At 74.3% G+C, this 46485-nt stretch carries 45 protein-coding genes and 1 pseudogene (1 of these 46 only partly in view); 22 read left to right on the top strand and 24 right to left on the bottom strand.

Annotation, left to right across the window (positions count from 1 at the left end; all coding sequences use genetic code 11):
* Positions 1 to 59: 59 nt before the first annotated feature.
* Both ACFQ9Z_RS32750 and ACFQ9Z_RS32745 read right to left on the bottom strand, forming a co-directional pair.
* Positions 60 to 548 (bottom strand): DUF5709 domain-containing protein, encoded by a 489-nt coding sequence (locus tag ACFQ9Z_RS32750; RefSeq protein WP_383027910.1) that lies wholly within the window; start codon positions 546 to 548, stop codon positions 60 to 62.
* A gap of 137 nt (positions 549 to 685) precedes the next feature.
* Positions 686 to 2194: a hypothetical protein gene (locus ACFQ9Z_RS32745; RefSeq protein WP_383027903.1), complete on the bottom strand. Its 1509-nt coding sequence runs from the start codon at positions 2192 to 2194 to the stop codon at positions 686 to 688.
* Between the two features lie 108 nt (positions 2195 to 2302).
* On the opposite strand from ACFQ9Z_RS32745, the gene ACFQ9Z_RS32740 reads away from it, so the two are divergent.
* On the top strand, positions 2303 to 2686 hold the full coding sequence (locus ACFQ9Z_RS32740; protein ID WP_383027898.1) for a BlaI/MecI/CopY family transcriptional regulator: 384 nt from the start codon (positions 2303 to 2305) through the stop codon (positions 2684 to 2686).
* A gap of 34 nt (positions 2687 to 2720) precedes the next feature.
* On the opposite strand, the gene ACFQ9Z_RS32735 is transcribed toward ACFQ9Z_RS32740, so the two are convergent.
* Together ACFQ9Z_RS32735 and ACFQ9Z_RS32730 are read right to left on the bottom strand one after the other, a co-directional pair.
* Complete coding sequence (locus ACFQ9Z_RS32735; protein WP_383027895.1) at positions 2721 to 5063, bottom strand: glycoside hydrolase family 65 protein; 2343 nt, start codon at positions 5061 to 5063, stop codon at positions 2721 to 2723.
* The gene (locus ACFQ9Z_RS32730; RefSeq protein WP_383027890.1) at positions 5060 to 5800 is read right to left on the bottom strand and encodes an HAD family hydrolase; all 741 of its coding nucleotides are present in this window, start codon (positions 5798 to 5800) and stop codon (positions 5060 to 5062) included. The genes ACFQ9Z_RS32735 and ACFQ9Z_RS32730 overlap by 4 nt, the downstream gene beginning before the upstream one ends.
* Positions 5801 to 5920: 120 nt before the next feature.
* On the opposite strand from ACFQ9Z_RS32730, the gene ACFQ9Z_RS32725 reads away from it, so the two are divergent.
* The 5 genes from ACFQ9Z_RS32725 to ACFQ9Z_RS32705 all read left to right on the top strand — a co-directional run bounded on the left by ACFQ9Z_RS32725 (position 5921) and on the right by ACFQ9Z_RS32705 (position 13186).
* Positions 5921 to 6568: a nucleoside/nucleotide kinase family protein gene (locus ACFQ9Z_RS32725; protein WP_383027885.1), complete on the top strand. Its 648-nt coding sequence runs from the start codon at positions 5921 to 5923 to the stop codon at positions 6566 to 6568.
* A gap of 627 nt (positions 6569 to 7195) precedes the next feature.
* Positions 7196 to 8854 carry a phospholipid carrier-dependent glycosyltransferase gene (locus tag ACFQ9Z_RS32720; protein WP_383027881.1) on the top strand — a complete coding sequence of 553 codons (1659 nt, stop codon included), beginning with the start codon at positions 7196 to 7198 and terminating at the stop codon, positions 8852 to 8854.
* Between the two features lie 81 nt (positions 8855 to 8935).
* Positions 8936 to 9853 (top strand): MurR/RpiR family transcriptional regulator, encoded by a 918-nt coding sequence (locus ACFQ9Z_RS32715; protein ID WP_383027947.1) that lies wholly within the window; start codon positions 8936 to 8938, stop codon positions 9851 to 9853.
* A 449-nt stretch (positions 9854 to 10302) separates the two neighbouring features.
* Positions 10303 to 10677 carry a hypothetical protein gene (locus tag ACFQ9Z_RS32710; RefSeq protein ID WP_383027874.1) on the top strand — a complete coding sequence of 125 codons (375 nt, stop codon included), beginning with the start codon at positions 10303 to 10305 and terminating at the stop codon, positions 10675 to 10677.
* Positions 10678 to 10789: 112 nt separating this feature from the next.
* Positions 10790 to 13186: a SpoIIE family protein phosphatase gene (locus ACFQ9Z_RS32705; protein ID WP_383027869.1), complete on the top strand. Its 2397-nt coding sequence runs from the start codon at positions 10790 to 10792 to the stop codon at positions 13184 to 13186.
* Between the two features lie 41 nt (positions 13187 to 13227).
* Here the strand turns inward: ACFQ9Z_RS32705 and ACFQ9Z_RS32700 are convergent, their stop codons facing one another.
* The 3 genes from ACFQ9Z_RS32700 to ACFQ9Z_RS32690 form a co-directional block, all read right to left on the bottom strand.
* Entirely contained in the window at positions 13228 to 13710 is a 483-nt protein-coding gene (locus tag ACFQ9Z_RS32700; protein ID WP_383027865.1) for a flavin reductase family protein, read from the bottom strand.
* Between the two features lie 140 nt (positions 13711 to 13850).
* Positions 13851 to 14678, bottom strand: coding sequence for a peptidoglycan-binding protein (locus tag ACFQ9Z_RS32695; protein WP_383027862.1), 828 nt, complete (start codon positions 14676 to 14678; stop codon positions 13851 to 13853).
* Positions 14679 to 14755: 77 nt separating this feature from the next.
* A complete protein-coding gene (locus ACFQ9Z_RS32690) occupies positions 14756 to 15598 on the bottom strand; it encodes a hypothetical protein (protein WP_383027857.1) in 843 nt (280 codons plus the stop codon).
* A gap of 170 nt (positions 15599 to 15768) precedes the next feature.
* On the opposite strand from ACFQ9Z_RS32690, the gene ACFQ9Z_RS32685 reads away from it, so the two are divergent.
* Together ACFQ9Z_RS32685 and ACFQ9Z_RS32680 are read left to right on the top strand one after the other, a co-directional pair.
* Positions 15769 to 16491: a TetR family transcriptional regulator gene (locus ACFQ9Z_RS32685; RefSeq protein WP_383027855.1), complete on the top strand. Its 723-nt coding sequence runs from the start codon at positions 15769 to 15771 to the stop codon at positions 16489 to 16491.
* Positions 16492 to 16673: 182 nt separating this feature from the next.
* Positions 16674 to 17090: a zinc ribbon domain-containing protein gene (locus ACFQ9Z_RS32680; RefSeq protein WP_281295599.1), complete on the top strand. Its 417-nt coding sequence runs from the start codon at positions 16674 to 16676 to the stop codon at positions 17088 to 17090.
* A gap of 58 nt (positions 17091 to 17148) precedes the next feature.
* Here the strand turns inward: ACFQ9Z_RS32680 and ACFQ9Z_RS32675 are convergent, their stop codons facing one another.
* Together ACFQ9Z_RS32675 and ACFQ9Z_RS32670 are read right to left on the bottom strand one after the other, a co-directional pair.
* Entirely contained in the window at positions 17149 to 17535 is a 387-nt protein-coding gene (locus ACFQ9Z_RS32675) for a PPOX class F420-dependent oxidoreductase (RefSeq protein WP_383027849.1), read from the bottom strand.
* Between the two features lie 82 nt (positions 17536 to 17617).
* On the bottom strand, positions 17618 to 18796 hold the full coding sequence (locus ACFQ9Z_RS32670) for a MalY/PatB family protein (RefSeq protein WP_383027846.1): 1179 nt from the start codon (positions 18794 to 18796) through the stop codon (positions 17618 to 17620).
* A 202-nt stretch (positions 18797 to 18998) separates the two neighbouring features.
* Here ACFQ9Z_RS32670 and ACFQ9Z_RS32665 point away from each other — a divergent pair, with 202 nt between their 5' ends.
* Together ACFQ9Z_RS32665 and ACFQ9Z_RS32660 are read left to right on the top strand one after the other, a co-directional pair.
* Positions 18999 to 19829, top strand: a complete 831-nt coding sequence (locus tag ACFQ9Z_RS32665) for an SAM-dependent methyltransferase (protein ID WP_383027840.1) — start codon at positions 18999 to 19001, stop codon at positions 19827 to 19829.
* Between the two features lie 150 nt (positions 19830 to 19979).
* Positions 19980 to 21365 carry a S1 family peptidase gene (locus ACFQ9Z_RS32660; protein ID WP_383027836.1) on the top strand — a complete coding sequence of 462 codons (1386 nt, stop codon included), beginning with the start codon at positions 19980 to 19982 and terminating at the stop codon, positions 21363 to 21365.
* A 119-nt stretch (positions 21366 to 21484) separates the two neighbouring features.
* Here ACFQ9Z_RS32660 and ACFQ9Z_RS32655 read toward each other — a convergent pair whose 3' ends face one another.
* From ACFQ9Z_RS32655 to ACFQ9Z_RS32630, 6 genes are all read right to left on the bottom strand, one after another.
* Complete coding sequence (locus tag ACFQ9Z_RS32655) at positions 21485 to 21670, bottom strand: hypothetical protein (protein WP_143633359.1); 186 nt, start codon at positions 21668 to 21670, stop codon at positions 21485 to 21487.
* Positions 21671 to 21851: 181 nt separating this feature from the next.
* A complete protein-coding gene (locus ACFQ9Z_RS32650; RefSeq protein ID WP_383027830.1) occupies positions 21852 to 22547 on the bottom strand; it encodes a L,D-transpeptidase family protein in 696 nt (231 codons plus the stop codon).
* Positions 22548 to 22752: 205 nt separating this feature from the next.
* On the bottom strand, positions 22753 to 23667 hold the full coding sequence (locus tag ACFQ9Z_RS32645) for an SDR family oxidoreductase (RefSeq protein ID WP_383027827.1): 915 nt from the start codon (positions 23665 to 23667) through the stop codon (positions 22753 to 22755).
* A gap of 102 nt (positions 23668 to 23769) precedes the next feature.
* Entirely contained in the window at positions 23770 to 24399 is a 630-nt protein-coding gene (locus ACFQ9Z_RS32640) for an MBL fold metallo-hydrolase (RefSeq protein ID WP_143633353.1), read from the bottom strand.
* Positions 24399 to 25487: an S-(hydroxymethyl)mycothiol dehydrogenase gene (locus ACFQ9Z_RS32635; RefSeq protein WP_383027822.1), complete on the bottom strand. Its 1089-nt coding sequence runs from the start codon at positions 25485 to 25487 to the stop codon at positions 24399 to 24401. Before ACFQ9Z_RS32635 ends, ACFQ9Z_RS32640 begins: the two co-directional genes overlap by 1 nt.
* A gap of 151 nt (positions 25488 to 25638) precedes the next feature.
* A complete protein-coding gene (locus ACFQ9Z_RS32630) occupies positions 25639 to 25944 on the bottom strand; it encodes a hypothetical protein (protein ID WP_383027817.1) in 306 nt (101 codons plus the stop codon).
* 173 nt (positions 25945 to 26117) lie between these two features.
* Between ACFQ9Z_RS32630 and ACFQ9Z_RS32625 the strand changes: the two genes are divergently transcribed.
* Together ACFQ9Z_RS32625 and ACFQ9Z_RS32620 are read left to right on the top strand one after the other, a co-directional pair.
* A complete protein-coding gene (locus ACFQ9Z_RS32625; RefSeq protein ID WP_383027814.1) occupies positions 26118 to 26483 on the top strand; it encodes a nuclear transport factor 2 family protein in 366 nt (121 codons plus the stop codon).
* A complete protein-coding gene (locus ACFQ9Z_RS32620; RefSeq protein ID WP_383027809.1) occupies positions 26471 to 26704 on the top strand; it encodes a hypothetical protein in 234 nt (77 codons plus the stop codon). The genes ACFQ9Z_RS32625 and ACFQ9Z_RS32620 overlap by 13 nt, the downstream gene beginning before the upstream one ends.
* A gap of 177 nt (positions 26705 to 26881) precedes the next feature.
* Here ACFQ9Z_RS32620 and ACFQ9Z_RS32615 read toward each other — a convergent pair whose 3' ends face one another.
* A complete protein-coding gene (locus ACFQ9Z_RS32615) occupies positions 26882 to 27904 on the bottom strand; it encodes a CU044_5270 family protein (RefSeq protein WP_383027806.1) in 1023 nt (340 codons plus the stop codon).
* Positions 27897 to 28460, bottom strand: coding sequence for an RNA polymerase sigma factor (locus ACFQ9Z_RS32610; RefSeq protein WP_383027803.1), 564 nt, complete (start codon positions 28458 to 28460; stop codon positions 27897 to 27899). Before ACFQ9Z_RS32610 ends, ACFQ9Z_RS32615 begins: the two co-directional genes overlap by 8 nt.
* 106 nt (positions 28461 to 28566) lie before the next feature.
* Here ACFQ9Z_RS32610 and ctaD point away from each other — a divergent pair, with 106 nt between their 5' ends.
* From ctaD to ACFQ9Z_RS32595, 3 genes are all read left to right on the top strand, one after another.
* Positions 28567 to 30192, top strand: coding sequence for a cytochrome c oxidase subunit I (gene ctaD / locus ACFQ9Z_RS32605; RefSeq protein WP_383027798.1), 1626 nt, complete (start codon positions 28567 to 28569; stop codon positions 30190 to 30192).
* Positions 30189 to 30524, top strand: a complete 336-nt coding sequence (locus ACFQ9Z_RS32600; protein WP_383027794.1) for a hypothetical protein — start codon at positions 30189 to 30191, stop codon at positions 30522 to 30524. Before ctaD ends, ACFQ9Z_RS32600 begins: the two co-directional genes overlap by 4 nt.
* An 81-nt stretch (positions 30525 to 30605) precedes the next feature.
* Positions 30606 to 32135 carry an MFS transporter gene (locus ACFQ9Z_RS32595; RefSeq protein ID WP_383027791.1) on the top strand — a complete coding sequence of 510 codons (1530 nt, stop codon included), beginning with the start codon at positions 30606 to 30608 and terminating at the stop codon, positions 32133 to 32135.
* A gap of 228 nt (positions 32136 to 32363) precedes the next feature.
* On the opposite strand, the gene ACFQ9Z_RS32590 is transcribed toward ACFQ9Z_RS32595, so the two are convergent.
* Both ACFQ9Z_RS32590 and ACFQ9Z_RS32585 read right to left on the bottom strand, forming a co-directional pair.
* Positions 32364 to 33389, bottom strand: a complete 1026-nt coding sequence (locus tag ACFQ9Z_RS32590; RefSeq protein WP_383027788.1) for an alcohol dehydrogenase — start codon at positions 33387 to 33389, stop codon at positions 32364 to 32366.
* Between the two features lie 112 nt (positions 33390 to 33501).
* The gene (locus ACFQ9Z_RS32585) at positions 33502 to 34164 is read right to left on the bottom strand and encodes a TetR/AcrR family transcriptional regulator (protein WP_383027784.1); all 663 of its coding nucleotides are present in this window, start codon (positions 34162 to 34164) and stop codon (positions 33502 to 33504) included.
* 138 nt (positions 34165 to 34302) lie between these two features.
* Between ACFQ9Z_RS32585 and ACFQ9Z_RS32580 the strand changes: the two genes are divergently transcribed.
* Positions 34303 to 35565 carry a YncE family protein gene (locus ACFQ9Z_RS32580; protein ID WP_383027781.1) on the top strand — a complete coding sequence of 421 codons (1263 nt, stop codon included), beginning with the start codon at positions 34303 to 34305 and terminating at the stop codon, positions 35563 to 35565.
* Positions 35566 to 35644: 79 nt separating this feature from the next.
* Here the strand turns inward: ACFQ9Z_RS32580 and ACFQ9Z_RS32575 are convergent, their stop codons facing one another.
* The gene (locus tag ACFQ9Z_RS32575; RefSeq protein WP_383027777.1) at positions 35645 to 37615 is read right to left on the bottom strand and encodes a GTP-binding protein; all 1971 of its coding nucleotides are present in this window, start codon (positions 37613 to 37615) and stop codon (positions 35645 to 35647) included.
* Positions 37616 to 38065: 450 nt separating this feature from the next.
* Between ACFQ9Z_RS32575 and ACFQ9Z_RS32570 the strand changes: the two genes are divergently transcribed.
* Positions 38066 to 39172 (top strand): XdhC family protein, encoded by a 1107-nt coding sequence (locus ACFQ9Z_RS32570; RefSeq protein WP_383027773.1) that lies wholly within the window; start codon positions 38066 to 38068, stop codon positions 39170 to 39172.
* A gap of 206 nt (positions 39173 to 39378) precedes the next feature.
* Here ACFQ9Z_RS32570 and ACFQ9Z_RS32565 read toward each other — a convergent pair whose 3' ends face one another.
* From ACFQ9Z_RS32565 to ACFQ9Z_RS32550, 4 genes and pseudogenes are all read right to left on the bottom strand, one after another.
* Positions 39379 to 39795 carry a GNAT family N-acetyltransferase gene (locus tag ACFQ9Z_RS32565; RefSeq protein ID WP_383027944.1) on the bottom strand — a complete coding sequence of 139 codons (417 nt, stop codon included), beginning with the start codon at positions 39793 to 39795 and terminating at the stop codon, positions 39379 to 39381.
* A gap of 265 nt (positions 39796 to 40060) precedes the next feature.
* On the bottom strand, positions 40061 to 40555 hold the full coding sequence (locus ACFQ9Z_RS32560) for a metallophosphoesterase family protein (protein WP_383027770.1): 495 nt from the start codon (positions 40553 to 40555) through the stop codon (positions 40061 to 40063).
* A 9-nt stretch (positions 40556 to 40564) separates the two neighbouring features.
* Positions 40565 to 41575, bottom strand: coding sequence for an SDR family oxidoreductase (locus ACFQ9Z_RS32555; RefSeq protein WP_383027767.1), 1011 nt, complete (start codon positions 41573 to 41575; stop codon positions 40565 to 40567).
* 68 nt (positions 41576 to 41643) lie between these two features.
* Positions 41644 to 41849: pseudogene (locus ACFQ9Z_RS32550) on the bottom strand (hypothetical protein); the annotation flags it as partial.
* Between the two features lie 129 nt (positions 41850 to 41978).
* Here ACFQ9Z_RS32550 and ACFQ9Z_RS32545 point away from each other — a divergent pair.
* The 5 genes from ACFQ9Z_RS32545 to rfbC all read left to right on the top strand — a co-directional run.
* Complete coding sequence (locus tag ACFQ9Z_RS32545; RefSeq protein ID WP_360671547.1) at positions 41979 to 42416, top strand: MarR family transcriptional regulator; 438 nt, start codon at positions 41979 to 41981, stop codon at positions 42414 to 42416.
* The gene (locus ACFQ9Z_RS32540; protein ID WP_383027759.1) at positions 42413 to 43810 is read left to right on the top strand and encodes an MFS transporter; all 1398 of its coding nucleotides are present in this window, start codon (positions 42413 to 42415) and stop codon (positions 43808 to 43810) included. The genes ACFQ9Z_RS32545 and ACFQ9Z_RS32540 overlap by 4 nt, the downstream gene beginning before the upstream one ends.
* Before the next feature lie 8 nt (positions 43811 to 43818).
* Complete coding sequence (locus ACFQ9Z_RS32535) at positions 43819 to 44403, top strand: hydrolase (RefSeq protein WP_383027756.1); 585 nt, start codon at positions 43819 to 43821, stop codon at positions 44401 to 44403.
* 122 nt (positions 44404 to 44525) lie between these two features.
* Positions 44526 to 46463, top strand: coding sequence for a glycosyltransferase (locus ACFQ9Z_RS32530; protein ID WP_383027752.1), 1938 nt, complete (start codon positions 44526 to 44528; stop codon positions 46461 to 46463).
* A 4-nt stretch (positions 46464 to 46467) separates the two neighbouring features.
* Positions 46468 to 46485, top strand: partial view of a dTDP-4-dehydrorhamnose 3,5-epimerase gene (gene rfbC / locus ACFQ9Z_RS32525; RefSeq protein ID WP_383027748.1) — the 5' end (the start) only. Its footprint extends 588 nt past the window's final position; only the first 18 of its 606 coding nucleotides appear in the window; the start codon lies at positions 46468 to 46470; its stop codon lies off the right edge, out of view.

Raw genomic sequence — 46485 nt, 5'->3', positions numbered from 1 at the left:
GGACCGGACGCCGCGGCGTCCGGTCCACGGCCGGGCTCCGGTCCGGCGGTCTGGCGCCCCTAGGGCGCCCCGCCCTCCGGTTCCTCGACGACGTGCACGGCCGCCTCCTCGGCGCCGGCCGCTCCCCCGTCGATCCCGACGTCGGTGGCGACCTCCTCCTTCGTGGCGTCCGTATGGGCTCCCTCGTCGGGGGCGACCAGTCGGCCCGCCCTGGCGTCGCCCGCCTCCGGGTCGACGGGCTCGCCCTCGCCGCCGGGGAGGTCCCCGGTCCCGTCGCCCGCCGGCGGCTGCACGTCCGGCACCTCCTGGCGGAGCCGCTCGCCGAGCGTCTCGCCCTCGTGCTGCTCGGCGGCGGTGGTGCCGTGCTTGGTGACGCCGAGGGGCCGCTCGGGCGGGGAGTAGCCCTCGTCGAGGATGTCGTCGTAGTCGCGCTCGTCCAGCGCGTCCTCCAGGTCGAGGGGGCCGGCGTCCTCCTGTTCCTCGTTGCTCCCGGTGGGCTGGTAGGCGTCGTCCGCCATCGGGCTCTGGCCGGCCTGCTGATCGCTCATCGTCGCCTCCGTCTCGGCACGCGCTCGGTCCCGGTCCGCGTTCCCGCAGGTCCGCTGCCTAATCTCGCTCGTCGATCTCGTCACCGGCCGGTCCTCCCCGGCGCGCGCGCCGCGGCCCGGCCGGTCCGGCCGCTCGCTCAGCCGCCGGGCGGCCCCGGTACGGCGTAGTAGAGGCGCACCCCGGTGAGCGGGACGGAGGGCCAGGTGCGGGCGTACCCGGGTGGGCGCGAGCCCGTGGGCACCAGTGCGGCGACGGGAGTGCGGCGGGCGGCGCGGGTGATCGTCGCGTCCGTGCTGTTGGCGTTGTGGCCCGACGTCGCCGCCGAGGAACAGCCGGCGTAGAACGCCACCGGGATGGACTCGTGGCCGGTGAGGAGACAGGGCGGGCGGACGCCGAGCCGGTGCAGGGCGGCGGCCGTGCGGGACCAGTCCCGGTGGGCGGCGGTGGTGCGGCCGACGACGGCCGTCAGGACGGCGAGCTGGACGGCGAGGTGGGCGGCGAGGCAGAGCGCGACCAGGGTCGCGGCCGCCGTCCGCCGGGTCCCCGGCCCCATGGTCAGCGGGTGCAGCAGCGCCTCGGCGACGGGGATCGCGAGCAGGGCGTAGGCCGGGAGCAGGAAGCGGGGCGCGGCGTAACCGATCATGAACAGGTAGGGGAAGGCCGCCGTCACCCCGCAGGCCAGCGGCAGCAGGGTGGGTGCGGTCCGCCGGGCCCGGACCGCGATCGCCAGGCCGACCCCGGCGGCCACGGGCAGCGCGAACCACCAGGCGGTGACCAGCGGGTGCGGCGGCGGGCCGGTGCAGGGCCGGCACAGGGCCCGCCCGCCGAGGCTGCGGAGCTGGTCGGCGACCGCCATGTGCAGGCCCAGTCCGCCCTGGATCGCCGAGGCGTCGGCCAGGCGCCGCGCGAGCCCGCCGTAGCCGGCGTATGCCTCGATCACCCATTCCAGGGCCCCGGCGGCGAGTCCGGCGAGGAGGGCCGCCAGGAGCCGTCGGCGGCGGCGCGACAGGCCGAGCACGAGCAGCGGCAGGGCGGCCCAGACCGCGTCCATGGGGCGCATCCAGGCCATGAGCGCGCCGCTCGCGGCCAGGCCCCACAGCGCGGCCCGGTCCCGGCGGTCCGCGCGGGCGCGCAGGGCGCAGGCGACGGCGGCCAGGGCGCCGACGGCCACCCAGTAGTTGGGCATGGCCTGCGGACCGTAGAACAGGGTCACCCACAGGGACGCGAACAGGGCGCCGGCCAGGGCGAGGACACGGTCCGGGAACAGCCCGCGCCAGGCCCGCAGGGCCAGGTACAGGGCGAGGCCGGACAGGAGGGCGAGGTAGATCCGCAGCAGGACCGTGGACGAGGACCAGGCCGCCACGGGGGCGACGAGCAGGGAGACCCCGCGCGCGCGGGGTGCGCTGAAGAAGGCCGCTGGGGCGTGCGCGCTGACCTGGCTGACGTACACCGTCTCGTCCCAGCCGAGGCCCATGCCGGGCCGGACGAGCAGCAGTTGGGCCAGGGTGAAGACCGCCGCGACGGCGGCGAGCGACCGGGCCGGGCGGGTGCGCCGGGCGCGGCGGGTCCGGCGCGCGCCGGCGGACCCGCGGCGTGTGCGCGCCCGCCGGGCCGCCTCGCGTGTCGCCTGTGCGATGCCGGCCATGGTCACCTCTCCCTCGGCCAAAACACGGCCAAAGTAACGCGAACCATCCCGCTGTGCCCGGCGGGCGGACCGTCCGGCCGCCGGCCCTACGCGCTGTAAGGTTGGGCCATGGCTGGCAGAGGGCCCCACGACCGGGCGCAGCGGCGCGGCGCCGGGGAACTGGAGAGCGAGGTGCTGGCCGCCCTGTGGGCCGCCGACCGGCCGCTGACCCCGGCGGAGGTGCAGGCCGAGGTCGACGGGGCGCTCGCCTACAACACGGTGCACACCATCCTCAAACGCCTGAACGACAAAGGGCTGGTGCTGCGGGACACCGACGGCCGGCGGGGCGGCTACCGCCCGGCGAAGGACGCGGCCCAGGCCACCGCCGAGGCGATGCGCGAGGCGCTGGACCGGGGGCCGGACCCGATCGGCGCGCTCCGTCAGTTCGTGACCGGCCTGAGCGCCGAGCAGGAGCGGGCGCTGCGCGAGCTGCTCACCGCGAACGGCGCCTGAGGTCCGGCGGGACGGACCCCGCCTGACCGGCCTTTCACCGGGTGCTCGGCGCCCGGTGCGCGGGCTGCCGGGGGACGGTACGCGGGCGCACCGGCGGCACGGCGCGCACGGCCGGCTCGTCGGCGCCGACCGTCAGCGCCTCTCCGTGGTGGTGGAGCCTGAGCGGGGGGCCGGCGAGGAGCGTGTAGGTGGCCTTCTCGGCGCCGATCTCCACGTGCAGGCGGCGGGTGCGGTACTGCAGGCGGAACGCGACCCGGCGCAGCCGCTCCGGCAGTCGGGGCGCGAAGCGCAGGCCCTCGCCGTCCTGGCGCATCCCGCCGAAGCCCGCGACCAGCGCCATCCACGTACCGGCCAGCGAGGCGATGTGCAGCCCGTCCCGGGTGTTGTGCTCCAGGTCCGCGAGGTCCATCAGGGCCGCCTCGGCCGTGTAGTCGTAGGCGAGCCGCAGGTGCCCGGCCTGGGCGGCGATGACGGCCTGGACACAGGCGGACAGGGAGGAGTCGCGCACGGTCAGCGGCTCGTAGTAGGCGAAGTTGCGGGCCACCTGCTCGTCGTCGAAGAAGGCGCCGCACGTGTACATCGCCAGCACCAGGTCGGCCTGCTTGACGACCTGTTTGCGGTAGAGGTCGAAGTAGGGGAAGTTCAGCAGCAGCGGGTACTGCTCGGGGCGGGTGCCGGCGAAGTCCCAGCGCTGGTAGCGGGTGAAGCCGGCGTGCTGCTCGTGCACGCCGAGTTCGTCGTTGAAGGGGATGTGGATGGCCTCGGCGGCGTCCCGCCAGGCCGCGCTCTCCTCCTCGTCCACACCGAGGCGCTGCGCCTCGCGCCCGTGCCGCTCGACGCAGTCCGCCGCCGCGAGCAGGTTCTGGCGTGCCATCAGGTTGGTGTACGTGTTGTCGTCGGCGACCGCGCTGTACTCGTCGGGTCCGGTGACACCGTCGATGTGGAAGACGCCGTGGTGGTCGTGGTGGCCCAGCGAGCGCCACAGGCGGGCCGTCTCCACCAGCAGCTCCACCCCCGTCTCGCGCTCGAAGTCCAGGTCCCCGGTGGCCTCGACGTAGCGCAGGACGGCGTCCGCTATGCCTGCGTTCACGTGGAAGGCCGCGGTGCCGGCCGGCCAGTAGGCCGAGCCCTCCGCGCCCTGGATGGTCCGCCAGGGGAACGCGGCCCCGCCGAGCCCGAGTTGGGCGGCGCGCTCGCGGGCCTCGTCCAGGGTGCTGTGCCGCCAGCGCAGCGCCTCGGCGACGGCCTCGGGGGCGGAGTGGGTGAGGACGGGCAGCACGAACATCTCGGTGTCCCAGAACGCGTGCCCGTCGTACCCGGAGCCGGTCAGCCCCTTGGCGGGTATCGCGCGCCGCTCGGCGCGCGCCCCCGCCTGCAGCACGTGGAAGAGCGCGAACCGCACGGCCTGCTGGATCTCCTCGTCACCGTCCACCTCGACGTCCGCGCGGTCCCAGAAGTCGTCCAGGTGGGCCCGCTGGTCGTCCAGCAGTCCCCGCCAGCCGTCGTGCGCGGCGGCCGCGAGGGCCGCGTCGACCTGGTCGGCCATCGCGGGCAGCGAGCGGGTGCCGGACCAGCCGTGGGCGACGATCTTCTCCATCCGCAGCGTCTGGCCGGGCTCCAGCACGGAGGTGACGGTCAGCCGGGCCACGTCGATGTCCGCCTCGCTGCGGGTCGTGGTGCGCTCCGGGCCGGTGACCACGTGGTCGGCGGCCACCGCCACCCTCAGGCCGCTGCGCCGGGTGCGGTGCACCAGCCGCAGCCGGTCGCCGGAGGCGAAGCCGTCCTCCTGCTCCAGCGGCGACTGCAGCGCCATCGCCGCGCGCGGGTCGCCGCTCGCGCCGGGGAGCTGTTCGTTGGCGACCAGCTCGGACTGGATCACCACCCGGCTGCGGCTGCCCACCGCCTCCACCTCGTAGGCCACCGCGGCAACCGCCCGCTGGGTCAGCGACACCAGCCGGGTGGAGCGCACCCGGACCGTCGTACCCGCCGGGGACGTCCACTCGCAGGTGCGCTCCAGCACCCCGCGGCGCAGGTCCAGCACCCGCTCGTGCCGGACCAGCCGGCCGTAGCGCAGGTCGAACGGCTCGTCGTCGACCAGCAGCCGGATGATCTTCCCGTTGGTGACGTTGATGACCGTCTGCCCGGACTCCGGATAGCCGTAGCCGGCCTCGGCGTACGGCAGCGGGTGCAGCTCGTGCACCCCGTTGAGGTAGCTGCCGGGCAGGCCGTGCGGTTCGCCCTCGTCCAGGTTGCCGCGCCAGCCGACGTGCCCGTTGGACAGCGCGAACACCGACTCGCTCTGCGCGAGGACGTCGAGGTTCAGGTCCGTCTCGCGTACCGCCCACGGTTCGACCGTGTACGACCGGTGGGTGATCACCGCTTGCCTCCCAGCTCGGCGAGGTCCTTGACGACGACGCTCGCGCCGTGCGCGTACAGCGCCTCGCCCTGTCCGGTCCGGTCGACGCCCACGACGTAACCGAAGCCGCCCGCCCGGCCCGCGTCCATGCCCGCCAGCGCGTCCTCGAAGACGGCCGCCCGGTCCGCCTCGACGCCCAGTTCGCGGGCGGCGGCGAGGAAGGTGTCGGGGCGGGGCTTGCCCGGCAGTCTCCGCTCGGCGGCGACGACGCCGTCGATGCGCACGTCGAAGAAGTGCTCGGCGCCGACGGACCGCAGTACGTCACGGCAGTTGGCGCTGGAGGAGACGATCGCGGTGCGCAGTCCGGCGGCGCGCACCGCCTCCAGGTAGCGCAGGGTGCCCTCGTAGGCCTCCACGCCGCCGGTGCGGATCCTCTCCAGCAGCAGGACGTTCTTGCGGTTGCCGAGGCCGTGCACGGTGAGGGCGTCCGGCGGGTCGTCGGGACCGCCCTCGGGCAGGTGGATGCCGCGCGAGTCGAGGAAGGCGCGGACCCCGTCGGCGCGCGGGCGTCCGTCGACGTACTCGTCGTAGTCGGCGACCTCGTCGAACGGCCGTCCCCGCTCGCCCTCGTAGGAACTGAGGAAGGCGTCGAAGGTCTCCTTCCAGGCGGCCGCGTGCACGACGGCCGTCCGGGTGACGACCCCGTCGAGGTCGAAGAGGCAGGCCTGGATGGAATCGGGCAGACCGAGCTGAGTCATACTCAGCACTCTTCCCCGTCGGGCGCGGTCCAGTGGGTGTCGCGGGCCACACGGTCCATGGCCGTGCGCCCGCACCCCGCGGTCCCACCCGGCCGGGCCGCGGGTGACACACTCTCCGGTGTGCCGCTGACCTTCGACGACCTCCTCGTCCGTGCCCGCGCCCTCGCCGGCCACGGGCGGCGCGCCCTGCTCGGTGTCACGGGCGGTCCGGGCGCCGGCAAGACGACCCTGGCCGAACATCTGGTGCGGGCCCTGAACTCCGGCGGGCCGCCCTGGGTGGCGCACGTGCCGATGGACGGCTTCCACCTGGCCGAAGCCGAACTGGACCGGCTGGGCCGCCGCGACCGCAAGGGCGCGCCGGACACGTTCGACGCGGCCGGGTACGCGGCTCTGCTGCGGCGGCTGCGCGAGGAGACCGGCGAGGTGGTGTACGCGCCCGGGTTCGAGCGGGTGCTGGAGCAGCCGGTCGCGGGCTCGATCCCGGTGCCGCCGACCGCGCGGCTGGTGGTGACCGAGGGCAACTACCTGCTGCTGCGCGAGGGTTCGTGGGCCCGGGTGCGGTCGTGCCTGGACGAGGTGTGGTTCTGCGAGATCGACGAGGAGGAGCGGTTCCGGCGGCTCGTCGCCCGGCACGTGGAGTTCGGCAAGGAGCGCGCGGCGGCGGAGGCCTGGGTGCGCGGCACGGACCAGCGCAACGCCGAGCTGATCGCGACGACTCGGGACCGGGCGGACCTGGTGGTGCCGGCCGGTGCGCTGCCCACGCCGTAGGCGGCGTGGCTCCGGGGTTGAACCGCTCCGGGCCGCCGGCCGTACCCGTGTGCGGGGCGGAAGGTCGGCCGGTGCGACCCGGGCAGCGGCGGCGCCCCGGCGGCGGGAGCGGCACGGATGACGGCGCGCGAACAGCACGGGGCCGACGCGGGCGGTACGGCCACCGCGCCGGAAAGCGACGCGGGCGGTGCGGCCCCCGCGCCGGAAAGCCGCAAAGCCGATACGGCCCCCACGCCCGGAAGCCACACAGGCGATACGGCCCCCACGCCCGGAAGCCACACAGGCGGCACAGCCCCGACGCCGAAAAGCCACACAGCCGGTACAGCCCTCGCGCCGGAAACCCACACAGCCGACGCGATCCCCGCGCCGGGAAGCCACACAGCCGCTACAGCCCCCACGCCCGAAAGCCACACAGGCGACGCGATCCCCGCGCTGGAGAGACACGCGGGCGGTACGGCCCCCACGCCCGAAAGCCACACAGGTGGCACAGCCCCGACGCCGAAAAGCCACACAGCTGGTACGGCCCCCGCACCGGAAACCCACACAGTCGACGCGATCCCCGCACCGGGGAGCCAGGCGGCCGATGCAACCCCCGCGCCGGGAAGCCGCGCGGCCGGTGCGGTGCTGGTGCCGGGGGCGACCGGTGACGGCGGTTCGGCGCGGACCCGGACGCGGCCGGGCCGGCTCGCCTGGCTGTCGCGGCACCGGCGGTGGCCGGTGCCGCTGCTGGTGGCGCTGCTGCTGGCCCAGATGGCGGCCGCGATGGTCACGGCGGCCGTCCAGCAGACGCCCACCATCGACGAGCCCGTGTACGTGGCCACGGCCACCGACTACCTGCGCGAGCACCGGGTGCGTTACAACCCCGAGCATCCGCCGCTCGGCAAGCTGCTGATCGCGGCCGGGGTGGCGGTCGCGGATCCGCGCTACGACCCGGCGTTCGCCGGCGACCAGGGCGAAGTGGGCCGGCACCTGCTGTACGAGTCGGGCAACGACCCCTGGCGGCTGATGCTGTGGGCACGGCTGCCGGTGATCGCGCTGACCCTGCTGGCCGGTCTGGTGGTGTTCGCGTTCGCGCGTGACGTGGCGGGCACGGCGGGCGGGCTGGCCGGGCTCGCGCTGTACGCCTTCTCCCCCGATGTGATCGCGCACGGCTCGCTGGCCACGCTGGACGTGCCGGCGGCGGGTTCCGTGCTGGCGTCGGTGTGGCTGGTGTGGCGGGCGCGGCGCCGGCCCCGGCTCTGCCTGCCGTTGTCCGGCGTGGCGCTCGGGGCGGCGGTGGCGACCAGGATGAGCGCGCTGCCGGCCGTACCGGTCGTGATGGTGCTGGCGGTGGTGTCGGTGTGGGGCGCCGGCCGCGGCGGGCGGGTGCTCCGGTCGGCCGGGGCGGCCACGGCCGTGGCGGTGGCCGCGGCCGCGGTGGTCTGGGCGAGCTATCTGGCGGTCGATCCGCGGCTGCGGTTCGACCCGGCCGAGCCGGTGCCGGCCGTGCACGGCCCGCGCGGGCTCCTCACGGACCTGCTGCCGTTGCCGCCCGCGTACCGGGCCGGGATGCGGCTGCAGTTCGGCCTGGAGAACCAGCACTGGCAGGGCTACCTCTTCGGGCACCTCTACACGGGCTCGCGCTGGTACTACCTGCCGGCCGCGCTGCTGGTGAAGACGCCGCTCGGGCTGCTGGCGCTGGGCGCGGCCGGCGCCGCCCTGGCCGTGGCGGTGCGGCGGCTGCGGCCCGTCGCGCCGTACCTGCTCCTGCCGCCCTCCGTGCTGCTGGCGGCGGCGATGACCGGCTCCCGCGACCTCGGCACCCGGTACGCGGTGTTCGTGCCGGTGTTCCTCGCGGTGGCCGGAGCGTGCGTGCTCGCGGTGCGCCGGCGGCGGACCGGTGCCCCGGTGGTACTGCTGGTGCTGCTGGTGGCGGTGAGTTCGCTGCGCACCTTCCCGTACTACCTGCCGTACGCCAACGAGGCGTTCGGCGGTCCCGCCCGCACCCACCGGCTGCTGCACGACTCCAACGTGGACTGGGGCCAGGACCTGGGCCGGCTCGCCGCCCGGCTGCGGCAGCGGTACCCGGGCGAGCGGGTGTGGCTGGTCTACAAGGGCAGCGGGGTGCCGTCGTACTACGGGATCACCGCCCGCGACCCGCGCGCGGTGGCGCCGGAGCGGGTGCACGGGCTGCTGGCCGTGTCCGACTCGGCGGCCGCGAAGGCGCGCGGCGGGCTGGCGGAACTGATCGGCTCCAGCCGCCCGGTCGGCGAGGTCGGGCACTCGATCACCCTGTACCGGCGGTGAGTCCGCAGCCCGGTAAACCCCCTGCTCATGAAGGCCGGTGAGCTATGTTGAGTGGTCGTGGGAGACAATGGAGGCGGACCGGTGCCCTCGCCGCAGCAGGCACGCGCCCAGGCATCAGCGATCACCTCGGGCAAGGCGGTGCCGGAGGCCGAGGCGGCTCCGACCTCCCAGCTCAGGGAACTCTTCGACGGCCCGCAACTGTCGCCGGGGCAGCGCCGGGTCGCCCAGTACCTGATCGAGCACATCACCGAGGCCGCCTTCCTGTCGATCACCGAGCTGGCGGACCGCGTCGGCGTCAGCCAGCCCTCCGTCACCCGCTTCGCGGCCGCCGTCGGTTTCAGCGGCTACCCGGCGCTGCGGGAGAAGCTCCAGTCGATCGCGCTGAGCGGCCTGGCCGGCGGGCCCGGCGAGGAGAACCGGGCGAACGAGCTGCAGGCCGCGGTGGACGCCGAGATCCAGAACCTGGAGAACCTGCGCCGCGACGTCGCCGACCCCGACCGGGTGATCCGGGTCGGCCGGGAGCTGTCCCGCTCCACCCCGCTGACCGTCCTGGGCCTGCGCATCTCGGTGTCGCTGGCGGAGTACTTCGGCTACGCCGCCCGCCGCATCCATCCCGACGTGCGGCTGGTGACGCGCGGGGGCAGCGTGGCCTACGACACGCTGCTGCAGGCCCGTGAGGCGGGCGGCACCTGGGTGCTGGCGTTCTCCATGCCGCGGCACGCGAGGGAGACGCTCACCGCGCTGCGGGTGGCCCGGGAGGCGGGGCTGAAGGTCGCCCTCATCACCGACCTGGCGCTCGGGCCGCTGGCCGAGGAGGCCGACGCCGTCTTCGCCACGGGCACCGGTTCCCGGCTGGTGTTCGACTCCTACGCCGCGCCCGGTGTGCTGGCCTCGGCGATCCTGCAGGCCATGACCGACGCCGACCCCGAGCGCACCCAGGCGCGTCTGGAGAAGTACGAACAGGGCGCGGACCAGCACCACTTCTTCCTCCGGGACTGATCCTTCCGCCGGGCGGCCCGCTCCGGGCCAGATCTTCCCCGCCGCGGGCCACCGACACGCAAATCCTTCGCCGTACGCGGATCATTCAGCCCATACCGCGCATGAATGTTTTCATACGTCTTGCCAAGCCGATGGCATATATAAATACTGCTCACGGATCGCACCCGGCCCGCTCCGGGGAGGTCCGCCCCCGCGGGCCCGCCCCGCGAACCGCCCCGAGAAGGACGACGTACCGCATGCGCACCCAAGCCCGCACGACGCGCCGGTCCTCGTCCGGGGCACCCGCTCGGACGCCCCGAGCCGCCGTTCCCTACCCACGGCGGCACCAGGGACGTCCGGTGGCGCACCGCCCAGGCGGCGCGCCCGTGGCGGCCCCGGTCATCCCCTAGGCCGGGGCCGCCCCAACCGGCGGACCACCCGCACGAGCCGCACACCGGAAGCGAAGACCCATGCCCCTGACCACCACGCGCATCAGTCCCGACTGGCCCTGCCAGGTCAAGACACCGGGCACCTACGACTGGGAACGCTCGGCGGCCAAGTGGCTGCGCGAACTGGTCCCGGCGCGCTACGGCAGCTACCCGGCGCTGATCCGGCATCCCGTCCTGCTCGCGCGGCACGCGCAGATCCAGGTCCAGCAGGAGATCCGGGTGGCGCGGACCGCGCTGCAGACGGCCCGGTCCGAACTGCCCGTGCTCGGACTGCCGGAGTCGGTCATCGAACACACGATCAAGCTGTACGCCGCCGAGGTGATGCAGCTCCAGCACATCGCGCGCAGTGTCCGCGCGGTCAGCGAGGCGCTGGCCGGACGCGGCACCGGCCGCTGACCGCGACGGCCGGGCACCCGCCCACCGCCCGGGACCGCCCTTCCACGGCCGGTGCGCAGCTCCCGGCGAGCCGGAGAAGCCGCTGCGGCAGACGAGTGATCCAGGGGCCCGGATGTGCGATGCTCGACCCGTGACGAGTGAGCCCGTGCCCCCGGCGGACCCCGGCACGCGCGCCGACGTGGCGGCGCTGGCCAGAGTCGTGGCCCGGCAGCGCGCGCAGCTCGAGCGGCTGCGGGACCAGGCGGCGACGTCGGCCCTGCTGGAGCGGGCCAAGGGCGCCCTCATGGCGGTGACCGGCTGCTCCCCCGACGCGGCGCACGACGAATTGCTGCGACGCGCCAGGACCGGTCACCGCACGCTCCTGGAGGAGTGCTGGCTCACTCTCGGCGCCCTCCTGCCGGCCAAGCGGGCCGCCGCCGCGGATGCCGGCCCGCCCCCGGCCGCCGGCCGCTGGGACGCCCCGGCCGCCGGCACCGGCGACCTGACCGACGTCCTGGGGCGGGTGGGCCGGGCCCTGGTCCGGGTCGGCTCGCCGCAGGAGCTGGCCGCGTGCCTGCTGGAGCACCTGGCGCCCGAGGCGGGCGCCGACGCCGTCATGCTCTACGAGCGGCTGCCCGCCGGCGGGCTCCGACTGCTCGGGCACGCCGGGATCGAGCCGACCCTCGCCACCCAGTGGCACCACGTACCGCCGGTCTCCGGCGTCCCCCCGCTCGACGCCCTGCGGGCCGGCGAGCCGCGCTGGCTCCAGGACCCGGCCGCGGACCGGGAGCGCTACCTGCTAATCGGCGACCCGCCCGAGCGCTGGCCGTCGCGGGCCTGGCTGCCGGTGCCGGGCGGGGACGCGTCCGGTGCCGCGCTCGGCGTGCTGCGCCGGCAGGACCGACCGTTCGAGGCACGCGAGCGGGAGCTGCTGCGGGCCGTCGCCCGGCTGTGCGCGGGCCGGCTGCGCGCCTTCGACGCCCCGCCGGAACACCCCGTCCACACCACCGCCCGGAGCGTGCAGTCGGTGCTCGACGCCCTGCCCGGGGCGGCGATCCTGCTGACCCCGCTGCGCGCCGCCTCCGGTGAGGTGGAGGACTACCGCATCGACGCCGCCACTCCCGGGGCGGTCGACGTGTTCGGCCGGGCGGGCCGTGAGATGGTCGGCAGCCACATCCTGGAGAGCTATCCGACCGTCGCGGGCGAGCCGCTGTGGCACGGCTACCTGGACGCGCTCACCACCGGGACGCCGTTCGAGAGCGAGCCCTTCGCCTACCAGGACACCATCGACCGGGTGCCCGTGAGCGGCATCTACTCGGTGCGGGCGGCGGCGTACGGCGACGGACTCCTGGTGTCCTGGCTGCGGCACGACCCCGCGGAACTCCAGAAGCAGCGGCTGGCCGACGTCCAGCGGCTCGGCAACCTCGGCTGGGCCAACTGGAACCTGGTCACCGGGGAGATCACCTGGTCCGCGCAGGTCTTCGCGGTGCTCGGCCGCGACCCCGCGCGCGGACCGGTCGCCCTGGAGGAACTGCCCGGCCTCGCGCTGCCCGAGGACGCGCCCGCGCTGCGCCGCGCGGTCACCGAACTCGCCCGGCGGGCGGAGTGGTTCGACGTGCCGTTCCGCCTCCAGGGCCCGCGGGAGGTGCGGCACCTCAGGATGGTCGCCGAGGCGGTGACGGATCCGGACGGCGCCCTCGCCGAGGTACACGGCTTCGTCCAGGACCTCACCGCGCAGCGCAGCGCCGAACTCGCCCTTGCCGAGAGCGAACGCGAGATGCTGCTGCAGCGCGGCGTCCTGCAGGCCGAGCGGGCGCTGGCCACCCGGCTGCAGCACGCGCTGCTGCCGCTGCCCAGCAAGCCGGTGCGGCTGGCCGGGCTGCGCGTAGAGGTCGCCTACCTGCCCGCCCAGTCCGGCGTGCACGTCGGCGGGGACTGGTTCAGCGCCATAGAACTCCCCGACGACGCCGCGCTGTTCGTGGTGGGCGACGTGGCCGGTCACGGCGTCGGCGCGGTGGCCACCATGGCGCAGCTGCGGTTCACCGCCAAGGGCATGGTCAGCACGGGTTCCTCGCTGACCGGCGCGCTGGCGCGGCTGAACCAGCTCCTGCTGCAGACGCGGGACGCCCGGTCCACGGCCACCATGGTGCTCGCCCGCTACGACCGGGCGGCCCGCGTCCTGGCCTGGACCCAGGCCGGCCACCCGCCGCCGCTGCTCGTGCGCGACGGCGAGGTGCGCTACCTCGACCGCCCCCGGGGCATCCTGCTCGGCGCGAGCGCGGCGCCGGTCTACGAGTCGGCCCAGCTCCGCCTGGAACCCGGGGACCGGCTGCTGCTGTACACCGACGGCCTGGTGGAGCGCCCCGGCGAGGGCATCGACGCCGGCCTCGCCCGCATGGCCGACGCGGTGCGCGTACACGAGCACGGAGCGGACGGGTCGCTGGAGGCGCTGCTCGCCACCATGGTGCCCGGCGAGCGGCGGGACGACGTTTGCGTGCTGGACATCCGGATGCCGCCGGCGGAGGAGTAGGGGACCGGCGCGTCCCGGCCGCGCCCGCGCGGGCCGGCGGTTCAGGCCACCGGGTGGCCGGGCTCGACGGTCTTGGCGTCGGACAGCCGGAGCAGCGGCCCGCCGCGGCCCCCGCCGCCCTGTACCGGATCGAGGACGAAGCCGACGTGGTCGCCGCCGTCGGTGCGGCGCAGGATGGTGCCGACGAACCAGGCCGCCATGTCGCGCAGCACGACGGCGCCGTCGGGCCCCTCCCGCCAGGGCACCCGCGCGAACTTGTCGACCTCGTCGCCGGTCTCGCCGCCGAAGAGCTCCAGCAGTTCCCGCTGGTCGCTGGTGAGCAGGTGCACCGCGAGGCAGTGTGCGGCCCGGGCGACCTCGTAGGTGCGGTTGGCCTTGGACAGCCACACGGTGAACCTCGGCGGCCGCATGGAGCACTGCGAGGCGAAGCCCACGAGACAGCCGGCCCGCTCGCCGCCCGCGGCGGCCGTCACCACGCACAGGTCCGGATCCAGCCGGCGGAAGAAGCCCGTCACGTCCGTCATGCCACCCAGCTCCCGTCCGCACCGGCGCCCGACGCTTCCGGCGTCGCGGACGCCCGCCGGAGACGTCGGGTGCGGTCAGAGTGCCCCGGCGGGGCCGGGCCGAACCGCAGGCGGCAGGAGCGTGTCGCGGCGCCGCCGGGTCAGCCGCCGGCGCCGGGTGCCGTGCGGGACTCCAGCGCCCGGCGGGTGTCGTCCCCGTAGACGCCGGTCTCGTCGCCGCTGATGCCGTACCACAGCTGGAAGCGGGCCACGGCCTCGGTGAGCGGGGCGTCGTAGGTGCCGCTGGTGGAGCCGTCGCGGTAGACGTCGGGGACGCGCAGCAGCCGCTGCTGCAGTTCGGTGACCTCGGGGCCGGTGTCGCCCTGCCGGAGCGTGCCGGGGCCGTCCGGGTCGGTGGAGGCGGTGCCCGCGGGGGCGGCCGGGGCGGGGTCGGCCGGGGCGGGGTCGGCCGGGGCGGGGTCGGCCGGGGCCGGCGCCGCGGAGCGGGAGGGCCGCGGGGCGGCGGTGGCGTCCTGGCGGGCGGGCAGCAGCAGGGCGCAGCCGAAGCCGACGAGCGCGGCCGCGGCGACCGCGAGGGCGACGCCGGCACGGCGCGCTCCGGGACCGGGGCCGCCGGCTCGCGGGGCGGCGGGGACGGGCGGCAGTTCCTGGGTGTCGTCCTCGGCGGCCGGGGGCGCTCCGGGCGCCGGGCCGAAGGACTCGTACGCCCCGTGCCGGGACGCGACCGGACCGTGCGGCGCGCCTGTGCGCGGCACCCGCCGGTCCGCTCCCGGCTCTTTCGGCCCGGGCCGGTCCGCTCCCGGCTCCCTCGGTCCGGGCCGGGGCGGCCCCGGCTCGGGCGGCCCCGGGTCCGGGTGCATCTCGCGCATCAGCTCGGCGAGGGCGTCGAAGCGGCGCGGGCGCAGGACGCGGACCGGCTCCAGGGCCGGTCCGGGGCGCGGCTGTTCAGGCTCGGGCGGTGTCGGCACCCTGCTCTCCTTCCGTCCCGTGCGTACGCACGTCCGCGGTCCCCCGGCCTGGGATACGGCGCGGACGGGCGCCCCGTTCAGGCCGGGACGGGCGCCTGCCGGACGAACCGGACCAGGGACGAGGTCAGCGTGCCGACGAAGGCCTCCCGGGCCTCCTCCGGCAGCGCGTCCAGGGACAGGTAGGGGTTGAGGTCCTCCAGCTCGACCAGCAGCAGCTCGCCGTCCGGGGCGCGGCAGGCGTCGACGCGCTGGATGCCCTGGCCGAGACCGTTCCAGTCCACGAAGCGCCGGGCGAACTCCAGGTCGGCGGCGGTGGCCGGGTACGGCGTGAGCTCCCAGCGGCGTTCCGGGTCGGGGGCGTACAGGGCGTACTGGAAGTCGTCGTCCACGAAGTAGAAGGACACCTCGTAGGCGAAGTCGACGCACGGCTGGACGAGGACCGTGCCGTCGGCGAGCCCGTCGAGCCGGCCGGCGGGCAGGATCCGCAGGCCCAGGGAGTCGGCGCCGAGCTTCGGTTTGACGACGTAGCGCTCGGCCGCGGGCAGCCGGTGCAGGTCCGCGGCGCGGTCGACGGTCGGTATGACGGGGAAGCCGGCCTCGCTCAGGTCGAGCAGGTACTGCTTGCCCGCCATGTCCGCCTTGCCGGTGAGCGGGTTGTACACCCGGGCCCCGGTGGCGAGCGCCCGCTCGCGGAAGGCCTCGTACTCCTTCGGGTAGCCGAGGACGGGCCCGCTGTTGCGGACGACGACGGCGTCGAAGTCCTCCATGAGCGCCACCGCGTCCAGCGGGTGGCACAGGGCGAGGTCGAAGCGCTCGCGCAGCCGGGAGGTGAGGAGGATGTCCTCGTCGCAGTAGCGGCGCCCGCGGGCCGGGTACGCCAGGTCGGTGACGTAGAGAATGCTGGGGCGGGCGGCGGGCATGCGGTCTCCTGGCGGAACGTGACACGGAACGGGGCCGGCGGCGGCTGCGGAAAGGTTACGCCTCTCACACTCCCGCCCTGACCGGCCCGAAACAGCACTCAGTTCCCTCATCGGGGGCTGACTGCTGCACTGAGTGTCACATGACTGGTTCTGGTGCTACGTTCGCGTCCATGAGCTCCAGCAGCGCGGCGCCGGCCGCGAAGCCGCCGATGCGGGAGGCCCTGGTCGCGGCGGCCTTCCGGCTCTTCCTGGAACGCGGGTACGAACAGACCACCGTGGACGACATCGTGGCGCTGGCCGGGGTCGGCCGCCGCTCGTTCTTCCGCTACTTCCCGTCCAAGGAGGACGTGGTCTTCCCCGACCACGAGGGCTGCCTCGCCGACATGACCGCGTTCCTCGCCGCGAGCGCGGAGGACGACGAACCGGTGCGGCGGGTGTGCGACGCGGCCCGGCTGGTGCTCGGGATGTACGCGGAGAACCCGACCTTCTCCGTGCAGCGGTACCGCCTCACCAAGCGGGTTCCGGGACTGCGCGCCTACGAGCTGTCGGTGGTGTGGCGCTACGAGCGCGCGCTCGCCGAGTACCTGCGCCGGCGGTTCGCCGGGCGGCCCGACGGGACGCTGCGCGCCGACGTGGTCGCGGCCGCCGTGGTCGCCGCGCACAACAACGCCCTGCGCTCCTGGCTGCGTTCGGACGGCAGGGGCGACGCGGGCGCCGAGGTGGACCACGCCCTCGCACACGTGCAGGCCGCCTTCGCCCAGCCGGTGCGGGTGGGCCCCGCCGCGCGGCCGGGCGACGAGGGGCCCGACGACGTGGTCGTGCTCGTGGCCCGCCGGGCCACCCCGCTGTGGCGGGTGGTGCAGGAGTTCGAGGCGCTGGCCGGCCACGCCTGACCCGGCCGCCCGCGCCCGCTCGTGGCGCACCGGACCTCCACAAGTTCGGGGTACCGAGTGCCTTTACGAGTGACACTGAGTGCCATAATCTGTGGGCGTGCACGGTGGCACCGCGGCCGTGCGACGTGCCCGGTTCACGCCGGGCACATGGGATTCCGGCCGAGCGCAGGGAGTTGACCAGCGTGTACCACCACTCAGCAAGCACCTCGCATCCGGCGGCCGGCTCCGCGACGGGCCTGCTCGAACCCACCGCCGCGGACTCCAGGGACGCCATCCACTTCCAGCGCTGCACCTGGTGCGGCACCGCGACGTACCACCGGCTGCTGTGTCCGGTGTGCCAGGGCAGCGAGCTGCGCACCGAGCGCAGCGAGGGCACCGGCACGGTGCGCCACTCCACCGTGGTCCACCGCAACACCCCCGCCGCGCGCAACGTTTCACTGATCGAGATGAGCGAGGGATTCGTCGTCCGGGGCCGGGTCATGGGACCGCCGATCGGCATCCACAGCGGGGACCGGGTACGGCTGTCCACGGCCAAGGACCCGGTGCGCGGTGAGCCGGTGTTCCAGTTGGTCGACGAGCCCTACCGCGCCTGGAGCTGACGCCGCGAGGGACAGCCGTCCTCGTCACGGCCGCCGCCGCTGCCGGGGCGGCTGCCGCTCAGGGCGCGAGGGTCACCCGGATGCCGACCGTGCCGTCCGTGCCGCGCCGCAGCCGGCTGCCCAGCAGGGTGAGCCGGCCGACGATGCCGTACTTGCGGGCGATGAGCCCGCGGTACCGGGCGGTGGTGGCCTCGTCGGTGATCTCGGCGGTGCCCGGGACCTGCTCGCCGGCGGGACGGCCGCGCACGTCGCAGGGGCCGACCAGGACGTCGGCGCGCCGGCGGATCCGCTTGACCTTGTAACTGTCGGCGGTGGTCCACACGCCCAGGCCGTCCCCGTCCCCGACCACCCACACGGGGGTGGCGACCGGGGTGCCGTCCTTGCGGTAGCTGGTGACCAGCAGGTACTTGCCGGCGGCGAGCCGCTCCGGCCGTGTGTCGTCCATGTCCGGCAGTCTAGGAGCACGCGTGCCGTGCGGGCACACGTGCGGCCGGCCGGGGCACACGCGCGGCCGGCCGACGGTGGACTCAGGCCACCGCCGCGGCCATCCGGCGCACCCCCTCGGTGAGGATCTCCGGCGAGGTCGCAAGGTTCAGGCGTGCGTGCCCCGCCCCGCCGGTGCCGAAGGGCAGGCCGGAGCTGAGCGCGACCCGGCCGCCCTCCAGGAACACGGCGGCGGGGTCGTCGCCGAGGCCGAGCGCCCGGCAGTCGAGCCAGGCCAGGTAGGTGGCTTCGGCCGGGTCGTAGCGGATCGCCGGGAGGTGCTCGGCCAGCAGGCCGGCGAGCAACCGCCGGTTGGCGTCGAGCCCGGCCAGCAGGGCGTCGAGCCAGCCGGCGCCCTCGCTCAGGGCGGCGGTGTGGGCGATCACCCCCAGGTGGCTGGGACCGTGGCTCACCTCCTCGGGCATGCGGGCCAGGTCCGCGGCGGCACCGGGTCCGGCGAGGGCGAGCGCGGCCTTGAGGCCGGCCAGGTTCCAGCCCTTGGAGGCGGACATCAGCGACAGCCCGCGCTCGGCGCCCGGCACGCCGAGGTACGGCACGAAGGTGACGCCGGGGGCGACGAGCGGTGCGTGGATCTCGTCCGCGACGACCCGGACGCCGTACCGCTCGGCGAGGTCCGCGACGGCGGCGAGCTCGGCGGCGGTGTGCACCGTGCCGGTGGGGTTGTGCGGACTGCACAGCAGGAAGGCGGCCCGGCCGCCGCCGGCCGCCGCCTCCCGGAAGGTCCGCGCCAGCAGGTCGAGGTCGACGCGCCCGCCGGGGCCGAGCGGGGCCTCCACCACCCGGCGGTCCAGATGGGTGACGAACTGGTAGAACGGCGGGTACACCGGCGAGTTGACGACGACCGGATCGCCGGGTCCCGTGACCAGCTTCAGCATCTCGACCACGCCGAGCATCACGTCCGGGACGATCGCGGTGCGCCCGATGTCGATCCCGTCCCAGTTCCAGCGCTCGGCGGCGAAACGGGCCAGCGCCTCGGCGTACGCCGTGCCGGCCGGGTAGCCGGTGTCGCCGAGGGCGAGCGCGTCGGTGAGGGCGCGGACGACGGGCCCGGCGAGCGGGACGTCCATCTCGGCCACCCACAGCGGCAGCACGTCCTCGGGGTAGGTGCGCCACTTCATGCTCGTACGACGGCGCAGCCGCTCGAGCCCGAGGGCGCGCAGCGGGTCGGGTTCGCCTGCAGTGCCGTGCGGGATGCTGGTCATGGGGCCCAAGATAGGCTCCCGCGGTCCGTGCGGAAACGGGGCAGGCCGGACAGGTGGGGCGCGTGGTGCGGCAGCGCTGCGGGCCGGGCCGGGCGCGTGGCGCCCGCGGAATTCCCGGGTCCGCCGCGCCGGTCAACTCGGGCGTCTAGATTGCGTCTTGACCGGTGCACCATCCCCACCAGGCGACCAGGAGCTGACCCACGTGACCGACAACCCGGCAGCCACCAACGACGTGGCCGTGTCGCTGCGCGCCCGCATCGACACGGGCCGGCCGCACACGGCCCGGATATGGAACTACTGGCTCGGCGGCAAGGACAACTACGAGGTCGACCGCGCCGCCGGCGACCAGATCCGCGGGCTCCACCCGGGCATCGGGGACTACGCGCGCGCCGACCGCCTGTTCCTGGGCCGGGCGGTACGGCACCTGGTCGGCGAGGTCGGCATCCGGCAGTTCCTGGACATCGGCACCGGGCTGCCCACCGCCGACAACACGCACGAGGTCGCCCAGCGGATCGCGCCGGAGGCGCGGATCGTGTACGTCGACAACGACCCGCTGGTGCTCGCGCACGCCCGGGCGCTGCTCACCAGCACGCCGGAGGGCCGCACCGACTACCTGGACGAGGATCTGCGCAACGTGGACGCCATCCTCGAACACGCCTCCAGGACACTGGACTTCAGCAAGCCGGTGGCGTTGATGCTGCTCGGCGTGGTCATCTTCATCGGCGACGACGAGGACCCGTACGGCCTGGTGCGGCAGTTGACCGACCGGCTGCCGGCCGGCAGCCACCTGGTGCTGTCGCACACCGTCACCAGCCCGGCGATGCCGGACGTGGACGAGGCCGTCAAGTTCTGGAACGAGCACGGCACTCCGAAGCTGACCCAGCGCACACCCGAGGACGTGGCCCGGTTCTTCGACGGTCTGGAGCTGCTGGAGCCGGGCGTGGTGTCCTGCTCGCGCTGGCGCCCGGACGCCGACGCCGGGCCGGAGCCGGAGGAGGTCGCCATGTTCGGCGCGGTGGCGCGCAAGCGCTGAGCGCACGGGTCCGCCGGACCGGGGACCGATCGTCTCCGCCGGTGAACGCCGCCGGGCCGGGCCGCGTACTGAACGCCGGGCGCCCGACGCCGGTCGGGACCCCCGCGGTGCCGGTACGGGCATCGCGCGTCCGGTGTTCGGGAGCCATGCATGAGGCACGCACGACGACGGGTCGTGAGGCGGGTGACACGGCTGGCGGCGGTCGGCGGACTCCTGCTGGGGGGTGCGATGGCCGCGCAGGCCGCGATGGCGAGCGAGACTCCCCCGGCGTCCGTCCGGCCGCTGCGCTCGGCGGGCACGGCCGGCGGTCCCGGGGCCGCGCTCGTGGCCCGGCTCGGCACGGCGCGCACGGCGGGGAGCTGGCTCGGCGCCGACGGCCGTCCGGTGGTGGCGGTGACCGACGAGCGGGCGGCTCGGACGGTACGCGGCGCGGGGGCCGAGGCGAAGGTCGTGGCGCACAGTATGGACGAGCTCAAGTCGGCCACCGGCACGCTGAGTTCGGCACCCCGGGTCGCGGGCACCGCGTGGGCGGTGGACTACCGCACCAACCGGGTCGTGGTGCGGGCCGACCGTACCGTGTCGGCGGCCGACTGGTCCCGGATGAGCCGAGTGGCCTCGGGCATCGGCGGTTTCGTGCACATGGAGCGCACGAAGGGCGTCTTCACCGCGCGGCTGAACGGGGCGCAGCCGATCCTGTCCACCGGCGGCCGCTGCTCTGCGGGGTTCAACGTCACCGACGGGCGGCGGGACTTCATCCTGACCGCCGGTCACTGCGGGCCCGCCGGATCGACCTGGTTCGCCGACAACGAGGGCGACCGCCAGCTCGGCAGGACGGTGAACAGCGCCTTCCCCGGCAGCGACTTCTCGCTGGTCCAGTACGACTCGGGCCGGGCGGGTCCAGGCGCGGACGTGGTCGCGGTGGGCGGCGGCAAGGGCGTGCGGATCACCGGGGCGGCCGATCCGTCGGTGGGCCAGCGGGTGTTCCGCAGCGGCAGCACCAGCGGGCTGCACGACGGCCTGGTGACCGCCCTGAACGCGACCGTGAACTACCCGGAGGGCACCGTCACCGGGCTCATCGAGACCGATGTGTGCGCCGAACCCGGCGACAGCGGCGGCCCGTTGTTCTCCGAGGGCGTCGCGCTGGGCGTCACCTCGGGCGGCAGCGGCGACTGCACCACGGGCGGCACGACGTTCTTCCAGCCGGTGACCAAGGCGCTGACCGCGCTGAACGTCCGGCTCCTGGTGTCGGCGGGGAACGCCGGCGGCGGGCAGGGCGCGGCGTCCTCCCCCGCGCCGTCCGCCCCGGCCTCGCGGGGCGCCGCCGCGCCGAGCGCCGCCTCGCCCGGCTCCGCGGCGCCCGTCACGGGCGGCGAGGAGGGGCGAACGCTGCTGGCACGGCTCACGGACACCCGGACCGTGGGGCCCGGCCTGCTGGTCGTCGCGGGCAGTCTGATCGCCCTCGTCGCGACCCGGTACATCCGCTCCGAGCAGGACCGCAGGGCGTACCAGCGGCACTACTCGGCGACTTGGGGCTGAGCGGGCGGCGACGGAGGGCGGGCCCGCCAAGAGCGTGACGGCCGGCCCGGGGCGAACGACGAGAAGGGCACCCGTGGCTCACGGGTGTCCTTGGTGGTACGGCCGGACGGCCGCCCGGTTCAGGCGGCCTGGTCGGACTGCGGGGCCGCCAGGGCCCACTCCAGTACGAGACGCTGGTACTCCGCGCGCTGCTCGGTGGTCAGTGTCCCGCCCGACCGGCGCCACAGGGCTCTGATCTCCTCGTTGACCTCCGCGGCCGATCGCTCGGAGGCGGCTGCAACAGTGGTGGACATGTTGTGAAGCATATGCCGCCCGGCGTGAAGGCGCTGTGAGTAAGTACCCCCGATGCGGACATATCGGACAGTGTTACTCATCACGTCAATGGGACAGGGGGACATGCCAGTTGGCGTCCCGGGACGCCGTGGCGCGGCGGCCCGGGCGGCGACGGCGCCGTGACCGTCATCACAGCGCCGCCTCGCCCGAGGCTCAGGTGCCCGGCTTGCGGCCGTACACGTAGACGTCGTCGCCCTTCTTCAGCAGCGACCAGTACTTCTTGGCGGTGGCGGTGGTCATGTTGACGCAGCCGTGGGACCCGGGCGGGTTCCACATGCTCAGGCCCACCGAGTGGAAGGCCTGGCCGCCGTCGAAGAACTGGCTGTAGGGCATCGGCACGTCGTAGAGGTCGGAGACGTGGTCGATGTCCCGCCAGTAGATCTTCTTCAGGCCCGTGCGGGTCTCGTAGCCGTCGCGGCCGGTGCGCACCGGCACCGGCCCGTAGACCAGCCGGCTGCCGTCCTGGATCCAGCTGAGCTGGAGCGTGAGGTTCACACAGGCGATCCGGCCCTTGTTCACCGGGCACTTGCCGGCCTTGTTCGGGTTGTTCCCGACGGCCTTCTGCTTGTTCATGAGATCCATCACGCCCCAGGTGACGGGACCGGCGTAGCCGATGTTGGGCGTGATGCCGTGCTTGTTCTGGAAGGCCTGGATGGCCTTGCAGTCGGTGGTGGACTGCTTGCCGTCGACCGGCCGGCCGAGGAACTTCTCCACCTGCTTCTGGTACGGGCCCGCCTGTGTGGTGCAGCTCGCGGCCTGGGCCGGCGCCGCGCCGAAGGCGAGCGTGAGCGGCGCCACCAGTCCGGTGACGCCCAGTGCGACGACACCGCGTCTGCGTATGTCCCCCATGTCGGCCTCTTCCCCTTGTCCCCTTGCGCCCGGGGCTCTGCCCGGGTGGTCCCCTTCGCGATTCCCGCGGTTCCTGACTACTAGACCCACTCGGGCGCCGGAGGGTTGTGGTTCCGGCCAGGCTGTGACGAAACGGTGAACTGGGCGCCGTCACGGGGCAGGGGTCCGTGGGCCGTACCCGCTCGGGGCGGCGGGGGCGCAGCGCTCACCGGTATCCGGTGGTGTCGGCCGGCCGGCCCGGCCCCTGCACCTCGGCCATGTACCGCCAGGCGTCGGGGCGGCTGCCGTCCAGGTCGGTGAAGCCGTACACCCGGGCGAGTCCGCCGCTGGACAGGGACTGCCCGTTGAAGCGGGACACGCCGGGGTCGGCGGCCAGGGCCGCGACGGCGCGGCCGATGTAGCGCGGGGTCTCGGAGATCGCGAAGTGCGGTTCGCGGTCCAGGGCGTCGCGCCAGTTGTCCTCGCGCACCCCGAAGGCGTCCAGCATGATCTCCGAGCGCATCCAGCCGGGGGTGAGCGCGACCGCGCCGGCGCCGCGCGGGCCCAGCTCGTGGCCCAGGGCGAAGGCCATGCGCAGCACGGAGGCCTTGGCGAGGTCGTAGAAGAGGTTGACGCGGTAGGTGTCACGGTTGTGGTCGGCGGTGCCGTCGGTGACCTCGACCACCAGGCCGCCGGGGTGGCGCAGCAGCAGCGGCAGCGCGAAGTGGCTGGTGATCGCGTGCGTCTCCACGGCGAGGCGGAGCAGCCTGAGCCCGTTGTCCAGGTCGTGCTCCCACACCGGGGTGTCCCACTCGAAGAGCTTCTCGCCGCCCCAGATGTCGTTCACCAGCAGGTCCAGGCGGCCCCGCTCGCCGGCGATCCGGTCCACCAGGGCCCGCACCGCGGCCGGGTCGAGGTGGTCGACGGGGACGGCGACGCCGTGGCCGCCGGCCTCGGTGACCAGGTCGGCGGTGTCCTCGATGGTCTCGGGGCGGTCGTACTCGGAGCGGCGGGCGCGGGTGCTGCGCCCGGTGACGTAGACGGTCGCGCCGGCCGCCCCGAGTTCCACGGCGATGCCCCGCCCCGCGCCCCGGGTCGCCCCTGCCACCAGTGCGACCCTGCCCCGCAGCGAACCTGACATGTCCGGCCTCCTTGTCCGTGGACGACTGCTGTCGTCGTCCACCCTCACGGGGAAGCCGGACATCTCCTGTCGCCTTTCACCGCCCTTCGGCGGCGCCGGGGATCAGTGCCCGCGCTTGATCCACTCCTCGAGGTGGGGCGCCTCGTCCCCGATGGTCGTGGACTCGCCGTGTCCGGTGAGGACCTTGGTCTCCGGCGGCAGGGTGAGCAGCCGGTCCCGGATGGAGTCGATGATCGTCGGGAAGTGGGAGAACGACCGCCCGGTGGCGCCGGGGCCGCCCTGGAAGAGGGTGTCGCCGGTGAACACGGCCCCGAGCCCGGGGTCGTACAGGCAGACCGCGCCGGGCGCGTGGCCCGGGGTGTGCAGGACGGTCAGATCGGCGCCGGCGGTCTCGATCACCTGGCCGTCGACGAGATGCCGGTCGGGCTCGCGGTCCGGGTGGGTGAGCCGCCACAGCGGCAGGTCGTCGGCGTGCAGCCAGATGGTGGCGCCGGTCAGCTCGGCGAGCGCGGGGGCGGCGTCGATGTGGTCGTTGTGGGCGTGGGTGCACACGATGGCGGTCAGGCGGCGGTCGTCGACGGCCCGGGCGATCGCCTCGGCGTCGTGGGCGGCGTCGATGACGATCACCTCGCGCTCGTCGCCGACGATCCACACGTTGTTCTCCACGTCCCAAGTACCGCCGTCGAGGCTGAACTGGCCGGACGTCACCAGGCGTTCGATGCGCACGGTCATCAGAACACCACCACCGAGCGCAGTACGTCGCCGTGGTGCATCCGCTCGAAGGCCTGCTCCACCTGGTCGAGCTGGATGGTCTCGGTCACGAACGCGTCGAGCGGCAGCCGGCCCTGCAGGTGCAGGTCGACCAGCATGGGGAAGTCCCGGGAGGGCAGGCAGTCGCCGTACCAGGAGGACTTCAGGGAGCCGCCGCGGCCGAAGACGTCCAGCAGGGGCAGTTCGAGCTTCATCTCCGGGGTGGGCACGCCGACGAGGACGACCGTGCCGGCCAGGTCGCGGGCGTAGAAGGCCTGCTGGTAGGTCTCGGGGCGGCCGACCGCATCGATGACGACGTCGGCGCCGAAGCCGCCGGTCAGCTCGCGGATGGCCTCGACCGCGTCGTTCTCCTTGGAGTTGACGGTGTGGGTGGCGCCCAGCGTGCGGGCCTTGTCCAGCTTGCGGTCGTCGATGTCGACGCCGATGATCCTGGCCGCGCCGGCGAGCCTCGCCCCGGCGATGGCCGCGTCCCCGACGCCGCCGCAGCCGATGACGGCGACGGAGTCGCCGCGGCTCACGTTGCCGGTGTTGATCGCGGCGCCGATGCCGGCCATGACACCGCAGCCGAGCAGGCCGGCCACGGCCGGCGAGACCGCCGGGTCGACCTTGGTGCACTGCCCGGCGGCGACCAGGGTCTTCTCCGCGAAGGCGCCGATGCCCAGCGCCGGGGAGAGTTCCTGGCCGGTGCCGGCCAGGGTCATCTTCTGCGCGGCGTTGTGGGTGTTGAAGCAGTACCAGGGGCGGCCGCGCCGACAGGCCCGGCAGTTCCCGCACACGGCACGCCAGTTGAGGATCACGAAGTCGCCGGGGGCCACGTCCGTGACGCCCTCGCCGACCGACTCCACGACACCGGCGGCCTCATGGCCGAGCAGGAAGGGGAAGTCGTCCGAAATGCCACCCTGCTTGTAGTGCAGATCGGTGTGGCAGACGCCGCAGGCCTGGACGCGTACGACGGCTTCACCGGGCCCGGGATCCGGAACCACGATCGTCTCGATCCGTACGGGCTCGTCCTTCCCCGGTGCGATCACGCCGCGTACTTCCTGCGCCATTGCCTGGCCCCTTCCTCGTAGTGCTATCGGTGCGACCCTACGCTCCGGCGGCAGGCGGCGGCACGGGCCACGACGGGAGGAGTGGATCTTTCGGTCCGGTGCTCCGGCCCGGGACCGTCGCCGGGCGAGACGGTCCCGGGCCGCGGGCGGTTCAGCCTTCGACGGGGGGCAGCAGCCCGGTCGTGGGCCCGACCAGATCGGTGATCCGGCCCAGTTGCCCGAGTCCCTCCGGTGAGGTGAGCCGGTTCAGCCCGCCCAGTTGCTCGGAGACGGCGGGGACCTGGTCCCGCTGCTCGGCGGGGAGCCCGGTGTCGGCGAGCGAGTCCAGCGCGGTGATCGGGTCGAGCCGGCCGCTCTCCGGTGCGCCGGTGCCGGCCGCGGCGGCCATGGGAGCGGCGAGGCCGACGACCCCGGCGGCGAGACCGACTGCGGTGGCGATGCGTCGTGTTGAGATCATGCCCTCAGCAACGGGACGGGGCCCCGGCCGGACACGGGCGCCGGACGCCGCTCACCCGTCAGGCGGACCACCCCGGCTGCGCTTGCCGACCCCGCCGGGGCGGAGGAGCCTCGGAGGTGGGCCCGCGCGGCCCCTTTCCCGCCGGGCCGCGGGCGCCTGAAGGAGGTCACACCATGGGCACCGCGACAGGCTCCAGCTTCGACACCGAGACACTGCGCCGTGGCATAGAGGGGAACACCGGGAACAACCTGCTGTCCCTCTACGCGGACGACGCGCAGATCCGCATCATCGACCGCAACACCCAGCCGAGCCACCCCAAGATCCTGCGCGGCCGGGGCGAGATAGCCGCGATGCTCGACGACGTCTACAGCCGCGACATGACGCACAAGCTGGACCGGTGCGTCGTCCAGGGCGACCACGCGGCCTACTGCGAGTCCTGCGAGTACGAGGACGGCACCCGTGTCCTCGCCGAGTCGATGATCACCCTGCAAGACGGAAAGATCGCCGAGCAGATCATGGTCCAGGCATGGGACGAGTAGGGAGGAAGACCGCGAGGGTCCAGGTCAGCTCGCGGCTGGCCTGGACCTTCTCGGCCCGGGCCGCACTGGGGCGGGCCCGCCCGCGACGATCCGCCCCGGTGTCCGCCGCGGGTGTGCACCTGTCCGCCGCCGTGGTCCGGTCGTTACTGCGGGCCGTGCGCCCGCACCCCCGCCCCGCGCTGCCCCGCGCGTCCCGGATCCGCGGGATCCGGCCCCGGTGAGCCGGGCCCGGTGAGCGGGGCCGCGGGCGGGGCACGGCGCCGCCCGCGAGGCGGTCCCGGGGCGCCGGTCACGCCGTGGGCGGACGGTGGCGGGCGGACGGGCCGGCCCGGCCGCCGCCCTGCGCGGGCGGACGTCGCGGTGGCCGCACCGGGGCCGCGCACACGGCCGGGAGGCGCTCAGCGCAGCCAGGCGCGGTAGGCCATGACGTCCCCGGCCCGCACGCCGTACCGGGGGTCGTCCTCGGTGAAGGTGTCCTCCATGCCGAGGACGGCACCGGTGCGCGGTTGCAGGATCAGCATGTGCCGGACGCCCTTGGTCTCGTACACGTAGGCGCGCCCGGGGCGGCCCAGGCGGTCGGTCACCTCGCCGGCCGGCCTGAGGCCCTCGGCGCGCGCGAGCACCCGGACGACGGCCGCCGACTCACGGGCGCCCAGGGTCCAGTTGTCGAGCAGTTCCGCGACCGCGTCGAGCAGTTCGGCCGTGCTCAGCGGCGCCTTGTCCCGGTCGGTCGGGGGACGGGCCACCTCGGTGAGGTAGGCGCGCAGGCCCGCCTCGGTGTGCGGCGGGGCCTTCTCGGGCGGGGCGTCGCTCCACATCGGCGGGTACGTGGTCCGGCTGATCACATGGCCGTCCGCCACCAGGTGCGGTTCGTCGCCCTCGTCGGTGAGGACGGGCCTGCCGGGCCGGTTCGGGTCCGTCGCCACCACCAGTTCGGTGTGGCTCGCGTCCGCCCGCCAGCGCACCACCCGCTCCTCGGGGAGGGTGACGGGCGGTTCGCCGTCGCTCATGCCGAGGCTCCAGGACTGCACGTGCGTGCCCTTGCGCAGACCCGGGCTGCCCGCCGCCGCGGCGGCGTCGGCGAGGGCGGCCATGTCCCCGAGCGGCACCGGCGCGGATCCGGCGCGGACGGTCAGCGGCCGCGGCGCGGCCACGGCCCGTGACGTGCCGGGCTCGCCGAGCACGGCGTTGACCGCGATCGCCAGGACGGCGGCGGTGGCGGCCAGGCTCCAGGCCAGCCGGGCGCGCCGGGTCCGGCCGGGGAACGCCGGGATCAGCCGGACACGGCGGCGTGGGCCGGGTTCCTCCAGCAGCCGCTGGAGCCGCTGCTCGGCCCGCCCGTCCAGCGGCCCGTCCGCGAAGCGGGGGCCGTCGCCCGGCACCGGGTCGGCGCGGCGCAGGAGTTCGAGTTCGTCAGCCATGTCGGTCGTCCTCGCGGGGGGTCGCGTCGGCGGGGGCGGGCACGGCCGCGACCGGGGGCCGCAGCCGGTCGATCTCGGTCCTGAGCCGGGTCCGGGCCCGGTGCAGCCGCATGGCCGCCGCCCGGCTGCCGCAGCCGAGGGCGACGGCGATCTCGTCGGCGCCGAGTTCCTCCCACGCCGCGAGGCGCAGCACCTCCTGATCCGCCGGGGACAGCCGGTCCAGGGCCTCGTGCACCCAGGCGCCGGGGGCCTCCGCGTCGGGGCCGGCGGCTATGTGCCTCGCGTGCGCGGCCTCGTCGTTGCCGACGCGGTCCACCAGGCGGCGCCGTCGCCCCTGGCCGCGTACCGCGTTCGCCAGGCAGTTGCGGGCCACCCCGTACAGCCAGGGCAGCGGCGCCGCGGGCAGGTCGGCACGGCGGCGCCAGGCGACCGTGAACACCTCCGCCACCACTTCCTCCACCTCGTCGGCCCGTCCCCGCAGTCGCCTCGCGACATAGCGGCTGACCGCCCAGTAGTGCTCGCGATAGGCAGCGGCGAAGATCTCGTCGTTGCTCATGTTCGGTTCGTGTCCGGCACCGCCCGGATCGTCACACCCTTCTTCCGTGATCCTTCTCGCGCCGTCCGAGTGTGACCGAGGGGCCGGCCGCCGACACAGGCGGGACGTGAAGAGGATCAGAGACATCAGGGCCGTGCGGTGGCTGACGACCACCGACCACAAGACGATCGGGACGCTGTACCTGGTCACCGCGTTCGCGTTCTTCCTGATCGGCGGCGTGATGGCGCTGCTGATGCGCGCCGAGCTGGCCCGTCCGGGCCTGCAGATCATGTCGAACGAGCAGTTCAACCAGGCGTTCACGATGCACGGCACGATCATGCTGCTGATGTTCGCGACGCCGCTGTTCGCCGGCTTCACGAACTGGATCATGCCGCTGCAGATCGGCGCGCCCGACGTGGCGTTCCCGCGGCTGAACATGTTCGCCTACTGGCTCTACCTGTTCGGCTCGACCATCGCGGTCGGCGGCTTCCTCACCCCGCAGGGCGCGGCCGACTTCGGCTGGTTCGCCTACAGCCCGCTGTCGGACGCGGTCCGCAGCCCGGGCCTGGGCGCCGACATGTGGATCATGGGTCTGGCCTTCTCCGGCTTCGGCACCATCCTCGGCGCGGTCAACTTCATCACCACGATCATCTGCATGCGCGCTCCGGGCATGACGATGTTCCGCATGCCGATCTTCGTGTGGAACGTGCTGCTGACCGCCGTGCTGGTCCTGCTGGCCTTCCCGCTCCTGGCGGCCGCGCTGTTCGCCCTGGAGGCGGACCGCAAATTCGGGGCGCACGTCTTCGACGCGACCAACGGCGGCGCACTGCTGTGGCAGCACCTCTTCTGGTTCTTCGGCCATCCAGAGGTGTACATCATCGCCCTGCCGTTCTTCGGCATCATCTCCGAGGTCATCCCGGTCTTCTCCCGCAAGCCGATGTTCGGCTACATGGGCCTGGTCGCGGCGACCATCGCGATCGCCGGTCTGTCCGTGACGGTGTGGGCGCACCACATGTACGTCACCGGCGGTGTGCTGCTGCCGTTCTTCTCCTTCATGACCTTCCTGATCGCGGTCCCGACCGGTGTGAAGTTCTTCAACTGGATCGGCACCATGTGGCGCGGCAGCCTCTCCTTCGAGACGCCGATGCTCTGGGTCATGGGCTTTCTGGTGACGTTCGTATTCGGCGGGCTGACCGGTGTCATGCTGGCCTCGCCGCCTCTGGACTTCCCGACCTCCGACACCTACTTCGTCGTCGCCCACTTCCACTACGTCATCTTCGGCACCGTCGTCTTCGCGATGTTCGCGGGCTTTCACTTCTGGTGGCCGAAGATGACCGGCAGGATGCTGGACGAGCGCCTGGGCAGGATCACCTTCTGGACGCTGTTCACCGGCTTCCACGGCACCTTCCTGGTCCAGCACTGGCTGGGCGTGAACGGAATGCAGCGCCGGATCCCGGACTACCTGGCGGTCGAGGGGCTCACCACGCTCAACACCGTGTCGAGCGTCTTCTCCTTCCTGCTCGGAGCGTCGATGCTGCCGTTCTTCTACAACCTGTGGAAGACGGCGAAATACGGCGAGCCGGTCGGTGTGGACGACCCGTGGGGCTACGGCCGTTCGCTGGAGTGGGCGACGTCCTGCCCGCCGCCGCGGCACAACTTCCTCACCCTGCCGCGGATCCGCAGCGAGTCCCCGGCGTTCGACCTGCACCATCCGGGCTTCACCGAGCGGGAACGGGAGCTGACCGCGCGATGAGCGGCGACCACGGCCGGACGCTCGTCCAGGAGATCGAGGGCCATCTGCTGCTGGCCGCCGCGCGCGAGGAGGGCCGTGCGGCGGCGGCCCGGCTGGCCGCCCGGCTGGGCTGGCTCACCGACACCCAGCGCGACGACCTGGAGCGGCAGTTCGAGGCGGAGTACCTGGCGCTGGCCCGCACCTCGTGGCGGCGCACCGCCCGGCGCGCCGAGGAGCTGCGGCTGGCGTACGAGAGCAGGTACCGGGCGCTGCGTCTGCGGCTGGCGGCCTGGACCGTCCTCGGGTGTGCCCTCGTGGCCGCGACGGGCCTGCTGGTCCTGGCGGCCGGTTAGGGCCTGAGGGCCGGCGCCCGTGCGCCGGCCATGTGTGCGGCGTGCCCGGCGGGGAACCTGTTTCGTCCGGGTTCGGGCGGGATGAGAGGAGCAGCCCCTGTGACAGTGTCGGCGACGGACGGTCGGGACCCGGGCACGCGGGACGCCGGGCGCGAGCCGGACCCGCGCCGGTGGCGGGCCCTGTGGGTGACTCTGGTGGCCGGCTTCATGAGCCTGCTCGACGTGACCATCGTGGCCGTCGCCCTGCCCACCATCCAGCGCGATCTGCACGCCTCCGCCGCGCAGGTGCAGTGGGTGGTCTCCGGTTACGCCCTCACCTTCGCCCTCGCCCTGGTCACCGCCGGGCGCCTGGGCGACGCCCTGGACCGGCGGCGCATCTTCCTGCTGGCGCTCGGCGGTTTCGTGGTCTTCAGCGCTGCCTGCGGCGCGGCCCCCGACATCACGCTGCTTGTGGTGGCCCGGCTGGCCCAGGGCCTGGCGGCGGGTTTCATGGCCCCGCAGAACTCCGCGCTCATCCAGCAGCTCTTCCGCGGCGCCGAACGCGGGCGCGCCTTCGGGCTCTTCGGCTCGATCGTCGGCATCTCCTCGGCCGTCGGGCCGATCACCGGGGGCGCCATCCTGGCCCTCGCCTCCGGCGCCCAGGGCTGGCGGTGGATCTTCTACGTCAACGTCCCCATCGGCATCCTCGCGGTCCTGCTCGGCCGCCGTCTGCTGCCCCGCACCCGGCGCTCCGGCCGGGGGCACGTGGACGTGCCCGGGACCCTGCTGCTGGGGCTCGGCGTGCTCTGCCTCATGTACCCGCTGGTGCAGGCGGACTCGGGCGGCATCGGGCAGCTCTGGTGGCTGTTCCCCGTCGGCGTCGCGGTCCTCGCCGTGTTCACCTGGTGGCAGCGGCGCCTGGTCGCCCGCGGCACGCAGCCACTGCTCGACCCGCGCCTGTTCACCACCGTGCGCGGCTACGCGGTCGGCGCCGGTGTGGGCACGCTGTACTTCATCGGCTTCAGCGGCGTCTGGCTGGTCTTCGCCCTCTTCTACCAGCACGGTCTGGGCTTCACCCCGCTGCGGTCCGGGCTGGCGGTGACCCCGTTCGCCGTCGGCTCCGCGATCACGGCCGTGGTCGCCGGCCGACTGGTGGAGCGGTTCGGCCGGCTGCTCACCGTGTGCGGTCTCACGGGCGTGATCCTCGGCCTCGGCGGCACCGCGCTGCTGCTGCGCTACGGGCCCGCCGACAGCGGCCCCTGGCTCGCCGCCCCGCTGCTGTTCCTCGGCGGTGTCGGCGGCGGCTTCGTCGTCTCCCCCAACATCACCATGACCCTGCGGGACGTGCCGGTGCGCATGGCGGGCGCGGCGGGCGGCGCCCTGCAGACCGGCCAGCGGCTCGGCGCGGCGGTGGGCACCGCCGCCCTGCCCGGGCTCTTCTACCTGGTGCTCGGCCGGAGCCAGGACTACCACGGCGCCCTCTTCGCCGCGCTGGGCGCCGCCCTCGTCGGCATGGCGGCCTCCCTCGCCCTCGCCACGTCCGACTGGCGTCGCGACCGGCGGACGGCCGGGCCGCGCCGCAAGTGCCCGGACGAGGTCGCCAACAGTCCGGTGAACGCCCGGCAGACCTGAGCGACCGGCAGAAGACCTGAGCGGCCCGAGCGGCCGGCAGACCCGAGCGGCCGGCAGACCCGAGCGGGCCGTCCGTGGCGCGCGGCGGCCGGGGCTCCGGGCCGCGCACGGCGCCGGCCGCACAGCCAGGGCAGCACAGCCAGGGCCGCGTTGCCGGGAGGGCGGGGCCGAGCCCGCGGCGGCGGGCCACACCGGCCGCGTCGCGCGCCCCCGGCGGCTGGGACGATGTCAGGCGGTGGTGAGCACCATGCGGAAGCGGGCCCGGCCGGAGAGCATCTTCTGGTAGGCCTCGTCCGCCTGCTCCAGCGGCACGCACTCGGTCATGGGGCGGATGCCGTGCAGGACGCTGAACGCCATGGTGTCCTCGACGTCCTTGGCGGTGCCGGAGGGGTGGCCGCGGATCACCCGGCCGCTCATCAGCAACTGGGCCGGGCTGATGCCCAGCGGCTCGGTGTCCGCCCCGATGACCACCAGCTCGCCGCGGGGCGCCAGACCCTCCACGGTGGCGGTGATGGCCGCGGAGTGACCGGCGGTGGCGAGCACGACCTTGGCTCCGCCGAGCGACTGCAGGGCCTCGGCGACCGGGGTGGCGGAGGTGCTGTCGACGTAGTGGTGGGCGCCGAGCCGCTTGGCGAAGTCGGCCTTCTCCGCGCCCCGGGCGATTCCCACGGTCTCGAAGCCCATGGCGGCCGCGTACTGCACCCCCAGGTGCCCGAGACCGCCGAGCCCCAGCACCGCGACCAGGTCGCCCGGCCGGGCGGAGCTGCGCCGCAGCCCGTTGTACGTGGTGACGCCCGCGCAGGCCATGGGCCCGGCGTCGCCCGCCGAGAGCCCGTCGGGGATCCGGGCCAGGGCGTCGACGGGCACGAGCACCTTGTCGCCGAAGCCTCCGTCGTAGGTCCACCCCGGGACCTGCAGGTTCTCGCACACGACGAAGTCGCCCTCGCGGCAGGGCACGCAGTGTCCGCAGCTGCCGCCGAACCAGCCGACGGCCACCCGGTCGCCTGCCTGCCACCCGCGGTCCTGCGTGCCCGCGCCCAGCTCCTCGATCCGCCCGGCGATCTCGTGCCCGGGCACGTCGGGGAACGTCACGCCGGGCAGTGCCCCACTCACGAAGAGGGCGTCACTGTGGCAGACCCCGCACGCCTCGACGGCGACCAGGACCTGTCCGGGCCCGGGGCGGGGCACCTCTCGCTCGACGAGTTCGAACGTGCCGTCCGGGACGGTCACCTGCGCGACTCGGTAGGTACTCATCTGCATCTCCGGAGAACGGGTACGACGGCCCCCCGCACCAGCAGACCAGCTGCGGCCCGATGCCGCGCGCCGAGCCCCGCGCACCACCGCGGGCCGGGGACCCGCGCCCCGCTCACCCCCGCCCGGCCCGCCAGCCCTCCGGGCGCAGGATGCCCATCAGCTGGCGGACCAGTTCGTCGACGACCTCGTCCAGCGTCGCGTCCACCCAGCCGGCGCTCCAGTCGTGCAGCAGGCCGTTCACGCTGCCGATGAAGGCGGTGGCCGCGAGCCGGTAGTCGCGCACCGCCGCCTCCCCGCGGGCCACGGCCGCGTCGGCCTCCGCGCGGATCAGACCGACCCAGCGGGCCCGGCGGGCGAGCCGCTGCTCCTCCAGCCGGGCGCTGACGCCGATGATCTCCACGAAGGCGATGCGGATGCGGCGCGGGTCGGAGGTGACGTCGCGGGCGTAGGCGCGGAACAGCACGGCGACCCGCTCGGCCAGCGGCAGGCCCTCGGCCGCCGCGAGCGCGTCCAGCACGGCCCGCTCGGCCCAGGCGTTGACCTCCAGGTGCAGGGCGGCGAGGACGTCCTCCAGGGTGCGGAACTCCTCGTAGAACTGGCGGGTGGACAGGCCCGCGGCCTGGCTGAGCGCGGCCACCGTGGTCCCCCGGTAGCCCGGTGCGTCGCCGAACAGCCGCAGCGCGGCGTCCAGGAAGCGGCGGCGCCGCTCGGCCTGCCGCTCTTCGGCGGACCTGCCGCCGTAACGGCCCGTCGGCGCCCTGAGCCTGCCCGTCACGCTGCCCCCTCCCGGTCCCACCACTCCCCCAATCTTGTCGTGCACGCATCTTGTCGAGAAGGCCGACCCTTCCTTACTTTTCAGTAAGTTCACAGTGAAAGCGCCCGTGTTCAGATTCCCCGAGGAAAGAGAGCAGTCATGCCTGCCTCCAGAACCAGGCACCTTTGCTCCATGGCCGCCGCCCTCGCGCTGACCCTCGCCGGCCCGGCGTCCGCCGCCTGCGCCGCCACCGCTTCCGCCTCGGACGCCCCCGGCCTGCGGGAGGTGCTGTTCGTCGGCAACAACTGGGACGGCACCGCCGATGTGATCAAGTCCTCCGGCGACTTCGCGAGGATCGGCCGCGTCGACGTCGTGCCGGACAGGGCCCAGCGGATGGCGGAGATCAACGCGGACCCGATCAGGTGGATCTACTTCCAGGCCATCCGCAACAGCGTCGGCGAGGGCCACGACCAGTTCGCCGACGACATGTACTCCACCCCGGACGGCCGCTCGGTCGTGGTCTCCCGCCCGAGCTTCGCGGACGTCGTCTCCATCGACCTGGCCACCGGGAAGGTCAACTGGCGCTTCCCCGTGTCCGGTTACCGGGCCGACCACATGGTGGTCTCGCCGGACGGCACCCGCGTCGCGGTGTCCGCCTCGACCGCGAACACCGTGCACGTGCTGGACATCGAGACCGGCAGGCAGCTCGGCTCGTTCGCGACCGGCGACAAGCCGCACGAGAACATCTTCACCAGGGACGGCAAGTACATCTGGAACATGTCCATCGGCGACGTCAACACCGCCCTCGACGACCCGGTATGGGACTGGACGAAGGGCGACCGGCACATCACGGTCGTGGACGCGACGACCTTCAAGCAGGTCAAGGTGATCGACATGCGTCAGCGGCTGGACGCGTACGGGCTGAAGGACTTCTCCGACGCCGTGCGGCCCGCCGTGTTCTCCCCCGACGAGTCGAAGCTGTACTTCCAGGTCTCGTTCTTCAACGGCTTCCTGGAGTACGACGTGGCCGCCGACAAGATCACCCGGATGAAGACCCTGCCGAAGAACCCGGCGACCAGCGCGGACCGCACCACCTGGGTCAACGACTCGCGCCACCACGGTCTTTCGATGAACCCCGCGGGCACCAAGCTCTGCGTGGCGGGCACGATGGACGACTACGCCACGGTGGTCGACCGGGCCACCCTCCAGGAGGGTCCGCTGGTCACCGCGTCCAAGCCGTACTGGGCCACGGTCAGCGGCGACGGCAAGGACTGCGTGGTCTCCGAGTCCGGCGCCGACCAGGTCACCGCGATCGACTTCGCCACCGGCCGGAAGGTGACGTCGGTGCCGGTCGGCGACCATCCGCAGCGCGTCCGCCTGGGGCACGTCCAGGACGGCTGGACCGGCCCGGCCGGAGGCTGAGCGGCGCACGGCCTCCCCGGGGCGCCCCTGCCCCCGGGAGGCCGTGCCACGCCGGCGGGGACTCCGGGACGGGACGGCCTCAGTCGCCCACCCTGCGCGTCGTGCGCAGCAGGTACTCCTTCCGGTCGAGCGGGTTGTGGTCGGTGCGCGGGCGTTCGGGCACCGGAGGGCGGGTGACCGGCGCGTAGTGGTCGAAGGCGGTCTCCAGCTCGCCCTCGCCGCGGGTGAGCCCGGGCAGCCGCTGCTCCAGTTGGTGCACCCGCGCGGCCGGCACCGCTCCCCGGAGCACACAGACCCCGCCGTCCGCCCCGGTGTCCTCCGGTACGGCGCGCAGCCGGGCCAGCACCGGCAGCAGGGCGCCCAGGGCGTCGGCGGGGGCCGTGAGGCGGAAGCGGTGCATCGGCTCGTGCACCACCGTGCCCGCCCGGCGCAGCGCCTCGGCCAGGACCAGCGGGGTCAGCCCGCGGAAGTCGTACCCGGTGCTGGACATGCTCTTGTCGAAGCCCTGGTGGGCGTGGCTCTGCCGGGGCGAGTAGCCGCAGTGGGTCAGGGTGACCGTGCAGTCGGGCACCTGCCAGCCGCGCAGCCCCTGGCGGAGCGTCTCGCGGACCGTGTCCTCCACGGCCTTGAAGAAGGCGTACGGCATGGAGCCCAGCTCGACCTCCAGCCGGAACTCGACGCCCGCGCCGGGCGGGGCGGGGTCGGCCCGCAGGCCGACGGTGGCGAGGAAGGGATTGGCGTCCTTCTTGTTGAACTCGACCGCGTGGCCGGTGCCGACGAGCCGTTCGACGTACAGGGTGGTGCTCTCCCGGAAGGTGACGTCCAGCCCGTACTCCTCGGCGAGCGTGGCCTGGACCACCTCCTTCTGCACCTCGCCGTAGAGGGAGACGGAGGTCTCCCCGCGCACCTCGTCGTGGCGGACGCCGATCAGCGGGTCCTGTTCGGCGAGCTGGGTGAGCGCGAGGTGCAGCGAGCGCCGGTCGGCGTGGGGGCCCGGCACGACGACGGTCTCCAGGGTCGGCGGCGCGAAGTGGTGCTCCTGCGCCCGTCCGGGCGCGCCGAGCGCGTCCCCGATCCGGACGCCGCCGAGCCCCCACACCCGGGCGATCCGGCCCGCCGCGACACCGTCCTGCCGGGTGTCGGCGCCCCGGTCGAAGACGGTGAGCGCGGTGACCCGGCCCTCCTCGCGGCCGGCGCCGACGGGGACGCGGTCGCGCACGCGCAGGGTGCCGGAGAAGAGCCGGGCGTAGGCGATCTTCTCCCCCGCGGGTCCCCGCTCGACCTTGAACACGGTGCCGGAGAGCGGGCCGTCCGGGTCGCCGCCGGCCGGGGGCAGCAGCCGCTCGATGCCCTCGATCAGCTCCGGGACCCCGGCTCCCGTGACGGCGGAGCCGAAGTAGACCGGATGGACCAGGGCCCGCCGGGTCTGCCGGGCCAGTGCCGCGCGCAGCCGCCGCCGGGTGGCCCGGCCGTCGACGTACGCCGACAGCAGGGCGTCGTCGTGGTCGGCGAGGACGTCGAGCGCCGACTCGCCGAGGCCCGGGACGAAGCGGGCGGCGGGGGTGCCGGATGCGGCGGCCGTCCCCATGGCGACCAGCGGTACGGCGAGCCTGTGGGCCATCTCGTCGAGCACGGCGGGGCAGCGGGCGCCGCGCCGGTCGATCTTGTTGACGAGGACGAGGGTGGGGATGCGTAGCCGGCGCAGGGTCCGCATCAGCACCCTGGTCTGCGCCTGGACGCCCTCGACGGCCGAGACGACCAGGACGGCGCCGTCCAGCACGCCGAGCACCCGTTCCACCTCGGCGATGAAGTCGGGGTGGCCTGGGGTGTCGATGAGGTTGACGGTCACCGTGTCGAGCGGGAACGACACGACGGCCGACTTGATGGTGATGCCGCGCCGGCGTTCCAGCGCGAGGGTGTCGGTGCGGGTGCTGCCGGCGTCGACGCTGCCGATCTCGTCGGTCACGCCGGCCGCGTGCAGCAGCCGTTCGGTCAGGCTGGTCTTACCGGCGTCGACATGGGCCAGGATCCCGAGGTTGAGCGAGTGCACGAAGCGTCATGTCCTTGGGTGAGAGGGGCGTTCCTTCCTGCGGGGACATGAACGGTGTGCGCATGATCGCTCCTGGTTCCGGTCGGGGACTCGACCGGTGCAGTGCACCAGGGCCGGTCCCGCCACGGCAATGGATTAATGCTCAACTAAACCCCCGCCGCAGCACTCGCCGGGTCACGACCGCCGCCTTAGAGTGATCTGCGTCATGCCATTTGGGAGGATTTCAACCTGTTTCACCCTTGCCCGCACGGTCTGGAGGGCGTATGCCAAGTCGGCGCAGGACGCGACCGCCACGCCCGGGGACCGGCGCCCCGGGCGGGCGGTGCCGGCGGTGCTGACCGCCGCCGGAACGGGGTGGGCGCCGATCACCCGGATGGGCGGCCCCGAACAGGTGCGGGGCCGCCTGGCGGAGGGCCGCGGACGGCCGGGCCCGGGTGAAGGGAGCGGAAGGTGCGTGAGATCCTCCCGGCACTGGAGCGCTGGTACCGGGCGGGGGTGCCGTTCGGGCTCGCCACGGTCGTCGCCGTCAGCCGCAGCGCGCCGCGCGGCCCCGGCGCCGCGATGGCCGTCGGGCCGGACGACGAGGTCCTGGGCAGTGTGTCCGGGGGCTGTGTGGAAGGTGCGGTGTTCGAACTCGCCCAGGAGGTCGCGGCGAGCGGCGCGGCGCGGCTGGTGACCTACGGGTACAGCGACGAGGACGCGTTCGCCGTCGGGCTCACCTGCGGCGGCGAGATCACCCTGCTGGTGCGGCCGGTGACGCCCGGCTCGGACCCGGCGTTCGGCCGGGTCGCGGCGTCCGTCGCCGCGGGCGAGCCGGTGACCGTGGCCACCGTGGTCGACGGGCCCGCCCCGCGCGGGGCCGCCCGCGCGGTCTGGCCGGACGCTGCCGAGGGCACCCTGGGCGCGGCCGGGCTCGACCTGGCGGTCACCGCCGACGCCCGCGGTGAACTCGCCCTCGGCGCCTCGGGGCTGCGGCACTACGGGCCGCACGGGGAGCGCCGGGAGGACTCCGTCACGGTGTTCCTGCAGTCGTTCGCGCCGCCGCCGCGCATGCTGGTCTTCGGCGCTATCGACTACGCGGCGGCCGTGGCGCGGATCGGCTCCTTCCTCGGCTACCGGGTCACCGTCTGCGACGCCCGACCGGTCTTCGCCACGCCGGAGCGGTTCCCGGAGGGTGTGGAGGTCGTCGCCGACTGGCCGCACCGGTATCTGGCCGCCACCGGCACCGACCGGCGCACGGTCATCTGCGTGCTCACCCACGACCCCAAGTTCGATGTGCCGCTGCTGGAGGAGGCGCTGCGCCGGCCGGCCGCGTACATCGGGGCGATGGGCAGCCGCCGTACCCACGACGAGCGGCGCGAACGGCTGGCCGAGGCCGGGGTCACGGAGGCCGAGCTGGCCCGGCTGCGCTCGCCGCTCGGGCTCGATCTCGGGGCCCGGACGCCCGAGGAGGTGGCGGTATCCGTCGCCGCCGAGATCGTCGCCCTGCGCTGGGGCGGCAGCGGCGCTCCACTGACCTCGACCGCCGGGGCCATCCATCCGGCCGCCGCCCCCTGAGGGGAACCCATGGAGCCGCACCACGAGTTCACCGTCCCCGTCCCCGTGGACGAGGCCCGGCAGGCGCTCCTCGACACCGAGCCCGTCGCGCCGTGCCTGCCGGGCGCGGTGGTGGAGGAGTACGACGGCGGGACCGTGACCGGCTCGGTGAAGGTCAAGGTCGGACCGGTCACCGTGACCCGCCGGTCGGGACGCCCGAGTCGGGCTCAGCCGGCCACAAGGGCGTGCAGATGGACGTCATGCCGGCCGTCCGCGTGCTCCAAGGCGCCGCGCAACGTGGCCTCGAAGGCGTACCCGGCCTTCTCGGCCACCCGGCAGGACGCCGGGTTGGCGGTCGAGTGCCGCAGGGTGACCCGGCGCAGTCCCAGCTCGTCCAGGGCCCATCGGCCGAGGCGCCGGGCGGCCAGGACGGCGATGCCGCCGCCGCGCGCCCCGGCCAGCACCCAGTAGACGACCTCGGCGGAGCCGTCCGCGAGGTCGACGTCGTTGAGTCCGGCGAGCCCCGCGGCCGCACCGCCGAGGGGCGCGACGGCCCAGACCGCGCCGGTCCCCTCGGCGCGGCGCGCATGCGCCCGATCCGCTCGCGGGCCTCGGCAGGGCCGACGACGGAGAACAGGTTCCAGTGGCTGATCTCCGGGTCCCGTCCGGCCGCGAGCAGGGCGCCGGCGTCTGCGTCGTCGAGCCGCCAGGGCCGCAGTTCCAGCTCGCCGGTCAGCGGCAGGACGGCTGGTCGCCGGCCGCGAGCCGGCCCGCTGGTACGACGGCGGGGGCGCCGGGGTGGGAGGTCATCGCCGCATCCTGCCACGGTGGCGCGAGGCGCGAACCGCTCAGTCCTCTCGTCCGGATCATGCCCGGCTCACGGGGTCGGCCTGGTCCAGACGAAAGTCCCTAGGTGAGGCGGTGCAGGATCACGTCGGTGAGGGCGCCGTCGGCGACGGCCGCGGTCAGGTAGGTGTGGTGCGGCTGACGGCGGCGGTCGGTCGGGGAGCCGGGGTTGAGCAGCCGGAGTCCGCCGGGGGCGACGGTGTCCCAGGGGATGTGGCTGTGGCCGAAGACCAGCACGTCCAGCGCCGGGAAGCGGGCCGCGCAGCGGGCCTCGCGGCCCCGCGCGGGCCCGGTCTCGTGCACCACGCCGAAGCGCAGCCCGCCGAGTTCGGCGTACGCCACCTCGGGGAGCCGGGACCGCAGCTCGGGGCCGTCGTTGTTGCCGTACACCGCGACCAGCCGGCGGCTGCGCTTCTCCAGCAGGTCGAGGGTGGCGGTGTCGACCCAGTCCCCGGCGTGGAACACCACGTCGGCGCGCGGGAGTTCGGCGAGCAGCCGGTCCGGGAGCCGCTTGGCCCGTCTGGGGACGTGGGTGTCGGACATCAGGAGCAGTCGCACACGGCCACACTAGGGAGTCGGGGAGGTGATGCGGCGGATGCCGCGCACGGCGCCCAGCATCGCGACGCCCGCGCCGAGGGCGGTGGCGGCCGGGTGCCGGGCCAGGGCCTCCTGCCAGGAGTGCCCGTGCGCCTTGTCGTCGAAGGCCCCGTGAGCGCCGTGGTCGTCCTCGGGCGCCCGGTCGACGGGCTCGAAGAGGTTGTCCAGACCGGTCGGCGGGACGCTGTCGGTCTCCTGGGAGCCGAAGCCGGTACGGGCGAGGTAGCGGTCGAGCAGGGCCGGGGCGAAGCGGTTGGCCCAGACGGTGGCCACCGTGGAGGCGCCGACGTAGTACTGCTTGCGGCGCGGATGGTCGGCCGCGTACGCCACGCCCCGGGCGGCGACCTCGGGCTGGTAGATCGGCGGCACCGGCATGGGGTGTTTGCCCAGCCGGGAGCGCACCCAGTCGAACTGGGGCGTGTTGACGCCGGGCATCTGCGCGACGGTGACGTGCACGTTGCTGCCGCGGTGCAGCAGTTCCAGGCGGACGGAGGACGTGAAGCCGTTGACGGCGTGCTTGGCGCCGCAGTACGCCGACTGCAGCGGGATGGACCGCTCCCCGAGCGCCGAGCCGACCTGGACGATCGTGCCCCGGTCGCGGGGCAGCATCCGCTTCAGGGCGGTGCGGGTGCCGTTGACGAAGCCCAGGTAGGTCGTCTCGGTGGTGCGCCGGAACTCCTCGGGACTGATCTCGTCGAACGGCGCGAACACGGACGCGAAGGCGCAGTTGACCCATAGGTCGATCGGGCCGAACTCCTTCTCCGCGGCCTCCGCCACGGCCTCCACCTGGGCCGGGTCGGCCACGTCGGCGGGCTGGACCAGGGGCCGCCCGCCGAGGACCGCGACCTCGTCGGCCGCGTTGCTCAGGCCGCCCTCGCCCCGCGCCACCAGGACCACGTTCGCGCCGCGGTCGCCGTACAGGCGGGCGGTGGCGCGGCCGATCCCGGCGCTGGCACCGGTGATGACGACGGTGGGGGGCATGACGTCTCCTCTCGCGCGGCGGGGTGTGCCGTCGTCCGGGTCACCGGGCGGGGCCGGGGCGCGACGGCCTGGGAGAGGACCGGGACGTCGAAGCGGGCGCAGACGGACACCGCGCGGGCGCCGGCCTCCACCGTGCGCGGACCCCGATCGGGACCTGCCGGTGGTTCGAGCCGTCCGTGACGTAGGCCCAGCGGTTGCGCGCGTCGAAGCGGACCTCGCCGTCCGTTTCGGCGGCGAGCGCCGCCCGCAGCCCTGCGACGTCCCACCCGCTCATCCGCGCTCCTCGAACTCGGCCGGCGCCTGTCCTGCCCCTGCCCGGGACGGGCGAGTACCCGAGTATTAGACAGGCGAAACTGAACAGTTTCGACTGGACAGTTTCGCCTGCCGGCCCTAGGGTGACGGCATGGCCGACATCTCCGAATCCGCTGTGCGCACCGCGCGGGACCTGCGCGTGGTGTTCAGCCGGCTGCGGCGCCGGATCCGCGAGGTCGCGCAGGACGCCGACCTCACCCCGTCGCAGGAGTCGGCGCTCTCCCTGGTCGGCAAGCACGGCGCGGCCACGGCCAGCGCGCTGGCCGGCGCGGAGGGCGTACGGCCCCAGTCGATGGCGACCACGCTGGCCGCCCTGGAGCAGCACGGCCTGGTCCGGCGCGCCCCCGACCCGGACGACGGCCGCCGGCAGCTCGTCACCCTCACCGAGGCCGGCCGGGCCCGTGTCGAGGGCAACAAGCAGTTGCGCGAGGAGTGGCTGGCCCGCGCCTTCGAGGACCGCTACTCCGAGGAGGAGCGGCAGACGGTCCTGACCGCGCTGGAGCTGCTGGAACGGCTCTCGCGCCCGTGATACCCAGGCTCACCGCACGCACCGGCCGGGCCGCGGGCCCCTCCCCCGCCGGGTTCGACCGCCGGCTGATCGCGCCGATGGTGCTCGGCTCGGTGCTGAATCCCGTCAACTCCTCCATGATCGCCGTGGCGCTGGTGCCCATCGGCATCGCGTTCGGGGCGCCGCCCGCCGAGACCGTGTGGCTGGTCTCGGCGCTCTACCTGGCCACAGCCGTCGGCCAGCCCGTGATCGGGCGGCTGGTGGACACCTACGGACCGCGCCGGCTCTACCTGATCGGCACCGCCCTGGTCGGCGTCGCCGGACTGCTGGGCGCGCTCGCGCCCTCGCTCGGCGCGCTGATCGCGGCCCGGGTGCTGCTGGGGTTCGGCACCTCGGCCGCGTATCCGGCGGCCATGCGGCTGACCCGCGCCGAGGCCGAGCGCACCGGGCAGGACAGTCCGGCGGGCGTGCTGGCCGCGCTGGCGGTCGCCGCCCAGACGGTGGCCGTGGTGGGGCCCGCGCTCGGCGGGCTGCTGATCGGGTTCGGCGGCTGGCGTGCCGTGTTCACCGTCAACGTGCCGCTGTCCGCGGCCTGCCTGGTCCTGGGCGTGCGGCGGCTGCCGCGCACCGCGCCGCCGCGCGGCGGCCGCCGGGGCGTCGACCTGCCCGGCATGGCGCTGTTCACGGTCATGCTGGTGGCGCTGATGCTGTTCCTGACGGCCCCGCGCACCGACCGCTGGTACCTGCCGCTCCTGGCCGCCGCCGCTGCCGCCGCGTTCGCGCTGCGCGAGCTGCGTTCCCGGGACCCGTTCATCGATCTCCGCGTCCTCGGCGGCAACGGCCCGCTGCTCGCCACGTATCTGCGCCAGCTGCTCGCCTACACCACGTCCTACGCCTTCATGTACGGCTACACGCAGTGGCTGGAGCAGGGCCGCGGGCTGAGCGCCGCCGCGGCCGGGCTGCTCCTGCTGCCGCTGTCGGCCACCGCGCTCGCCGTCTCCGCCCTCACCGGGCGGCGCGAGGCGGTGCGCGTCAAGCTGCTCACCGGCTCCGCGCTGCAGATCGCCGGCTCCGCCGCCCTGCTGCTGGTCCGCGCGGACAGCCCGGCGTGGCTGCTGCTCGGGGTCGGCGCGCTCCTCGGCGTCCCGCAGGGCCTCGTCGGGCTGGCCGCGCAGAGCGCCCTGTACCGGCAGGCCGATCCCGAACGCATCGCGTCGGCCGCCGGACTGCTGCGGACCTTCATGTACCTCGGGGCGCTGGGCGCGTCCGCCGCCACCGCGGCGTTCTACCCGCACCGCGCCGACACCGCCGGCCTGCACGGCCTGGCCCTGTTCATGCTCGCCGGCTCGGCCCTGGTGCTGGCGACCACCGTCCCCGACCGTTCACTCGGCCGGCTCACCTCCGGAAAGGCCTGATCGACCCCATGTCCGTCACCGCACTCGACCCCCGCACCGCCTTCGTCGCCATCGACCTGCAGAACGGCATCGTGGCGATGCCCACCGGGCCGCACACCACCGCCGACGTCGTCTCCCGCGCCGCCGGACTCGCCGCCGCCTTCCGTGACCGGGGCCTGCCCGTGGTCCTGGTCCGGGTGTCCTTCTCGCCCGACGGCGCGGACGCCGTCCCCGGCCGGACCGAGCGCCAGGCGCGCGGCCTCGCCTTCCCCGAGGGCTGGGACGTCGTCGTCGACGAACTCTCGGGCCACCCCGGCGACATCCACGTCACCAAGCACAACTGGAGCGCCTTCCACGGCACCGACCTCGACGTCCAGCTCCGCCGCCGCGGCATCACGCAGATCGTGCTGGCCGGAATCGCCACCAGCATCGGCGTCGAGTCCACCGCGCGCGACGCCTACGCCCACGGCTACCACGTCACTCTGGCCACGGACGCCATGACCGACGGCGACCCCGCGGCGCACGCGGGCAGCGTCGAGCGGATCTTCCCGCGGCTCGGCGAGAGCGGCACGACGGCCGAGATCCTGGAGCTGCTGGCCAAGACCCACGCCTGATCGTTCCGGCACGGTGCCTTGTACGGGCTTTGGTTCGCCCGGACAGGGCACCGGGTTAACATTCGGCCACGCGCCGTGCCATCCAGGCAACGGAAAGCGAACCAAGGGGGCTTGGAAACCGGATGCCGGTAAAGGTCAGCGTCGTCGTACCCGTCTACAACCCCGGGCCGTACATCGAGGACTGCGTGGCCTCGCTGCTGCGCCAGTCGCTGCCGCCGGACGAGTTCGAGGTCGTCTTCGTCGACGACGGCTCCACCGACGCCACCCCGGCGAGACTGGACGCGCTCGCCGCCGAGCACCCGCACTTCAGCGTCGTCCACCAGGAGAACTCCGGCTGGTCGGGCAAGCCCCGCAACGTCGGCATCGACGCCTCGCGCGGCGAGTTCGTGATGTTCGTCGACAACGACGACCACCTCGGCGACGAGGCCCTGGAGCGGATGTACGAGTACGGGGTGGCCAACAAGGCCGACGTCGTCGTCGGCAAGATGGCCGGCAAGGGCCGCCCGGTGCCGGTGGAGCTGTTCCGCCGCAACCACCCGCACGCCACGGTCGCCAACGCCCCGCTGATCGACAGCCTCACCCCGCACAAGATGCTCCGGCGCTCCTTCCTGGAGCGCACCGGACTGCGCTTCCCCGAGGGCCGGCGGCGCCTCGAGGACCATGTCTTCGTCACCGAGGCCTACCTGCGCGCGGACAACGTCTCCGTGCTCAGCGACTACGTCTGCTACTACCACGTCAAACGCGATGACGCCGCCAACGCCGGTTTCCAGAGGTTCGATCCGGTCGGCTACTTCCAGAACCTCCGCGAGGCCCTGGACGTGGTCGAGCGGTACACCGAGCCCGGCGCGCTGCGCGACCGGCTGCTGCGCCGCTGGCTGCGAGTGGAGATCGTGGACCGGATGAGCGGGCGCCGGCTGCTGGCGATGCCGGAGGACTACCGCCGCGAGGTGTTCCGGGAGACCCACGCGGTGGTCAAGGAGCGCTTCGGCCCCGGTGTCGCCCCCGGGATGCGGCCGGGCCAGCGGATCGTCGCCGCGCTGATCCGGGACGACCGCTACGACGACCTGGTCGCCTACGCCGAGTGGGAAGCCGGCGTCCGGCCCCGGGCCACCCCGGCCGGCGTCGAGTGGCACGACGGCAGCCTGCGCGTGTGCTTCACCGCCGAGTACACCGACGCGGACGGCCCGCTGGCCGTGGGCCCCGGCGGCCCCCGGTCCCCGGCCGACGACGCGCCGGCGGACCTCGCCCAGGCCGTGTCCCGGCTGACCGCGGCCGCCGACGACGGCTTCGCGAAGGCCACCGCCGACCTGATCCTGCGCGACCGCGAGACCGGCGCCTCCTACTTCCAGCCGGTGAAGACCGGCCGGGAACGGGTACCGGCCGCCGACGGCCGGACCCGGCTGGTGCTGCGCGGCACGGCCACCGTCGACCCCGCCGCCGCGGTGGGCGGGGGCCCGCTGACCGACGGACTGTGGGACGCCCACGTCCGCCTCACGCTGGGCGGCTGGACCAAGGAGTGCAGGCTCGGACCCGTTCCGGCGCAGGGCGTCGCGCTGCCGCCCGCCGGGCTCGTCGCCGGCCGGGTGGTGCTGCCGTACCGGACGAAGGGGCACGCCAACCTCTCCCTGGACGTGGACCGGGCGGTGAAGTCCCTCGGCCTGCACCGTCTCACCCCGGCCGACGCGGCCCTGTCCGACAGCGAGGAACTCTCCCTCGCGCTGCCGCTGTACGTGCCCGACCGCACCGCGATCACCCTGCGGCTGACCGGCACCGCCTCCGGCCGCACGCTCGACGCGCAGGCCGTGCTGACGCCCGCCGACGGCGCCCACGCGCTGCTCTCGGCCCGGGTGCCGGTGCGCGAGCTGCGCAATGCGGCCTGGCGCACGGCGCTCAGCCTGCCGGGCGGCCGCGCGCTGACGCTGCCGCTGCTGCTGAGGGCGGGCCGCGACGACGTGCGGGTGGTCCGGGTGGCGCCGCGCGGGCTGCTGCGGCGGCTGCTCGGCCGGGCCCGGCGGGTGCTCGGCGGAGTACTGGGACCGACGACTACACGAAAGGCCTGATCCGGTGCGGCAGTTGGAGATA

It is taken from the genome of Streptomyces sp. NPDC056580, from assembly GCF_042793175.1.
In the GTDB taxonomy this organism is placed as follows: Bacteria; Actinomycetota; Actinomycetes; order Streptomycetales; family Streptomycetaceae; genus Streptomyces.
This window is presented reverse-complemented; position numbering and strand designations above follow the sequence as displayed.

Bases quoted from the DNA above. Each gene is read 5' to 3' on its own strand.
- ACFQ9Z_RS32750 (WP_383027910.1), bottom strand. From the start codon at position 548: ATGAGCGATCAGCAGGCCGGCCAGAGCCCGATGGCGGACGACGCCTAC.
- ACFQ9Z_RS32745 (WP_383027903.1), bottom strand. From the start codon at position 2,194: ATGGCCGGCATCGCACAGGCGACACGCGAGGCGGCCCGGCGGGCGCGC.
- ACFQ9Z_RS32740 (WP_383027898.1), top strand. From the start codon at position 2,303: ATGGCTGGCAGAGGGCCCCACGACCGGGCGCAGCGGCGCGGCGCCGGG.
- ACFQ9Z_RS32730 (WP_383027890.1), bottom strand. From the start codon at position 5,800: ATGACTCAGCTCGGTCTGCCCGATTCCATCCAGGCCTGCCTCTTCGAC.
- ACFQ9Z_RS32710 (WP_383027874.1), top strand. From the start codon at position 10,303: ATGCCCCTGACCACCACGCGCATCAGTCCCGACTGGCCCTGCCAGGTC.
- ACFQ9Z_RS32705 (WP_383027869.1), top strand. From the start codon at position 10,790: ATGTGCGATGCTCGACCCGTGACGAGTGAGCCCGTGCCCCCGGCGGAC.
- ACFQ9Z_RS32700 (WP_383027865.1), bottom strand. From the start codon at position 13,710: ATGACGGACGTGACGGGCTTCTTCCGCCGGCTGGATCCGGACCTGTGC.
- ACFQ9Z_RS32690 (WP_383027857.1), bottom strand. From the start codon at position 15,598: ATGCCCGCCGCCCGCCCCAGCATTCTCTACGTCACCGACCTGGCGTAC.
- ACFQ9Z_RS32685 (WP_383027855.1), top strand. From the start codon at position 15,769: ATGAGCTCCAGCAGCGCGGCGCCGGCCGCGAAGCCGCCGATGCGGGAG.
- ACFQ9Z_RS32675 (WP_383027849.1), bottom strand. From the start codon at position 17,535: ATGGACGACACACGGCCGGAGCGGCTCGCCGCCGGCAAGTACCTGCTG.
- ACFQ9Z_RS32670 (WP_383027846.1), bottom strand. From the start codon at position 18,796: ATGACCAGCATCCCGCACGGCACTGCAGGCGAACCCGACCCGCTGCGC.
- ACFQ9Z_RS32660 (WP_383027836.1), top strand. From the start codon at position 19,980: ATGAGGCACGCACGACGACGGGTCGTGAGGCGGGTGACACGGCTGGCG.
- ACFQ9Z_RS32655 (WP_143633359.1), bottom strand. From the start codon at position 21,670: ATGCTTCACAACATGTCCACCACTGTTGCAGCCGCCTCCGAGCGATCG.
- ACFQ9Z_RS32650 (WP_383027830.1), bottom strand. From the start codon at position 22,547: ATGGGGGACATACGCAGACGCGGTGTCGTCGCACTGGGCGTCACCGGA.
- ACFQ9Z_RS32645 (WP_383027827.1), bottom strand. From the start codon at position 23,667: ATGTCAGGTTCGCTGCGGGGCAGGGTCGCACTGGTGGCAGGGGCGACC.
- ACFQ9Z_RS32640 (WP_143633353.1), bottom strand. From the start codon at position 24,399: ATGACCGTGCGCATCGAACGCCTGGTGACGTCCGGCCAGTTCAGCCTC.
- ACFQ9Z_RS32635 (WP_383027822.1), bottom strand. From the start codon at position 25,487: ATGGCGCAGGAAGTACGCGGCGTGATCGCACCGGGGAAGGACGAGCCC.
- ACFQ9Z_RS32630 (WP_383027817.1), bottom strand. From the start codon at position 25,944: ATGATCTCAACACGACGCATCGCCACCGCAGTCGGTCTCGCCGCCGGG.
- ACFQ9Z_RS32625 (WP_383027814.1), top strand. From the start codon at position 26,118: ATGGGCACCGCGACAGGCTCCAGCTTCGACACCGAGACACTGCGCCGT.
- ACFQ9Z_RS32620 (WP_383027809.1), top strand. From the start codon at position 26,471: ATGGGACGAGTAGGGAGGAAGACCGCGAGGGTCCAGGTCAGCTCGCGG.
- ACFQ9Z_RS32615 (WP_383027806.1), bottom strand. From the start codon at position 27,904: ATGGCTGACGAACTCGAACTCCTGCGCCGCGCCGACCCGGTGCCGGGC.
- ACFQ9Z_RS32610 (WP_383027803.1), bottom strand. From the start codon at position 28,460: ATGAGCAACGACGAGATCTTCGCCGCTGCCTATCGCGAGCACTACTGG.
- ACFQ9Z_RS32600 (WP_383027794.1), top strand. From the start codon at position 30,189: ATGAGCGGCGACCACGGCCGGACGCTCGTCCAGGAGATCGAGGGCCAT.
- ACFQ9Z_RS32595 (WP_383027791.1), top strand. From the start codon at position 30,606: ATGAGAGGAGCAGCCCCTGTGACAGTGTCGGCGACGGACGGTCGGGAC.
- ACFQ9Z_RS32590 (WP_383027788.1), bottom strand. From the start codon at position 33,389: ATGAGTACCTACCGAGTCGCGCAGGTGACCGTCCCGGACGGCACGTTC.
- ACFQ9Z_RS32580 (WP_383027781.1), top strand. From the start codon at position 34,303: ATGCCTGCCTCCAGAACCAGGCACCTTTGCTCCATGGCCGCCGCCCTC.
- ACFQ9Z_RS32555 (WP_383027767.1), bottom strand. From the start codon at position 41,575: ATGCCCCCCACCGTCGTCATCACCGGTGCCAGCGCCGGGATCGGCCGC.
- ACFQ9Z_RS32545 (WP_360671547.1), top strand. From the start codon at position 41,979: ATGGCCGACATCTCCGAATCCGCTGTGCGCACCGCGCGGGACCTGCGC.
- ACFQ9Z_RS32535 (WP_383027756.1), top strand. From the start codon at position 43,819: ATGTCCGTCACCGCACTCGACCCCCGCACCGCCTTCGTCGCCATCGAC.
- ACFQ9Z_RS32530 (WP_383027752.1), top strand. From the start codon at position 44,526: ATGCCGGTAAAGGTCAGCGTCGTCGTACCCGTCTACAACCCCGGGCCG.